The sequence below is a fragment of the Sphaerisporangium rufum genome (assembly GCF_016863395.1).
Classification (GTDB): domain Bacteria; phylum Actinomycetota; class Actinomycetes; order Streptosporangiales; family Streptosporangiaceae; genus Sphaerisporangium; species Sphaerisporangium rufum.
Map to the genome: position 1 here is coordinate 1 of NZ_BOOU01000029.1, position 57,671 is coordinate 57,671.

The 57,671-nt window shown below is 74.0% G+C and carries 51 protein-coding genes and 1 riboswitch (1 of these 52 running past the window's edge); of the genes, 37 read left to right on the forward strand and 14 right to left on the reverse strand.

Annotation, left to right across the window (positions count from 1 at the left end; genetic code table 11):
• Nucleotides 1–171: 171 nt before the first annotated feature.
• The 6 genes from Sru01_RS08865 to Sru01_RS08890 all read left to right on the forward strand — a co-directional run bounded on the left by Sru01_RS08865 (nt 172) and on the right by Sru01_RS08890 (nt 9,359).
• A complete protein-coding gene (locus Sru01_RS08865) occupies nt 172–2,874 on the forward strand; it encodes a primosomal protein N' (RefSeq protein WP_239137155.1) in 2,703 nt (900 codons plus the stop codon).
• 50 nt (nt 2,875–2,924) lie between these two features.
• The gene (locus tag Sru01_RS08870; RefSeq protein WP_239137157.1) at nt 2,925–4,634 is read left to right on the forward strand and encodes a hypothetical protein; all 1,710 of its coding nucleotides are present in this window, start codon (nt 2,925–2,927) and stop codon (nt 4,632–4,634) included.
• Between the two features lie 74 nt (nt 4,635–4,708).
• The gene (locus Sru01_RS08875; protein ID WP_203983416.1) at nt 4,709–6,070 is read left to right on the forward strand and encodes a hypothetical protein; all 1,362 of its coding nucleotides are present in this window, start codon (nt 4,709–4,711) and stop codon (nt 6,068–6,070) included.
• Nucleotides 6,071–6,395: 325 nt separating this feature from the next.
• The gene (gene def / locus Sru01_RS08880) at nt 6,396–6,944 is read left to right on the forward strand and encodes a peptide deformylase (RefSeq protein WP_203983417.1); all 549 of its coding nucleotides are present in this window, start codon (nt 6,396–6,398) and stop codon (nt 6,942–6,944) included.
• A gap of 4 nt (nt 6,945–6,948) precedes the next feature.
• Complete coding sequence (fmt, locus tag Sru01_RS08885; RefSeq protein WP_203983418.1) at nt 6,949–7,905, forward strand: methionyl-tRNA formyltransferase; 957 nt, start codon at nt 6,949–6,951, stop codon at nt 7,903–7,905.
• A complete protein-coding gene (locus Sru01_RS08890; protein WP_203983419.1) occupies nt 7,902–9,359 on the forward strand; it encodes an RsmB/NOP family class I SAM-dependent RNA methyltransferase in 1,458 nt (485 codons plus the stop codon). Before fmt ends, Sru01_RS08890 begins: the two co-directional genes overlap by 4 nt.
• Before the next feature lie 29 nt (nt 9,360–9,388).
• On the opposite strand, the gene Sru01_RS08895 is transcribed toward Sru01_RS08890, so the two are convergent.
• From Sru01_RS08895 to arfA, 5 genes are read right to left on the reverse strand one after another with little or no spacing between them, the layout of a single operon-like run.
• A complete protein-coding gene (locus Sru01_RS08895; protein ID WP_203983420.1) occupies nt 9,389–10,591 on the reverse strand; it encodes a family 1 glycosylhydrolase in 1,203 nt (400 codons plus the stop codon).
• A gap of 3 nt (nt 10,592–10,594) precedes the next feature.
• Nucleotides 10,595–11,440, reverse strand: coding sequence for a carbohydrate ABC transporter permease (locus tag Sru01_RS08900; RefSeq protein WP_203983421.1), 846 nt, complete (start codon nt 11,438–11,440; stop codon nt 10,595–10,597).
• A complete protein-coding gene (locus tag Sru01_RS08905; protein ID WP_203983422.1) occupies nt 11,440–12,384 on the reverse strand; it encodes a carbohydrate ABC transporter permease in 945 nt (314 codons plus the stop codon). The genes Sru01_RS08900 and Sru01_RS08905 overlap by 1 nt, the downstream gene beginning before the upstream one ends.
• 16 nt (nt 12,385–12,400) lie before the next feature.
• Entirely contained in the window at nt 12,401–13,711 is a 1,311-nt protein-coding gene (locus Sru01_RS08910) for an ABC transporter substrate-binding protein (protein WP_203983423.1), read from the reverse strand.
• Nucleotides 13,712–13,768: 57 nt separating this feature from the next.
• Nucleotides 13,769–15,271 carry an arabinosylfuranosidase ArfA gene (gene arfA / locus Sru01_RS08915; RefSeq protein WP_203983424.1) on the reverse strand — a complete coding sequence of 501 codons (1,503 nt, stop codon included), beginning with the start codon at nt 15,269–15,271 and terminating at the stop codon, nt 13,769–13,771.
• Nucleotides 15,272–15,394: 123 nt separating this feature from the next.
• Between arfA and Sru01_RS08920 the strand changes: the two genes are divergently transcribed.
• The 3 genes from Sru01_RS08920 to Sru01_RS08930 all read left to right on the forward strand — a co-directional run bounded on the left by Sru01_RS08920 (nt 15,395) and on the right by Sru01_RS08930 (nt 17,885).
• Nucleotides 15,395–16,486, forward strand: coding sequence for a LacI family DNA-binding transcriptional regulator (locus tag Sru01_RS08920; protein WP_239137160.1), 1,092 nt, complete (start codon nt 15,395–15,397; stop codon nt 16,484–16,486).
• Between the two features lie 11 nt (nt 16,487–16,497).
• Entirely contained in the window at nt 16,498–17,166 is a 669-nt protein-coding gene (gene rpe, locus Sru01_RS08925; RefSeq protein WP_203983425.1) for a ribulose-phosphate 3-epimerase, read from the forward strand.
• Nucleotides 17,167–17,276: 110 nt separating this feature from the next.
• Nucleotides 17,277–17,885 (forward strand): Uma2 family endonuclease, encoded by a 609-nt coding sequence (locus Sru01_RS08930; RefSeq protein WP_203983426.1) that lies wholly within the window; start codon nt 17,277–17,279, stop codon nt 17,883–17,885.
• Between the two features lie 36 nt (nt 17,886–17,921).
• Here the strand turns inward: Sru01_RS08930 and Sru01_RS08935 are convergent, their stop codons facing one another.
• From Sru01_RS08935 to Sru01_RS08955, 5 genes are all read right to left on the reverse strand, one after another.
• Nucleotides 17,922–18,959 (reverse strand): ABC transporter ATP-binding protein, encoded by a 1,038-nt coding sequence (locus Sru01_RS08935; protein WP_203983427.1) that lies wholly within the window; start codon nt 18,957–18,959, stop codon nt 17,922–17,924.
• Nucleotides 18,956–20,020, reverse strand: coding sequence for an ABC transporter ATP-binding protein (locus Sru01_RS08940; protein ID WP_203983428.1), 1,065 nt, complete (start codon nt 20,018–20,020; stop codon nt 18,956–18,958). The genes Sru01_RS08935 and Sru01_RS08940 overlap by 4 nt, the downstream gene beginning before the upstream one ends.
• A gap of 46 nt (nt 20,021–20,066) precedes the next feature.
• The gene (locus Sru01_RS08945) at nt 20,067–21,047 is read right to left on the reverse strand and encodes an ABC transporter permease (protein ID WP_203983429.1); all 981 of its coding nucleotides are present in this window, start codon (nt 21,045–21,047) and stop codon (nt 20,067–20,069) included.
• Between the two features lie 72 nt (nt 21,048–21,119).
• A complete protein-coding gene (locus Sru01_RS08950) occupies nt 21,120–22,910 on the reverse strand; it encodes an ABC transporter substrate-binding protein (protein WP_203983430.1) in 1,791 nt (596 codons plus the stop codon).
• Between the two features lie 60 nt (nt 22,911–22,970).
• On the reverse strand, nt 22,971–23,996 hold the full coding sequence (locus Sru01_RS08955) for an ABC transporter permease (protein WP_203983431.1): 1,026 nt from the start codon (nt 23,994–23,996) through the stop codon (nt 22,971–22,973).
• A gap of 344 nt (nt 23,997–24,340) precedes the next feature.
• Here Sru01_RS08955 and Sru01_RS08960 point away from each other — a divergent pair, with 344 nt between their 5' ends.
• From Sru01_RS08960 to Sru01_RS08985, 6 genes are all read left to right on the forward strand, one after another.
• Nucleotides 24,341–25,150: an oxygenase MpaB family protein gene (locus Sru01_RS08960; protein ID WP_203983432.1), complete on the forward strand. Its 810-nt coding sequence runs from the start codon at nt 24,341–24,343 to the stop codon at nt 25,148–25,150.
• A gap of 98 nt (nt 25,151–25,248) precedes the next feature.
• Nucleotides 25,249–25,377, forward strand: a riboswitch (FMN riboswitch).
• A 298-nt stretch (nt 25,378–25,675) separates the two neighbouring features.
• A complete protein-coding gene (locus Sru01_RS08965; RefSeq protein ID WP_203983433.1) occupies nt 25,676–26,284 on the forward strand; it encodes a riboflavin synthase in 609 nt (202 codons plus the stop codon).
• A complete protein-coding gene (locus Sru01_RS08970) occupies nt 26,281–26,904 on the forward strand; it encodes a nicotinamide mononucleotide transporter family protein (protein ID WP_203983434.1) in 624 nt (207 codons plus the stop codon). The genes Sru01_RS08965 and Sru01_RS08970 overlap by 4 nt, the downstream gene beginning before the upstream one ends.
• Nucleotides 26,901–28,118, forward strand: a complete 1,218-nt coding sequence (locus Sru01_RS08975; RefSeq protein WP_203983435.1) for a bifunctional 3,4-dihydroxy-2-butanone-4-phosphate synthase/GTP cyclohydrolase II — start codon at nt 26,901–26,903, stop codon at nt 28,116–28,118. The genes Sru01_RS08970 and Sru01_RS08975 overlap by 4 nt, the downstream gene beginning before the upstream one ends.
• Before the next feature lie 88 nt (nt 28,119–28,206).
• Nucleotides 28,207–28,677, forward strand: coding sequence for a 6,7-dimethyl-8-ribityllumazine synthase (gene ribH, locus Sru01_RS08980; RefSeq protein WP_239137176.1), 471 nt, complete (start codon nt 28,207–28,209; stop codon nt 28,675–28,677).
• A gap of 61 nt (nt 28,678–28,738) precedes the next feature.
• Nucleotides 28,739–29,188, forward strand: coding sequence for a PH domain-containing protein (locus tag Sru01_RS08985; protein WP_239137162.1), 450 nt, complete (start codon nt 28,739–28,741; stop codon nt 29,186–29,188).
• Here Sru01_RS08985 and Sru01_RS08990 read toward each other — a convergent pair.
• Complete coding sequence (locus tag Sru01_RS08990) at nt 29,185–29,607, reverse strand: winged helix-turn-helix transcriptional regulator (RefSeq protein ID WP_203983437.1); 423 nt, start codon at nt 29,605–29,607, stop codon at nt 29,185–29,187. The two genes, Sru01_RS08985 and Sru01_RS08990, sit on opposite strands and share 4 nt — an antisense overlap.
• Nucleotides 29,608–29,701: 94 nt before the next feature.
• Here Sru01_RS08990 and Sru01_RS08995 point away from each other — a divergent pair, with 94 nt between their 5' ends.
• The 13 genes from Sru01_RS08995 (at nt 29,702) to Sru01_RS09055 (ending at nt 41,603) form a co-directional block, all read left to right on the forward strand.
• Nucleotides 29,702–30,364, forward strand: coding sequence for an NADPH-dependent F420 reductase (locus tag Sru01_RS08995; RefSeq protein WP_203983438.1), 663 nt, complete (start codon nt 29,702–29,704; stop codon nt 30,362–30,364).
• Between the two features lie 130 nt (nt 30,365–30,494).
• Entirely contained in the window at nt 30,495–31,391 is an 897-nt protein-coding gene (locus tag Sru01_RS09000; RefSeq protein ID WP_239137164.1) for an AAA family ATPase, read from the forward strand.
• Nucleotides 31,384–32,670, forward strand: coding sequence for a vWA domain-containing protein (locus Sru01_RS09005; protein ID WP_239137166.1), 1,287 nt, complete (start codon nt 31,384–31,386; stop codon nt 32,668–32,670). Before Sru01_RS09000 ends, Sru01_RS09005 begins: the two co-directional genes overlap by 8 nt.
• Entirely contained in the window at nt 32,663–33,901 is a 1,239-nt protein-coding gene (locus tag Sru01_RS09010) for an XdhC family protein (protein ID WP_203983439.1), read from the forward strand. The genes Sru01_RS09005 and Sru01_RS09010 overlap by 8 nt, the downstream gene beginning before the upstream one ends.
• A gap of 89 nt (nt 33,902–33,990) precedes the next feature.
• Nucleotides 33,991–34,602, forward strand: coding sequence for a nucleotidyltransferase family protein (locus Sru01_RS09015; protein ID WP_239137178.1), 612 nt, complete (start codon nt 33,991–33,993; stop codon nt 34,600–34,602).
• 55 nt (nt 34,603–34,657) lie between these two features.
• Complete coding sequence (locus Sru01_RS09020) at nt 34,658–35,698, forward strand: LLM class F420-dependent oxidoreductase (RefSeq protein WP_203983441.1); 1,041 nt, start codon at nt 34,658–34,660, stop codon at nt 35,696–35,698.
• A 156-nt stretch (nt 35,699–35,854) separates the two neighbouring features.
• A complete protein-coding gene (locus Sru01_RS09025; protein ID WP_239137168.1) occupies nt 35,855–36,736 on the forward strand; it encodes a hypothetical protein in 882 nt (293 codons plus the stop codon).
• Nucleotides 36,737–36,840: 104 nt separating this feature from the next.
• Nucleotides 36,841–37,890, forward strand: a complete 1,050-nt coding sequence (locus Sru01_RS09030) for a M24 family metallopeptidase (protein WP_203983442.1) — start codon at nt 36,841–36,843, stop codon at nt 37,888–37,890.
• Nucleotides 37,891–37,943: 53 nt separating this feature from the next.
• A complete protein-coding gene (gene efp, locus Sru01_RS09035; RefSeq protein ID WP_203983443.1) occupies nt 37,944–38,504 on the forward strand; it encodes an elongation factor P in 561 nt (186 codons plus the stop codon).
• A complete protein-coding gene (nusB, locus tag Sru01_RS09040; RefSeq protein WP_203983444.1) occupies nt 38,505–38,915 on the forward strand; it encodes a transcription antitermination factor NusB in 411 nt (136 codons plus the stop codon). It abuts the gene before it with no gap.
• 90 nt (nt 38,916–39,005) lie between these two features.
• The gene (locus Sru01_RS09045) at nt 39,006–39,767 is read left to right on the forward strand and encodes a class I SAM-dependent methyltransferase (RefSeq protein ID WP_203983445.1); all 762 of its coding nucleotides are present in this window, start codon (nt 39,006–39,008) and stop codon (nt 39,765–39,767) included.
• A 63-nt stretch (nt 39,768–39,830) separates the two neighbouring features.
• The gene (locus Sru01_RS09050; protein WP_203983473.1) at nt 39,831–41,063 is read left to right on the forward strand and encodes a DNA polymerase IV; all 1,233 of its coding nucleotides are present in this window, start codon (nt 39,831–39,833) and stop codon (nt 41,061–41,063) included.
• A gap of 147 nt (nt 41,064–41,210) precedes the next feature.
• The gene (locus Sru01_RS09055) at nt 41,211–41,603 is read left to right on the forward strand and encodes an SCO2097 family morphological protein (protein ID WP_203983446.1); all 393 of its coding nucleotides are present in this window, start codon (nt 41,211–41,213) and stop codon (nt 41,601–41,603) included.
• 137 nt (nt 41,604–41,740) lie between these two features.
• On the opposite strand, the gene Sru01_RS09060 is transcribed toward Sru01_RS09055, so the two are convergent.
• Genes Sru01_RS09060 through Sru01_RS09070 form a run of 3 tightly spaced genes read right to left on the reverse strand, consistent with a single transcriptional unit; the run spans nt 41,741 to nt 46,550 of the window.
• A complete protein-coding gene (locus Sru01_RS09060) occupies nt 41,741–44,206 on the reverse strand; it encodes a transglutaminase TgpA family protein (RefSeq protein WP_203983447.1) in 2,466 nt (821 codons plus the stop codon).
• Entirely contained in the window at nt 44,203–45,483 is a 1,281-nt protein-coding gene (locus Sru01_RS09065) for a DUF58 domain-containing protein (protein ID WP_203983448.1), read from the reverse strand. Before Sru01_RS09065 ends, Sru01_RS09060 begins: the two co-directional genes overlap by 4 nt.
• A complete protein-coding gene (locus Sru01_RS09070) occupies nt 45,480–46,550 on the reverse strand; it encodes an AAA family ATPase (RefSeq protein WP_203983449.1) in 1,071 nt (356 codons plus the stop codon). The genes Sru01_RS09065 and Sru01_RS09070 overlap by 4 nt, the downstream gene beginning before the upstream one ends.
• A 433-nt stretch (nt 46,551–46,983) precedes the next feature.
• Here Sru01_RS09070 and mraZ point away from each other — a divergent pair, with 433 nt between their 5' ends.
• From mraZ to ftsW, 9 genes are all read left to right on the forward strand, one after another.
• Entirely contained in the window at nt 46,984–47,415 is a 432-nt protein-coding gene (gene mraZ, locus Sru01_RS09075) for a division/cell wall cluster transcriptional repressor MraZ (protein WP_203983474.1), read from the forward strand.
• 270 nt (nt 47,416–47,685) lie between these two features.
• Complete coding sequence (rsmH, locus tag Sru01_RS09080; protein ID WP_373869507.1) at nt 47,686–48,681, forward strand: 16S rRNA (cytosine(1402)-N(4))-methyltransferase RsmH; 996 nt, start codon at nt 47,686–47,688, stop codon at nt 48,679–48,681.
• The gene (gene ftsL / locus Sru01_RS09085; RefSeq protein ID WP_203983451.1) at nt 48,678–49,211 is read left to right on the forward strand and encodes a cell division protein FtsL; all 534 of its coding nucleotides are present in this window, start codon (nt 48,678–48,680) and stop codon (nt 49,209–49,211) included. The genes rsmH and ftsL overlap by 4 nt, the downstream gene beginning before the upstream one ends.
• Before the next feature lie 419 nt (nt 49,212–49,630).
• Complete coding sequence (locus tag Sru01_RS09090; protein WP_203983452.1) at nt 49,631–51,370, forward strand: peptidoglycan D,D-transpeptidase FtsI family protein; 1,740 nt, start codon at nt 49,631–49,633, stop codon at nt 51,368–51,370.
• 41 nt (nt 51,371–51,411) lie between these two features.
• Nucleotides 51,412–52,929 carry a UDP-N-acetylmuramoyl-L-alanyl-D-glutamate--2,6-diaminopimelate ligase gene (locus Sru01_RS09095; RefSeq protein ID WP_203983475.1) on the forward strand — a complete coding sequence of 506 codons (1,518 nt, stop codon included), beginning with the start codon at nt 51,412–51,414 and terminating at the stop codon, nt 52,927–52,929.
• Between the two features lie 109 nt (nt 52,930–53,038).
• Nucleotides 53,039–54,415 carry a UDP-N-acetylmuramoyl-tripeptide--D-alanyl-D-alanine ligase gene (locus Sru01_RS09100; RefSeq protein WP_203983453.1) on the forward strand — a complete coding sequence of 459 codons (1,377 nt, stop codon included), beginning with the start codon at nt 53,039–53,041 and terminating at the stop codon, nt 54,413–54,415.
• Nucleotides 54,412–55,470 (forward strand): phospho-N-acetylmuramoyl-pentapeptide-transferase, encoded by a 1,059-nt coding sequence (gene mraY / locus Sru01_RS09105; RefSeq protein ID WP_203983454.1) that lies wholly within the window; start codon nt 54,412–54,414, stop codon nt 55,468–55,470. Before Sru01_RS09100 ends, mraY begins: the two co-directional genes overlap by 4 nt.
• On the forward strand, nt 55,452–56,867 hold the full coding sequence (gene murD / locus Sru01_RS09110) for a UDP-N-acetylmuramoyl-L-alanine--D-glutamate ligase (RefSeq protein WP_203983455.1): 1,416 nt from the start codon (nt 55,452–55,454) through the stop codon (nt 56,865–56,867). The genes mraY and murD overlap by 19 nt, the downstream gene beginning before the upstream one ends.
• A protein-coding gene (gene ftsW / locus Sru01_RS09115) for a putative lipid II flippase FtsW (RefSeq protein ID WP_203983456.1) crosses the window boundary here: on the forward strand, nt 56,864–57,671 show its 5' portion. The gene runs 509 nt beyond the window's last position; only the first 808 of its 1,317 coding nucleotides appear in the window; it begins with the start codon at nt 56,864–56,866; the stop codon falls past the right edge of the window. The genes murD and ftsW overlap by 4 nt, the downstream gene beginning before the upstream one ends.

Below are 57,671 nucleotides of genomic sequence, written 5' to 3' on the forward strand. Positions count from 1 at the left end.
TGAGGAGCCGAACTTCTCCTGGGAGCGCACCGACCGCGTCGAGCAGCTCAAGCAGGCCGCCGGCAGCTGATTCCGGCGCCTGACCAGGCAGGTGGGCGCGGCCCGCGGGGCGACCCGCGGGCCGCGACTCGTTCGCAGGGGCCGGCCGCCGCCGTCTGGTAGGACGTGAAGGTGACCCGAACCGGCCCCGGCGCCGACCCCGAGGACCCCGGGGCGCTGCTGCCGCTGTCCGCGGTGTCCCCGCCGGCCGGGGCCGCCGGCCGGGACGCGCCCGGGCGGCGCCGCGCGGTCGCCGCAGGCGCCGGACCCGGCGCCCCGACGGCCGTCACCTCCGCGATCGCGGGCCCGCCCGCCAAGGGCGCCGTCGTCCCCGCCGCCGACCTGCCGGTCGCCCGGGTGCTGGTGGACAATCCGCTGCCCCACCTGGACCGGCCCTTCGACTACCTGGTGCCCGCGGCGATGGCCGATGACGCCGTCCCCGGCTGCCGGGTACGGGTGCGCTTCGCCGGCAAGCTCACCGACGGGTTCGTGCTGGAGCGCACCGGCACCACCGAGCACGAGGGCGCGCTGGCCCCGCTGGAGCGGGTGGTCTCCGCCGAACCGGTGCTGACCGCGGCCGTCGCGGCGCTGTGCCGCGCCGTCGCCGACCGCTACGCCGGCACCATGCCGGACGTGGTGCGCCTGGCCGTCCCGCCCCGCCACGCCCGGGTGGAGGCCGAAGCCGCCGCCTCCGTCCCGCCGCCTGTGGCCGATTCCGCCGCAGAGTCCGGCGTCGCCCCCGACGCCGTCGCCTCGGAGGCCGTCGCCTCGGAGGCCGGTGCCCCGGAGGCCGTCGCCCTCCCGCCGCCCGCACCCGCCGCTCCACCGGGGCCGGAGCCGGCCTCGCCGGCGCCCGGACCGCCCCCGGCGGCCACGCCCGCGACGGCGTCCGCGGTCCCACCGGCCGGTGCCGGCCCCGCCGCCGCGCCGGTCCCCGCGCCCACGGTGCCCGCCACGGACCTGCCGGGCGTGTGGGCCGGGTACCCGGCCGGGCCGGCGTTCCTGGCCGCGCTGGCGGAGGGGCGGCCCGCGCGCGCGGTGTGGACCGTGCTCCCCGGCCTGCGCCCGCCCGCCGCCGCCCCGGCGGGCGGGGCGCACGACGGCACGTCCGCGGGTGCCGTCCCGGCCGGTGACGGCACCGCGGCCGGCCGGCCGGCCATGGTGGCGGCCCCCGTGCCGGCCCCCGTGCCGGCCCCCGTGCCGGCCCCCGTGCCGGCCCCCGTGCCGGCCCCCATGCCGGCCCCCGTGCCGGCCAGGGAGGCCCGAGGGCGCCGCCGGACGGCCGGCGCGCCCGTCCCGGTCCTCGCCTGGGCCGAGGGCGTCGCGCTGGCCGTGCTGGCCGCCTGGCGCGCCGGCCGGGGATCGGTGGTCGTGGTGCCGGACGGCCGGGACGTCGCCATGCTCGACACTGCGCTGCGCCGCGTCCTCGGCGAGGACCGGCACGTGGCGCTGACCGCCGACCTCGGCCCGGCCGAGCGCTACCGCCGGTGGCTGAGGGCGCTGCGCGGGGAGGTGCGCGTGGTCGCCGGCACCCGGGCCGCCGCCTTCGCCCCGGTCCGCGATCTCGGGCTGGTGGCCGTCTGGGACGACGGGGACGACCTGCACGCCGAGCGGCTCGCCCCCTACCCGCACGCGCGCGAGGTGCTGGCGCTGCGCGCCCACCAGGCCGGCGCGGCGATGCTGATCGCCGCGCACGCCCGCACCGCCGAGGCGACCCGGCTGGTCGCGACCGGCTGGGCCCGGCCGATCACCGCGACCCGGACGGCGCTGCGCGCGCACGCCCCCCGGGTCCGGCCGTCGGGTGACGACGCCGAGATGGCACGCGACCAGGCGGCCCGGGCGGCCCGGCTGCCCGCCCAGGCCTTCGCCGCGCTGCGGCACGGGCTGGCGGACGGGCCGGTCCTGGTGCAGGTGCCGCGGCGCGGCTACCTGCCGGCGCTGGCCTGCCAGCACTGCCGGGCCCGCGCCCGCTGCACCCAGCCCGCCCGGCCGGCCGGCGGGACCGCCGACCTCCCCGAGCCGCCCGGGGGCGACCGCGCCGGCGGCCCGGCGTGCGGCGGGCCGCTCGCGCTGCGCGGCGGCCACTCCGCCCCGTACTGCCGGTGGTGCGGCCGCATCGCCGGCACCTGGCGCTGCCCGGCCTGCGGCGGCGCCCGGATGCGCGCCGTGGTGATCGGCGCCCGGCGCACCGCCGAGGAACTCGGCCGGGCCTTCCCATCGGTCCCGGTCCGCACCTCCGGCCGCGACGGGGTGCTCGCCACCGTCGGCGCGGCGTCCGCCCTGGTCGTCGCCACGCCCGGCGCCGAACCGGTGGCCGAGGACGGCTACGCGGCGGCCGTCCTGCTGGACGGCTGGGCGCTGCTCGGCCGGGCCGGCCTGCGCGCCGCCGAGGAGACGCTGCGCCGCTGGATGAACGCCGCGGCGCTGCTGCGCTCGCGCGGCGAGCTGGTGGTCCTGGCCGACGCCGCCGTCCCGGCGGTACAGGCACTGCTGCGCTGGGACCCGGTCACCCACGCCGAACGCGAGCTGGCCGAGCGGGCGGCGCTCGGCTTCCCGCCCGCCGTCCACCTGGCCACCCTCACCGGCCCGGCCGCCGCGGTACGGGAGACCGCGGCCGGGCTGCGGCTGCCGCCGGACGCGCGGCTGCTGGGCCCGGTCCCGGTCGAGACCCCGCGCCACGCCGAGGGACCGGCCGAGGAACGGTTGATGATCCGGGTCCCGCGGGCGGGCGGCGCGGCGCTCGCCCGGGAGCTGAAGGGCGCCGCCGGCGTGAGATCGGCACGCAAGGCTCCCGACCTGGTCCGAGTGTGTATGGATCCGATCGACGTCATCTGACCCGACCTCGCCGATTCGCGGTGCTGAAAGTAAGCCGTTAGTTTCTCCCTGTGTCGATCGAATGGGTGAACGGGGCCATCGAGGAGATCCGGGCGTGGGGGCGCTCGAACGGCATCTCCGTGGACATCGACGAAGTGCGTCTCCTGTGCGACTACGCCAGCGACTACCTCAACGTCGGCGAGCTCGCCGACTTCACGCCCGAAACGTTCGAGCAGCTGCTGCTCGACATCTATCCCCGCAAGGTCATCACACCGCCGGAGAGCGCCCCCGAGACGGTGGCCGCGGCCCGCACGCTGGTCGACTACCTGCTGGACAGCGGGGAGATCGGCACCAAGATGGCCGGCCGCATGCGTGCCCGGATCGACCGGATCGCACCGGAGATGCCGGCGGCACTGGCCGACACCACCAGGTACGGCATGGCCAAGAGCATCTTCGGGGCGATGGGCGCCGACGCCCTGGAACAGGGCATGCCGGCCGGCCTGGTCGGGGACGCGGCCGGCCCGCGGCCCCGCCGCGCGCACGGCGGCACCCCGGGTGAGGAATGCGAGTGCCCGGCCTGCACGCCGCTGCCGGCGGTCCGGCTGGCACCACCGGCCGAGGTGGCCGCGGCCGTCAGAGACTCCGGGCTGCTGCGCGACGCCCACCTGGTGGCGGGCTGGGTGCTCGGCGGCGGCCACACCCCGACCGCCGCCGGGGCGCTGCGGGTCCGGGACGCCCGGCGCGTCGCCGCCGAGCACGATGTGGGCGCGCCCGCGCTGGCCTGGGAACTGGCCGTCGCCCTCGGCCTGGTCGAGGTCGAGGGCCGGGCGGTGCGCGCGGCCGCCGGGCTGCGGCCCCCCGCCGAGCGCGACGACCCCGAGGTGCTCGACCTGTGGGCGCGCACCGTCGCCTTCCTCACCGGCGGCCCCGAGGCCGACGTCAGCGGCTCCCCCGGGGTGGACCGCGAGATCTACGCCATCCACGACATGCTCTACCGCCTGCGCGGGCCGGTGGACGTCCAGGAGATCGCCGAGCACCTCGAGCAGGTGGGTGAGGACACCGGCCAGGCCACGGCCGGCGGCGGCCTCGCCGAGGCCCTGGACGCGCTGGCCCGCTGCGGCACCGTCGAGCGGGCCGGCGGCGTGGTCCGGCTCACCCCGCACGGCCTGTGGGGGCTGCGCGAGACCTACGCCCGGATGGGCGTCCAGGCCCCGGTCGCGGCCGACCCGGCCGAATGCGACGCGGCCGGCCTGATCGAGGCCCTCACCGGCGAGACGCTGGCCGAGCGGGCCGACCGTGACATCGCGGCCTGGCTCGCCCGGCGGTCACCGGAGGAGGCCGCCCGCGAACTGCTCGGCGCCGTCGCGGGCGGGGCCGCCGTTCCGCGCGGTGTCGCGGTCACCGTGGTGGACCGCCTGGGCCCGGCGGCCGAGCCCGCCGTCCGGGAGTTCCTGGACGACCCGGAGTTGCGGCCGCACGCCGTCCAGTGGCTGTCCGCGCACGGCCTGCCGGCGCCCAGGCTCACCCCCGAAGAAGTGCTCTGGGTGGGCGTCGACATGCTCGCGCCGGCCCTGCCGAGCGCCGACCACGACCCCGAGGCGTTCGCCGGGCACCTGGCCGCGTCCGGCCCGCCGGCGCACGTGATCGAGGAGATGTGGCGGGTGGACCACCCGGACGTGGCGGAGGTGCTCGACCTGCTCGGCCGCCACCTGCCCGACCCCGACGCCGCCAAGGCGGCCCGCAAGGCGGCCTTCAAGGCCCGCTCCCGCGGCATAGGATGACGGCCCTCGGGACGAGTCATGGTCAACTCGGCGGAGCGTCGTCGTGTGTGGCTGCTGTGGAGTAAGTTGCGGGAATGGCCAACAGTGGGAACGGCGGGGTGTTCGACCTCGGCGAGCTGCGCAATCTCATCGATGAGCTGGGAAGCGTCTCCGGCGAGGAGCGGGAGGCGATGCTCGCCGAGATGGCGGGCGGAGACGAGCCCTGCGACTGTGACGACTGCGACGGCGAGGTGCTGAGCTTCCCGCCGGTGGAGCTGGCCCCGTCCGCCGAGCTGGCCGGTGCGGTGCCGGCGGTGCCGCTGGTCCGCGACGCCCGCCGCCTGGCCGCCTGGACCGGCGTCCGCCCGGTCACCCCCGAGGGCCTGCTGCCACCGGACGACGCCCTGCGGGCCGCCGCCGAACTCGGCCTCACCGCGGGGCGCCTGCGGCTGGTCTGGATCGTCGCGGTCAACGGCGGCCTCATCCGCGTCACCGGGGCGGGCGCGGCGCCCGGGCCGGGGCTGCCCGCCGACCTGATGGAGTTCTGGGACGGCGTCGTGATGGACGTGCTGGACCGTATCGACGAGGGGCTGACCGGCTCGGCGGTGGCCGACGAGCACCTGACCGAGATGCTGGCCACCATCTACGCCACCACCGACGGCATCACCTACGCGGCGCTGGTCGAGGGCATGCTCCAGGCCCACGAGATCGGCTGCGAGGCCCGGGCCGCCGAGATGCGCCGGCTGCGCGAGGTGCTGCCCGCCGAGCTGCGGGCGGCCCTCGACCTGCTGTGCTACTGCGGCCTGTTCGAACGCGCCGGCGACGGCGTGCGCCTGACCCCGCTCGGGGTCTGGGCCGTCCGGCAGGATCTTTTGCGTGAGGGCCACGACGCGCCGCTGATGTCGGAGGTGGCCGGGTTCGCCGACCTCAGCGCCGCCGAGCTGGTCGAGGCCATGCTGTCCGGCGAGGCGCCCTCCAGCGCGCCCGCGCTGTGGGTGGAGCGCCGGGTACCCGAGGACGCCGCCCGCGAGCTGATCAAGGTGGCCGCCTCCGGCACCGCCGGGCAGCGCGGCGTGATCGGCACCATCCTGGAGGAGATGGGGCCGGAGGCCGAGCCGGCCATGCGCGAGGCGCTCGCCGAGCCCGCCATGTGGCGGCACGCCGCCGTCTGGCTCGGCGTGCGCGACCTGCCCGCGCCGGCCCTCAGCGAGGACGACGGCACCTGGCTGGCCGTCGACACCCTCGCCACGCTGCTGCACGTCCCGGACGCCGAGGAGGCGATGGGCGAGTTCGAGGCGCTGGAAGGCGGCGAGGAGCTGCTCCGGCTGGTCGAGGAGATCGGCCGCAGCGGCCACCCCGACGCCATCGCCGTCCTGCAACTCCTCGGTGCCCACCACCCCGACGCGGTGATCGCCAAGGCCGCCCGCAAGGCCGCCATGAAAGCAAGATCTGTGTAGCTTGGCACTCGCTCCGCTCGTGCTGCGTTCGGGCGCCTTCAGCCGGCGTTCTTCGAGCGTCGCTCGCAAGCCTTCGTTCCTCAGGCTTACTCCCTCCTCCTCACAACACCGGCGCGCCCGAACGCCGGGGTGGGGGAGCGGCGGGGTGCCGGTGCGCTCTGTGGGGTGGGCGGTCGACGGGGTGATCTCTGGCAGATCGTGGGAGGGCGGGCCGGGGTGATCTTCGTGCGGGATGGCCGGGGGCGGTCGATTTCGTGAACGGGGTGGGGGTTGTACGCCCATAAACTAGGGGGGCCGTCAGTTCGTCAGGTGAACGGAGCCGTTCGTGACAATTCAGTCGATCCGCCTGTTCGGCGATCCGGTGCTGCGCACCCCCGCGGAACCGGTCAAGGACTTCGACAAGGAGCTGCGCCGGCTCGTCAAGGACCTCACCGACACGATGATGGACGCGCCCGGTGCCGGGCTGGCGGCGCCGCAGATCGGCGTCGGCCTGCGGGTCTTCACCTACTACGTCGACGACACCCTGGGCCACCTGGTGAACCCCACGCTCGACCTGTCGGAGGAGCAGGACGAGGAGGGGGAGGAGGGCTGCCTGTCCTTCCCCGGGCTGTCGTTCCCCACCCCGCGGGCGATCCGCGCCGTCGCCAAGGGCTTCGACATGCACGGCGAGCCGGTCACCATCGAGGGCACCGACCTGCTCGCCCGCTGCGTCCAGCACGAGACCGACCACCTGGACGGCGTGCTGTTCATCGACCGGATGGACCCGGCGCAGCGCAAGCTCGCGATGCGGGCGATCCGCGAGGCCGAGTGGAGCGGCCTGGCCGCCCCGGCGGTGCGGTTCTCCCCGCACGCGACGCACGGCAAGGCCCTCTGAGCCCGTGCGCCTCGTCTTCGCCGGCACCCCGGAGACCGCCCTGCCGTCGCTGCGCCTACTGCTGGCGTCCCCGCGCCACGAGGTGGCCGCGGTGGTCACCCGGCCGGACGCCCAGGCCGGCCGGGGGCGCCGGGTGCATCCCAGCCCGGTGGCCGAACTGGCCGAGTCGGCCGGTGTCGAGGTGCTGCGCCCGGCCAAGGCCGGCGACCCGGAGTTCCTGGACCGGCTGGCCGCGATCGCGCCCGACTGCTGCCCGGTGGTGGCCTACGGCGCGCTGCTGCCGCAGCGCACCCTGGAGGTGCCACGGCTCGGCTGGGTCAACCTGCACTTCTCGCTGCTGCCCGCCTGGCGGGGCGCCGCCCCGGTCCAGCACGCCGTGCTGCACGGTGACGAGATCACCGGCGCCGCGACGTTCCAGATCGTCAAGGAACTGGACGCCGGGCCGGTCTACGGCGTGGTGACCGAGGTCATCCGCCCGGACGACACCAGCGGCGCGCTGCTGGCCCGGCTCGCCGAGTCCGGTGCCGGGCTGCTCGCCGCCACCCTCGACGGCATCGAGGACGGCACCCTGCAGGCCCGCCCGCAGCCCACCGAGGGCGTCAGCCACGCGGGCAAGCTCGGCGTCGCCGACTCCCGGGTCGACTGGACGGCGCCGGCGATGCGCGTCGACCGGCTGGTCCGCGCCTGCACCCCGGCGCCCGGCGCCTGGACCGGGTTCCGCGGCCGGCGCCTCGGGCTCGGCCCGGTCCGCCCGGCGCCGCAGGCGGCACCGCTCGCGCCCGGCGAGATAGCCGTGACCAGGGCGGCGGTGCTGGCCGGCACCGCGACCCATCCGGTGGAGCTGGGCGAGGTGCAGCCGGAGGGCAAGCGCCGGATGCCCGCCGCCGACTGGGCCCGGGGCGTCCGTCCCGGCGCCGAGGAGCGCCTGGGTGCGGTCCCCGCCACCGGAGGCGACTCGTGACCCGGGGCGAGCGGCCGGCCGGCGACCGGCGGCCGGGCCGCGACGCGGTACGCGGCCGGGGCGGCGCCGGGCGGCCGGCGACCGGGCGGGCCACCGGCCGGGGCCGGCCCCGGCCGCCGCGGGACGAGCCGCGCAACGCCGCCTACGACCTGCTGCGCGCGGTGGACGAGCGGGACGCCTACGCCAACCTGCTGATGCCCACCCTGCTGCGCGAGCGCGGCCTGAGCGGCCGGGACGCCGCGCTGGCCACCGAGCTGGCCTACGGCACGCTGCGCGGGCTCGGCACCTACGACGAGATCATCGCCGCGTGCAGCGACCGGCCGCCGGACGAGATCGACCCGCCGGTGCTGGACGCCGTCCGGCTGGGCGCCCACCAGTTGCTGAAGACCCGGGTACCGCCGCACGCGGCGGTGAGCGCGACCGTCGACCTGGTGCGGCTGCGCGTCGGCGCCGGGGCGAGCCGCTTCGCCAACGCCATCCTGCGCAAGGTGGCGACCCGCGACCTGCCCGCCTGGCTGGCCATCGTCGCGCCGGAGGCCGCCGCCGACCCGGTCGGGCACCTGGCGGTCACCCACAGCCATCCGCGCTGGATCACCTCGGCGCTGCGCGACGCGGTCGGCGGCGACCCGGCCGAGACCGCCGCGCTGCTCGCCGCGGACAACGAGCGCCCGGTGGTGACGCTGGTCGCCTGGCCGGGCCGGTCCACGGTGGACGAGCTGGTCGCCGCGGGCGCGACGCCGGCCCGGTACTCGCCGCATGCCGCCTACCTGCCCGAGGGCGACCCGGCGGCGATCCCGGCGGTCGCCGAGGGCCGGGCCGGGGTGCAGGACGAGGCCAGCCAGCTGGTGGCCCTGGCGCTGACCCGGGTGCCGGTGGCGGGGCGCGACGACCGCTGGCTCGACATGTGCGCGGGTCCCGGCGGCAAGGCCGCCCTGCTGGACGCCCTCACCGGCGCCGGCGGGCACCTGCTGGCCGCCGACCAGCGCCACCACCGCGCCCGGCTGGTCTACCGGGCCACCCGCAGGGCCGGGGTGGTGACCGCGGACGGCACCCGGCCGGCCTGGCGGCCAGGGGTATTCGACCGGGTGCTGGTGGACGCCCCGTGCACCGGCCTCGGCGCGCTGCGCCGCCGCCCGGAGGCGCGCTGGCGGCGCCCGGCCGGCAGCGTGCCCGAGCTGGCCGCGCTGCAGCGCGAGCTGCTCGGCTCGGCCTTGGACGCCGCGCGTCCCGGCGGGGTGGTCGGCTACGTCACCTGCTCGCCGCACCTGGCGGAGACCCGGGTCGTGGTCGAGGACGTGCTGCGGCGCCACGGCGGTGCCGAGCTCCTCGACGCCCGGGCCTACCTGCCCGAGGTGGCCGGCCTCGGCGACGGCCCGTACGCCCAGTTCTGGCCGCACCGCCACCGTACCGACGCCATGTTCCTCGCGCTGCTCCGCACCCCTCCCGGCGCCTGACACCCCGGGTGAGACCGCGCGCCTCGGCCTCAGCGGGCCAGCCGGCGGAACTCCTCGACCGCGGCGGTGGGGACGCGGCGCAGCACCCCGGCGCCGTCCGGCTCCAGGTCGTAAAGGCCCATCTGTACCAGCCAGCGCTCCACCGGCTCGGCCGACTCGCGGTAGAGCCAGTCGACCAGGGCGAACAGCGGCCACCAGGTGTAGCCGACGATCGGCGTCCCCTCCTCGCGCATCCGGCGGATGAGGGCGACGCTGTCGCGCAGCCAGGCCACCCGCTCGGCCGGGGTGCCCGCCCGGCTGGTCTCGGTGACGAACAGCGGCCGCCCGTACCGCGCGGCGAACTCGCCCAGCAGCTCCGCAAGGCCCGCGGTGCCCGCCTCGACCGGGACGGGGACGGCCGAGCCGGGCTCGTAGCGGGAGGTGGTGAAGGCCGGGTAGTAGTTGACGCCGACCACGTCCGGGACGACCGCGCCGGCCCGCAGCTCGGCCAGCTCCGCCTCGCCGGCCCCGTTGCCGAGCAGGTACCCGTGCAGGGGGTGGCCGGCGTCCACCTTCCCGGTCACCAGATCCATGATCAGGTAGCGGCGCTCGCGGATCAGGTCGACGTCGAAGGGGAAGGAGTCTCCGGCGTAGCGGAAGCTCGCCTCCACGTGCACGAAGGTGGCCTCCGGCTGCACGGCGGCCACGGCCCGCTGGGTGGCGGTGATGCCGCGGGCGATGGCCAGCGCCAGCTTGACGAAGCCGTCCTGGCCGGTCAGGTGCGGCGGCCAGGTGCCGTTCTCGCCGCAGTAGACGGCGTTGATGGTGGGCTCGTTGAGCGGGGTCCACACGTGCAGCCGGTCGCGGTACCGCTCGGCGACCCGGGCGGCGTACTCGGCCACCCGGGCCGGGTAGCCGGCGTTGAGGAACTGGTTGTCCAGCCACATCGGCGTGCCGTAGTGCATCAGGTCGACCACGCAGGTGAGCTCCAGCTCGACCAGCCGGTCGACCACCCGGTCCAGCCAGTCCCAGCGGAACCGGCCCGGCTCGGGCTCCACCCGGTACCAGGGGATCCCCCAGCGGATCATCTCCGCACCCGTCGCCGCGGCCAGGCCGAGATCCTGGTGCCACAGGTGGTAGTGCTGGGTCAGTTCGTACTCGTCCAGCCGCCGCCGCCCCGGGTACTCCTGAGGGACGAACGTGTCCTCGATGCCGACGGCGAACCTGAGCCGCCCGTCCTCATGCCACCGCATGGCCTACCTGATCCCGGTCGTCGCGACACCGGCCACGAACCGGCGCTGGATGATGACGAAGAACACGACCACCGGCAGCAGGGTCAGCACCGAGGCGGCCATCAGCGGGCCGTACTCGACCACGTGCTGGCCCATGAACAGCGCCAGCCCGGCGGGCAGCGTCTGCCGCGACTCGTCCTGGCTGATGATCAGCGGCCACAGCAGGTCGTTCCAGTTGTACATGAAATGGAAGAGGCCCAGGGTGAGCAGCGCGGGCACCGCCAGCGGCATGATGATGTTCCAGTAGATGCGGAACTCCGAGGCGCCGTCCACCCGGGCCGCGTCCTCCAGGTCGCGCGGGATGGCCAGCAGGAACTGCCGCAGGAAGAAGATCCCGAAGGCGTTGGTCAGCCGGGGCACGATGAGCCCTTGGTAGGTGTTGATCCACCCCAGGCCGGCCAGCATGTCGTACAGCGGGATCAGCGTCACCTGCCAGGGCACCATCAGCACCACCAGCACGACGGCGAACACCACGCCCCGGCCGCGGAAGTTCAGCCGGGCCAGCGCGTAGGCGGTCATCGAGTCCAGCAGCAGCGAGAACACCGTGACGGTGCCGGCGAACAGCAGCGTGTTGAGGAACAGCCGGGTGAACGGCAGCCGTTCCCACACGCCGGTGTAGTTCTCCAGGGTGAAGTGCTCGGGCCACAGCGCCGGCGGAAAGGAGACGATCTCCTGCTCGGGCTTGAAGGAGGTGGTCACCATCCACACCAGCGGGAACAGCATGGCCAGCGCGATGGCCAGCCCGGTGAGGGTGCCGAGCACCCGCCAGGTGGTCAGCAGGCCACGCCCGTCGCGGCTTCGCGTGGCCATCAGTAGGTCACCGTCCTCTTGCGGAAGTAGAGCAACTGGCCGATGCTCAGCAGGGCGATCAGCACGACCAGGGCGAAGGAGATCGCCGCCCCGTACCCGAACTGGAACTCCTTGAAGCCGATCCGGTAGGTCATCGCGACCAGCGTCTCGGTGCGGAAGAACGGCCCGCCGCGGGTCATCACGAAGATCTGGTCGAACGCCTGCAGGGTGGCGATCGCGGCCAGGATCACGATGAGCATCGTCTGGTTGGCCAGCAGCGGCCAGGTGATGTTGCGGAACCGGGCCCAGGCGCCCGCGCCGTCGACGCGGGCCGCCTCGTACAGCATGGTCGGGATGGACTGCAGCCCGGCCAGGTACATCACCATGTAGAAGCCCACGTTCTTCCACACCCCGACCATCATCACCGCCGGCATGGCGAGCGACGGGTCGCGCAGCCAGCCCTGCTCGGTGACGACGCCCACCTTGGACAGCCAGTAACTGAGCAGCCCGATGTTGGGGTCCAGCAGGAACGTCCAGGCGATCGCGACGACGGCCAGCGAGATGACCACCGGGACGAACACCGCGGTGCGCACGAAGCCGCGCAGCGGCAGCCGCTGGTTGAGCAGCAGCGCCAGCGCCAGGGCGAGCACGACCGACAGCGGCGTGGTCACCGCCGCGTAGTACAGCGTGTTCGCCAGCGCGTTCCCGAACGCCGGATCGGACAGCAGCCGGGTGTAGTTGTCCAGCCCCACCCAGGTGGCCGGGGTGAAGACCTCGTACTCGGTGAAGGACAGGTACAGCGCCTGCGCCATCGGCCACAGCACGAAGACGGCCAGCACGACCAGCGTGGGGAGCATGAACAGCCAGGCCGCCCTGGTCTGCCGCCCGCGGGCGGACCCGCTCCGGGCCCGCGGGCCCGGGGCGGGTCGAGACGGCGCGCGGGACGCGGTGCGCGCGGTTGCCATGGTCAGCTCTCCGCGGTCACTGGGCGCTGTCCAGCAGGGCCTGCACGTCCTTGTCCGCCTTGGCGAACACCTCCTCGACGGTGCCCTTGCCGTTCAGCACCCGCTGCATGGCCGGGACGAAGATGTCGTCGTTGACCTTCTGGTAGTCGCGGACGCCGTTCAGCCAGAAGCGGGTCTTGTCGGCGTTCTCGCCGAACGCCGCCGAGTAGGGGTTCTCCTTGATCTCCTCGGCGGTGATGTCGGTCCGGTTGGGCGGGAAGCCGGAGTTGACCGACCAGTAGACCTGCTGCTCCTTGGCGTTCCAGAAGGACATGAAGTCCACCGCGGCGTCCTTCTTGGCGCCGGTGGCCCGCGAGCTGAGGGTGAACGCCACGCTGGTGCCCAGGGTGACCTCGGCCTTCGGGCCGGCCGGGGGCATCGCGATGCCGAAGTCGATGCCGGCGTCCTTGAAGCCGGTGGTCATCCAGGGGCCGACGATCTCCATGGCGGCCTTCTTGCTCTGGAACAGCTTGTCGGCGTCCCCGCCGCTCTGCCCGATCGGGGAGATCTTGTCCTTGGTGACCAGGCCGGTCCACCGCTTGGCGGCCTCGATCGTCGCCGGGTCGTCCAGGGTGGCGGTCTTGCCGTCGTCGGAGACCACGCCGCCACCGTTCTGCCACAGGAAGATCGGCCACATCGCGATGGTGTCGTGGTCGGCCAGCGAGATGCCGTACTGCTCGGGCTTGCCGTCGCCGTTGGTGTCCTTGGTCAGCTTCTTGGCGTACTGGGCGAGCTGGTCCCAGTCCGCCGGCGGCTTTTCGGGGTCCAGGCCGGCCTTCTTGAACATGTCCTTGTTCCAGTACAGCTTCAGCGTGGTGAAGTTCATCGGGACGCCGTACTTCTTGCCCTGGAAGGTGGTGGCGTCCGCCGCCGACTTCACCAGCACGTTGGGGTCCAGGTTCCCGGTGCCGTAGACGTCGTCCAGCGGCTGGAAGACGTTGCGGGCCGCGTACTGCGGGATCTGCACGGTGTCCATCGCGGCGATGTCCGGCCCGGTGCCCGAGCCGAGGCTCGGCAGCAGTTTGTTGAAGAACACGTCCCACGGCATGATCGACATCTCGATTTTCGCCTTGTTCTGGGACGAGTTGTACTTCTCGACGATGCCTTCGACGGCCTTGCGGTCCGGCCCGGTGAAGCCGTTCCAGAACTTCAGCGTGACCGGGCCGCCGCCGGAACCGGTGTCGCCGCCGCCGTTGCCGCCGCCGCTCGCGCCCTGTCCGGCGCAGGCGGTGGCCAGGGCGAGGGCGGCGATCGCCGAGGCGAGCCGGAGGGGTTTGCGGGTTGCCATGTGATCTTTCCTTTTCCTCGCTGCCTGTTTCCCCGAACGATGTGATGCATCCCGGGGTCAGGCCGGGGAAAGTCGCAGGACGTTGAACGACAGCGGCGGCAGGACCGCCGACAGCCGCCCGCCGGACAGCGCCGCGCCCGGCGCCGGGCGCGGCACGACCCGGTCCGGCGCGTCCCGCGTGTTGCGCGCGGCCGGGTCGCCGCCGCCCACCGTGAGGTGCTCGGCGCGGGCCAGGCCGGTCAGGGCGCGCAGGTCCGCCTGTACGGGCAGCGGCGTCTCGCTGCGGTTCACCGCGAAGACCGCCAGGCTACCCGCGTCGTCGTCGTGCGTCGCGGTGGCGACCAGCGCCGGGACCTCGCCGTACCGCTCGGTGGGGAACACCGGCGACGACAGCGCCAGGCGCAGCACTCGCCCGCGCGCGTGCGCGGCGGTGAGCGCGAACGGGTGGAAGATCGTCTGCCGCCAGGCCGGGCCGCCGGGCTCGGTGCGGATCGGCGCGATGACGTTGGCGAGCTGGGCCTGGCAGGCGATGCCCACCCGGTCGGTGTTGGCGAGCAGCGTGATCAGCAGGCTGCCGGCGACCGCGGCGGCGGCCGCGTCGTATTCCTCCTCGATGATCCGCGGCGCCTCGGCCCAGTCGAGGCTGTGCTCGCCGCCGAACAGGCTCTGCGACCAGACGTTCCACTCGTCGAAGGAGATCTTCAGCCGGCGCGGGCTGCGCAGCCGGGCGGCGACATGGTCGGCGGTCGCCACCAGCGCGTGGATCTGCGCCTCCATGTCGGCGGCCGAGGCCAGGTAGCTGGCCCGGTCCGGCTGGGCCGGGTCGTAGTAGTTGTGCGCGGAGATGTAGTCCACGTGCTCGTAGCACTGCTCCAGCACCGTGGCCTCCCAGGAGGCGAAGGTCGGCAGGGTGCTGTTGGAGCTGCCGCAGGCCACCAGCTCGACGCGCGGGTCCACCCGGCGCATCGCCTTGGCGGTCTCGGCGGCCAGCCGCCCGTACTCGTAGGCGGTCTTGCCGCCGATCTGCCAGGGCCCGTCCATCTCGTTGCCCAGGCACCACAGCCGCACCCCGTACGGCTCGCGGGCGCCGTGCTTGACGCGCAGGTCCGACCAGCGGGTCCCGGACGGGTGGTTGGCGTACTCCAGCAGGTCGCAGGCCTCGCGGACGCCGCGGGTGCCGAGGTTGACCGCGAGCATCGGCTCGGCGGCCACCTGCCGGGTCCAGGTCATGAACTCGTCCAGGCCGAAGGCGTTGGTCTCGATCTGCCGCCAGGCCAGGTCGAGCCGGGTCGGGCGCTCGCCGGCCGGGCCGACGCCGTCCTCCCAGTCGTAGTTGGACACGAAGTTGCCGCCGGGGTAGCGGACGACGGAGACGCCCATCTCGCGGGTCAGCTCGATGACGTCGCGGCGCAGCCCGCCGGGGCCGGCCGCCGGGTGGCCGGGCTCGAAGACGCCCGTGTACACCGACCGTCCCATGTGCTCGACGAACGATCCGAACAGGCGCCGCTCGACCGGCCCGACCTCGAACGCCGGGTCGATGGTGAGCTTGGCGGCTTCCACGGGCGGGCCCCCTTCGGTGTTTCTGGTGGTTTACGAGATATACATCGTTGTATACAACGTTGTAAAGACCTGGTGACCGTACACTTCTCCCGGGTCCAAGGTGACTAACGGGGGTGGGCGGGCGTGGCGGATACCGGGCCGGATCTGGAGCCGGAGGACCGGCGCCGGGTGGTGCTCAAGGACGTGGCCGCGCTGGCCGGCGTATCGGTGAAGACCGTGTCGAACGTCGTGAACGGCTACGTGCACGTGACCCCGGCCACCCGGGCCCGGGTCGAGGCGGCGATCAGGGAGCTGAACTACCGGCCCAACCTGTCGGCCCGCAACCTGCGCCAGGGGCGCTCCGGCGTCATCGCGCTGGCGGTGCCCGAGCTGGACATCCCCTACTTCGCCGAGCTGGCCCGGCTGGTGGTGGCCGCCGCCGAGGAACGGTCGCTGACCGTGCTGGTCGACCAGACCGGCGGCGACCGCGCCCGCGAGCAGCTGGTCGCCGAGGGCATCCGCGCCCACCTCATCGACGGCCTGATCTTCAGCCCGCTCGCCCTCACCGGCGAGGACCTCGCGGCGCGCACCGACGACACCCCCATGGTGCTGCTCGGCGAGCGCATCCACCACGGCCCGGCCGACCACGTCGTGGTGCGCAACGTCGAGGCCGCCCGCGAGGCCACCCTGCACCTGGCCCGGCTCGGCCGGCGCCGCGTCGCCGCGATCGGCGCGCAGGACCACCCGGCCGCCGGGACGGCCCGGCTGCGGCTGGCCGGCTACCGCGAGGCGCTCGCCGCGGCCGGCCTGCCCGCCGACGACGGCCTGGTCGCGCCGGTCGCCGCCTACCACCGGGCCGACGGCGCCCGCGCCATGGCCCGGCTGCTGGACCGGGCCGACCCGCCGGACGCCGTCTTCTGCTTCAACGACCTGCTCGCCCTCGGCGCGCTGCGCACCCTGCTGGAGCGCGGCGTCGACGTGCCCGGCGACATAGCGGTCGCCGGCTTCGACGACATCGAGGACGGCCGGTACGCCACCCCGACGCTGACCACCGTGGCGCCGGACAAGGAGCAGCTGGCCCGGCGGGCCGTCGAGCTGCTCGCCGAGCGGATGGCCGGCGCCGCCCCGGCGGCGCGCGAGATCCACGTCCCGCACCGCCTGGTGGTGCGGGAGAGCACGGCGGGCCGGCCCGCCCGGCCGGCACCGGACCCGGCGGCCGCCGGGCGGACGTCCTAGACTGCGGCGTCATGGCCGTACAGATCTCGCCCAGCATCCTCACCGCCGACTTCGCCCACCTGGCCGACGTCGCCGCCCAGGTGGACGGCGCCGCCGACTGGCTGCACGTCGACGTGATGGACAACCACTTCGTGCCGAACCTCACCATCGGGCTGCCGGTGGTGGCGTCGCTGGCCAAGGCGACCGGCCTGCCGCTGGACTGCCACCTGATGATCGAGGACCCGGACCGCTGGGCCCCGGACTACGCCGGGGCGGGCGCGGGCAGCGTCACCATCCACGCCGAGGCCGCCCGGGCGCCGGTGCGCACCCTGCGCGAGATCCGCGCCGCCGGGGCCCGCGCCGGGCTGGCGCTCAACCCGGCCACCCCGGTGCGGCCGTACGAGGACCTGCTCGGCGAGATCGACATGCTGCTGCTGATGACCGTCGAGCCCGGCTTCGGCGGGCAGAGGTTCCTGGACATCGTGCTCCCCAAGGTCCGCGCGGCCCGCGAGATGATCGCCCGGCACGGCGGCGAGGTGTGGCTCCAGGTGGACGGCGGGGTGTCCGCCGACACCATCGAGCGCTGCGCCGAGGCCGGCGCGGACGTGTTCGTGGCCGGCAACGCCGTCTACGGCTCGGCCGACCCCGCCCGCGCCGTCCAGGATCTGCGCGCCCTCGCCACCCGCGCCACCGGCACCTGACCCCGTCCGCCGGACATCGCGCGACGCCCGCCGCGCGGCGGTGACACCGGGGCCGGCCCCCTGGGCCACTAGGATCGACCTCGGTGAAGCGCGGCCTAAGGAGCTCCAATATGTCCCTGCCGGTCTGGGCAACCGACCCGTCCAGCCTGCTCATCACCGAGGAGGAGTACGAGGCGCTGCCCGAGGAGATCTGCAAGACGATCGAGGTGGTGGACGGGCGGGTGGTGTTCTGCGAGTCACCGACGCCCGGACATCAGCGGGTCTCCCGCAACCTGACCTTCGCGCTGCTGGCCGCCCGGCCGTCGCATCCGTGCGTCGACGTCCTGCAGGACACCGACATGCGCTACCGGCACCGCAACCCTCATGTCACGCAGGCGGGCAAGCGTTTCACCTTCCGGCGGCCGGACATCAGCGTGCTGCACTGCCTGGACCCGGGGGCGCGGCTGTGGTCCGGTGACGTCCTGGTCGCCGTCGAGATCACCTCCTCCGACGACGAGGTGGACTTCAACGACAAGCGCGCCGAGTACGCGGCCCAGGGCATCCCGGTCTATCTGATCGTCGCGATGGACGGCGACCGGATCGGGTCGGTCGAGGAGTACCGCCTGGACTGGAGCGGGCGCAACTACCAGCTGGCCGCCGTGCACCGGGGGATGCTGGTCACCGAGCTGCCCGAGGGCATGAAGCTCGAGACGTCGTTCGCCGATCTGGAGCGGGTCTGACCGCCGGCCGCGGGCGGCGGCCGGCGGGGGTGCCGGTCAGGCGAGGGCGGGGTCGATGACGACGTCCCGGCCGTGGACGGTCGGCTCCTCGGGGAAGTGGCAGGCGGTCAGATGGCCCTCGGTGTTGCCCTCGATCCGGGCCAGCGGCGGCACCTCGGTGGCGCACTTGTCCTGCGCCTTCCAGCAGCGGGTGCGGAACCGGCAGCCGGACGGCGGGTCGATGGGCGAGGGGACGTCGCCGGCCAGCCGGATGCGCTCGCGGCGCTCGCCGTCGGTGGGCAGCTCCACCTCGGGCACCGCCGACAGCAGCGCGTGGGTGTACGGGTGGCGGGGCCGCTCGTAGATGGCCTGCCGGTCGCCGATCTCCACGATCTTCCCCAGGTACATCACCGCGACCCGCTGGGAGAAGTGCCGCACCACGGCCAGGTCGTGCGCGATGAACAGGAACGCGATGCCGAGGTCGCGCTGCAGTTGCTGCAGCAGGTTGACCACCTGCGCCTGGATCGACACGTCCAAAGCCGACACCGGCTCGTCGGCCACGATCAGCTTGGGGGACAGCGCCAGCGCGCGGGCGACGCCGATCCGCTGCCGCTGGCCGCCGGAGAACTCGTGCGGGAACCGGTTGTAATGCTCGGGGTTCAGCCCCACCGTCTCCAGCAGCTCCTGGACCCGCCGCTGCAGGCCGCCGGACGGCTCGATGCCGTTCAGCTCCATCGGCCCACCGATGATCTTTCCGACGGTCTGCCGCGGGTTGAGCGACGAGTACGGGTCCTGGAAGATCATCTGGATGTCGGTGCGCACCGGGCGCAGCTGCCGCCGGCTCGCGTGCGTGATGTCCCGGCCCTGGTAGCGGATCGTGCCGGCCGTCGGCTCCAGCAGCCGGGCGACCAGCCGCCCGGTGGTCGACTTGCCGCAGCCCGACTCGCCCACCAGGCCGAGCGTCTCGCCCGCGCCGACGGTCAGGTCGATGCCGTCCACCGCGTGCACCCGCGCCACCTGGCGCTTGAACACCAGGCCGCCGAGGACGGGGAAGTGCTTGGTCAGGCCGGACAGCTCCAGCAGGGTCTCGGTCACAGTCGTTCCTTGATCTGGCCGTCGAAGATCTCCCGCTTCTGCGCCAGGGTCAGATAGCAGGCGTCGCGGTGGCCTTCGGCGGGGGACAGCTCCGGCCGCTCGGTGAAGCACACATCCGAGCCGACCAGCGCGGGGTGGTCGCACCGGGGGTGGAAGGGGCAGCCGGGCGGCGGCGCGAGCAGGCTCGGCGGGGTGCCGCGCACCGGCAGCAGCGGCAGGTCCACGTTGGAGCGCAGCTTCGGCATCGAGCCGAGCAGCCCCCAGGTGTAGGGGTGGCGCGGCTCGCGCAGCACCTCCTGGACGGTGCCCTGCTCGATGGACCGCCCGGCGTACATCACCAGCACCTGGTGGGCGGTCCGGGCGACCACGCCGAGGTCGTGGGTGATGAGGATGATCGAGGTGCCGAACTGCTGCTGCAGGTCGGCGAGCAGGTCGAGGATCTGCGCCTGCACCGTGACGTCCAGCGCGGTGGTCGGCTCGTCGGCGATGAGCAGGTCGGGGTCGCAGACCAGCGCCATGGCGATCATCACCCGCTGGCGCATGCCGCCGGAGAACTGGTGGGGGTAGTCGTCCACCCGGGTCCGGGCCTGGGGAATGCCCACCCGGTCCAGCATCTCGATCGCCCGGGCCCGCGCCTCGGCCTTGCCCGCCTTGCGGTGCTTACGGTATGTCTCGGCGATCTGCCGACCCACCGTGTGATAGGGCGACAGCGAGGTCAGGGGGTCCTGGAAGATCATCGCGACCCGGTCGCCGCGCAGCCGCTCCAGGGTGCCCGGGCCCGCGCCGAGCAGTTCGGTGTCCTCCAGCCAGATCTCGCCGTCCAGCGTCGTGTACGCCGGGTCGTGCAGGCCGAGGATCGCCATGTTGGACACCGACTTGCCCGAGCCGGACTCGCCGACGATGCCGAGCGTGGTGCCCTTCTCCAGGTCGAAGGACAGCCGGTCCACGGCGTGCACGACTCCGTCCTCGGTGGCGAACCGCACCGAGAGATCGCGGACCGAAAGGAACGGCCCGGGGCCGCGTGATGCGGGCTGCTCGCGGTCCCAGGTCACGGTGGTCACTTGCTGCTCCTTCGGATCACGGGTCGGGCGGGTGCGGGCACGGCGGTCACGCCAGCCGGACGCGCGGGTCGATGACGGCGTACAGCACGTCCACCACGATGTTCAGCATGACGATGGCGAACGCCCCGATCAGGGTGACGCCGAGCAGCATCGGCAGGTCGGTGTTCTGCACCGCCCGCACCGCCAGCTCGCCGATGCCGTGCAGCGTGAACGTCTGCTCGGTGATGATCGCACCGCCGAGCAGGGTGGCCAGGTCCACCCCGAAGATGGTGACGATGGGGATCATCGCGCCGCGCCAGGCGAACCGCAGGAAGACCGTGGGGCCGGACATGCCCTTGGCCCGCGCGGTGCGGACGTAGTCCTCCGCCAGCTGCTCCACCATCGTCGAGCGGGTCATCCGGGTGTAGTTCGCCGTGAAGATCATGGCGAGCACCACCCACGGGATGAGCAGGTGGACGAACCAGTCCAGCGGGTTTTCGGTGAAGGCCCGGTAGGCCGGCCGGGGGAGCAGGCCCATGCTGTCCACGATGAAGAACACCAGGATCGGCCCGACGAAGTAGATCTGCAGCGAGGCGCCGATGACCGAGGACGCGCTGGCGACCTTGTCCACCGGCCTGCCCTGCTGCCAGGCGGCCAGCATGCCGGTGCCGATGCCGAAGGTCAGGATGACCACCGCGGCGCCCAGGGTCACCGAGACGGTGACCGGCAGCCGGTCCAGGATGGCGGAGAAGACGGTCTCCTGGGTGGCGAACGAGTAGCCGAGGCACGGGGCCGGGCACGCGCCGAACTGGACCAGGTCACGCCCGGCGAAGATGCCGACCAGCCAGTGCCAGTACTGGACGAACAGCGGATCGTCCATGCCCAGGTTGTGCCGGATCAGCGCGAGGTTGGCCGGCGGGCAGATCTTCCCGCAGAACGCCCGCGCCGGGTCGCGGGGCACCGCGTAGAAGAGGAAGAAGGTCACGGCACTGATGATCAGCAGGATCAGGGCGGCGCCGGCGATCCGGCGGAGGAGAAAGCGGAACATGGCCTCGGGCTGCTTCTGCTGGTGGGACCGACGGCCCGCCGCCCGGGCCGGAGCCCGGGCGACGGGAGGGCGTCACTTGACGTAGACGTTCAGCGGCGACTGCTCGCCCCAGATCGGGTCGAACTCGACACCGCCCAGACCGGAGCCGTACAGGCCGAAGTAGGTCTGGTAGAACTCCGGCACGATCGGCGCCTGCTCCATGATCTTCTTGTCGATCGCGGCCCAGGCCTGGCCGGCCTGCTGCGCGTCGGTGATCTTGTTCGCCTCGTCGATCATCGTGTTCACTTCGGGGTTGTTGAAGTGGCTGTAGTTGGACGCCCCCTCGGCGATCAGCCGGCCGTCGAACAGCGGGCCGATGGCGGTGGAGCCGGTCGGCCAGTCCGCGGCCCAGCCGCCCCAGTAGATGTCGTACTTGTTGTCCACCACGCCGATGGCGTCGTAGTAGGTGGCCGGGTTCAGCGGCTTGGCCACCACCTTGAAGCCCGCCTTGGTAAGCGCGTCCTTGACGACGACCGTGATCTTCTCCTGGGTCGGCGTCTGGTTGTAGGCGTAGACGACCGTCGGGTTGGGCTCGCCGGCCTCCTTCAGCAGTGCCTTGGCGCCCTCGGGGTCACCGGTCGGCTTGTCCAGCATGCCGTACAGGTCGAAGGGCTGGTAGCCGACGACCGTCGGGCTCAGCACCGTGGTGGCGATCTTGCCGGTGTTGATCTCGCCGCCCTGGATCTGCTGCATCTGCTTGGACGGCCACGCCTTGATGATCGCCTGGCGGACCTTGACGTTGGTGATCCGCTTGGTGTTGATGTTGTAGAAGGTGGTGAACGGGGTGAGGCCCTGGATCGAGCGCTTCATCACCTCGGCGTTGTTCAACACCTCCTGCACCCGCTCGGGGGCGACCGCGTTGTGGAAGGTCATCGCGGTCTTGTCCTGGCCGGAGTCGGCCAGGAACCGCTCGGTGGAGTTCTGCGACTGCACGCCGAACTCCATGTGCCACTTGTCGGGGTAGGCGTGCCGGATCGGGTCGGTGTTGGGATCCCAGTTCGGGTTGCGCACCAGGTCCAGCGACTTGTCGGTGACGTGGCTCTCGATCTGGTACGGGCCGGAGGAGAACGGCTTCTTGTCGTACTTCTCCTTGGTGTCCTGCGCCTTCGGCACCACGCCGTAACCGGTCATCGCCAGGGCGAAGTTGAGGTCGGGGTGCGCCTCTTTGAGGTTGAACACCACCGTCTTGTCGTCCGGCGTCTGCACCGCGTCCAGGTGCTTGTCCTTGTACGGGCCGTCGTAGACCTTGCGGTAGTCCTGCTGGCCGACCAGCCACTGCTGCAGGTAGACCGGTCCTTCGATGATGAACGGCGCGTACAGCCGCTCCACGCTGTACTTGATGTCAGCCGAGGTGATCGGCGTGCCGTCCTGCCACTTCAGGCCGTCCTTGAGGGTGAACTTCCAGGTCTTGCCGCCGTCGGTGGTGCTGCCGGTGTCGGTGGCGAGGTCGCCGACCAGCTTCAGGTTCCCGTCGGGCTGCTTCTTGTAGTCGGTCAGCGTCCGGGTGAACAGCTTGGACACCGTCGCGTTGTAGTTCAGGTAGACGCGGCCCGGGTCCAGGTGCGAGAAGTCGTCGCGGTCGATCATGTTGACCGTGCCGCCCTTCTTGGCGCCCTCCACCTCGGGCGCCGGGCCCGTGGAGTCCGCGGCGGTGCCCACGGTGATGGTGCTGACCGCCTTGTTCTCCAGGGGCTTGGCCGGGGCGGTGCCGCCCCCGGAGGCCGCGGGACCGCCGCCCCCGCCCTTGGCGCAGCCGGCCAGGGTGAGGGCACCGGCGGTGAGCAGCACCGCTGCGGTCGTGGCCCTCCTGCGAGAGGTGTTCATATCGCCCTTCCAGATGGTGTTTCGTGCTGTTCCCGTCGGGAGGTCAGCGGGGTGACGGCTCTAGCGCCGGGTCTTGGGGTCGAAGGCGTCCCGCAGGGAGTCTCCGAGCAGGTTGAAGGCGACGACGAAGATCACCATGGACACGCCCGGAAAGACCAGATAGGTGATGTCCTGGTGATAGACGTTGGAGCCGACGAGGAACATGCGCCCCCAGTCGGGGGTGGGCTCGGTCATGCCGACCCCGAGGAAGCCGAGGCCCGCCTCGGCGCCGACGTACAGCGGCAGCGCCAGGGTGGACTGGATGATGATCGGCGTCCACAGGTTGGGCAGCAGCTCCTTGAAGATGATGCGCGCCGGTGAGGCGCCGGTGACCCGGGCCGCCTCGATGAACTCGCGCTCGCGCAGCGACAGCACCTGCGCGCGCAGGATCCGCGACATGGTGGCCCAGCCGAGCACGGTGAGCACCACGCAGATGGAGACGTACCGCAGCCAGAAGGGGGTCTCCTCCTCCGGCGAGACGAACGCCGCCTCCACCACCGGGAGCATCACGATCAGGAAGAGCTGGGAGGGGAAGGCCAGCAGCACGTCGATGACGCGCCCGATGACGTAGTCGGTCTTGCCGCCCGCGTACCCCGACCAGATGCCCATCACCACGCCGATGATCGTCGTGATGACCGCGACGACGACGGCGATGGACAGCGAGGTGCGGATGCCGTACACGAGTTGCATGAACACGTCGCGGCCGAGACCGGGCTCCAGGCCGAACCAGAACTCCCCGCTCATGCCGCCGTTCGGGGCGATGGGGTAGCCGTACTCGTTGAGCAGGCCGGGGACGCTCTGGCCGTAGGTGGTGTACGGATCCTTGCCGTAGAGCGCCGAGATCACCGGCGCGAGGATCGCCACCAGGAAGAAGAACGCCACGACGATCGCGGACGCCACCCCGGTGCGGTCGCGACGGAAGCGCCGCCACATCAGCTGGGCGGGTGAGCGCCCGGCCATCGCCGGGCCGCTCACGCCGCCGCCCGTGCCGCCGGCGGCGGCCGGGGCGGTGCCGGCCTCGGGCATGGCCTGTGAGGGGAGAGTCATTGTGCGGGTGCCACCAGAGATCGATCGCCGTAAACCGTGACTAGGGGGAACCTTCGCAATTAATTACCCGTTGGTCAACGTGTGCGGCACCTGGAGTCCACGATTTCGCTGTTCGTTGTGCAATGTAAATCACTTCGTGTCCGTCCGCCCATTGACCTGCGGTTACGCGGTACGAAAAGGTGTCGATTACACTTCAGTCCATTTGTCACGGTTTCGTGACACAAGCATGACGTGCCCATGACGTAAACCCACACAATCCCACGAGATCGCCGTGGTGATGGACCGGTGTAAGGCGCCCGGGCCTGGGGTAATGCTTTACTTACGCAGCTGCTCCGGGGGAATGCATGGATCATGGACTTTTCGGCCCCACGTCGGTGACCTGGCGCGTCATGGGCGAGCCCGTGCAACTCGTCGGCGGCTTCCGCGCGCTGCTCATGCAGGGCCTGCATCCGCGGGCGATGCGCGGTGTCGTGCAGAACTCCACCCTGATGGATCCCGAGCAGATCTGGCCGCGCTTCCTGCGCACCACCGAGTTCGTCCGGGTGCGCACCTACGGCACCCGGGCCGAGGCGGAACTGGCCGGCGCCCGGGTGCGCCGGATGCACGCCTCGCTGACCGCCTACGACCCCGACCGCGGCGAGCGCTATCGGCTGGACGACCCCGACGCGCTGCGCTGGGTGCACGTCGGCGAGGTCGACTCCTATCTCACGGTGGCCCGCCGCGCCGGGGTGCCGCTGAGCCGCGCCGACGCCGACCGCTTCGTCGCCGAGTGGCGGCGCGCCGCCGAACTCGTGGGCCTGAACCCGCGGGACGTGCCCGGATCGGTCGGCGAGATGGCCGACTACATCGAGGGCGAGCGCCCGGGGCTGTACCTCGTCCCCGAGGCCGCACACCCCCTGCGGATCTCCGCCGGTGCCCGGCTGCCCGCCCGGCTGGCCCCCCTGCGCCCGGTGTTCCCGCTCGGCACCACGCTGGCGCTGGCCACCCTCCCCGGCTGGGCGCGCCGGCTTTACCGGCTGCCGGCCACGCCGGTGGAGAGCCTGTGGGCCACCTTGACGCTGAAGGCGCTGCACCAGGGCGTCCGGGTCGTCCCGCCCGGGCTGCGCTACGGCCCGGACGCCCGGCGGGCGCGCCGCCTCATGTCGGCCGCCTGATCGCCGGCGGCGCCGGCCCCCTGCGATAGGGGGAGCCCCCTCAGGGGTGTCCTGGGGTTACTCGCTCTTTGCGTGGTATGGCAGACTGATGGGCAGAGCAGCGTGCTCCGGGGTCGGTGAAATTCCGAACCGGCGGTGATAGTCCGCGACCCGGCCGAGTCCATCGGCCGGTTGACCCGGTGGAACTCCGGGACCGACGGTCAAAGTCCGGATGGGAGGAAGCGCGCGCGCGTCCGGCATCCGTGCCGGGCGCCTCGTGGTGCGTTGCCGCACCCGACCGCCCCGGAGCCGCCGTAGCAGAGCTACTGGCGAGCAGGAGGGGCCGGGTGGACCGAGCCGAGCGCACCGTGCCGAGCACGCGGTGCCGTCCCGCGCCCTGCCGCGCGACCCCTCCCGCCCGCTCCACCACGCCCCGGCCCGCGCCGGGGCCCCGGCGCGCCCCCGGACGGGCCGTCGCCGCGCCCGCCGCCCCCGGCCGGCCCGGCCTCCCCGCGCCCGCGGCACGCCGCAGCACAAGGAGCGTTGATGTTCACCGGAATCGTTGAGGAACTCGGCGAGATCGCCGCGGTGGAGCCGCTGCCCGGCGCGGCGCGGCTCACCGTGCGCGGCCCGGCCGTCACTCCCGGCGCCCGCCACGGCGACTCGATCGCCGTCAACGGCGTCTGCCTGACCGTCGTCACCACCGGCCACGACTCCTTCACCACCGACGTGATGAAGGAGACCCTCGACCGCAGCGCCCTCGGCTCCCTGGTCCCCGGCTCCCGGGTCAACCTCGAGCGCGCCGTCCGCGCCGACCAGCGGCTCGGCGGCCACATCGTCCAGGGCCACGTCGACGGCACCGGCACCGTGCTCGCCCGCGAGCCCGCCGAGCACTGGGAGCTCGTCCGGATCTCGCTACCCGCCGCCCTGGACCGCTACGTGGTCGAGAAGGGCTCCATCGCCGTCGACGGCGTCAGCCTCACCGTGGTGAGCGCCGGCGCCGGCGAGTTCGCGGTCAGCCTCATCCCCACCACCCTCGCCCTCACCACCCTCGGCCTGCGGCGTCCCGGCGACCCGGTGAACCTCGAGGTCGACGTGATCGCCAAGTACGTGGAGAAGCTGGTCACCGGGCACGTCCGCGAGGTGGCCTCGTGAACTGGACCCAGGCCGGTTTCACCCTGCTCGGCCAGCACGTGCTGTGGATCGACCTGGTCGGCAACATCTGCGCCCTGGCCACCGTCTGGCTGGCGGTGCGGCGCACCATCTGGACCTGGCCGGTGCAGCTGGCCGGCTCGGTGCTGCTGTTCGTCGCCTCGGTGCAGGCCCACATCACCGGCAACGCCCTCAAGCAGGCGATGTTCGGGGTGCTCGCGGTCTACGGCTGGGTCCGTTGGGCGCGCGGCGCCCGCGCCGGGCAGGCCATCGAGGTGCGCCCGGGCACCGCCCGCGAGCGCCTGGCGCTGGTCGCGGTCATGGCGGCCGCCACCGCGCTGGTCGCCCTTTTCTTCAATGCGACCGGCTGGTCCTGGGCCCCGCTGCCGGACGCCTACATCTTCGTCGGCAGCGCCATCGCCACCTACGCCCAGGGGCGGGCGCTCATCGACTTCTGGTGGATCTGGATCGCCGTCGACCTGGTGGGCGTCCCGCTGGCGTTCGCCTCCGGGCTGGTGGTGTCCGGCGTGGTGTACGGCATCTTCTTCGTCATGGTCCTACTCGGCATCAGGGAATGGCGGCGGCAGTACGCCCGCCGCCGGCTGGAGGTGGCCACCGCATGAGCGGTATCGCGTTCGACCCGGTGGAACGGGCGATCGCCGACATCAAGGCAGGCCGGCCCGTCGTGGTCGTCGACGACGAGAACCGGGAGAACGAGGGCGACATCATCTTCGCCGCGAGCCGGGCCACCCCCGAACTGCTCGCGTTCACGATCCGCCACACCAGCGGCGTGATCTGCGTGCCGATGCTCGGCGCGGACCTGGACCGCCTCGGCCTGCCGCTGATGGTGCACCAGAACCGCGAGCGGCTGCGCACCGCCTACACCATCAGCGTCGACGCGCGCGACGGCGTCACCACGGGCATCTCCGCCGCCGACCGGGCCAGGACCATCCGCACGCTCGCCGACTCGGCCACCGAGCCCTACGAGCTGGTCCGGCCCGGCCACGTCTTCCCGCTGCGCTACGAGGAGGGCGGCGTGCTGGCCCGGCGCGGTCACACCGAGGCCGCCATCGACCTGGCCCGGCTGGCCGGGCTCACCCCGGCCGGGGTGCTGGCCGAGGTCGTCAACGACGACGGCACCATGGCCCGGCTGCCCGAACTGCGCGCGTTCTGCGACGAGCACGACCTGGCGCTCATCACCATCGAGCAGCTGGTCGACCACCGGCGGCGCACCGAGCGCACGGTCATGCGGGTCGCGGTCACCGAGATCCCCAACCGCTACGGCGTGTGGCGCGCCTACGGGTTCGCCGGCGGCATCGACGGCGGCGAACACCTGGCCCTGGTGTACGGCGACCTCGGCGACGGCGAGGACGTGCTGACCCGGGTGCACTCGGAGTGCCTGACCGGCGACGTGCTCGGCTCGCTGCGCTGCGACTGCGGCACGCAGCTCGACCACGCGATGCGCGCGGTGGCCGCCGCCGGGCGCGGTGTGATCGTCTACCTGCGCGGCCACGAGGGGCGCGGCATCGGGCTGCTGGCCAAGCTGCGCGCCTACCACCTGCAGGACCACGGCAGCGACACCGTGGACGCCAACCTGGAGCTCGGCCTGCCGGTGGACGCGCGCGAGTTCTCCAACGCCGGCCAGATGCTGGCCGACCTCGGCGTCCGGTCGGTGCGGCTGCTGACCAACAACCCCGCCAAGCTGCGCGGGCTGGACGGCTACGGCATCAAGGTGCTCGGCCGCGAGCCGATGCCGGTGGCCGCCAACGAGCACAACATGAGATATCTGGCGGCCAAGCGCGACCGGCTCGGCCACCAGATCGAGGTCGTCCACTGAAGCCCCGGCCGGGGCACCGTCACACGCGAGGAGACGCCATGACATGTCCGAGGCCGTCCGGCGCCGCCGGCCCGCGGCGGGCGGGCCGGTGAGCGGCGGCGGGCGCCCCGGCGCCGGCCGGGTGGACGCCGCCGGGCTGACCGTCGGCATCGTCGCCGCCACCTGGCACCGCGACCTGACCGACCGGCTGGCCCGCCGGGCCGAGCAGGCCGCCGGCGACTGCGGCGCGTCCTTCGTCACCGTCCGGGTGGCGGGCTCGCTGGAGATCCCGGTCGTCGCCCAGGCGCTGGCCCGGCGGCACGACGCGGTGGTCGCGCTCGGCGTGGTCGTCCGCGGGGAGACCGCCCACTTCCAGTACGTCTGCGACTCGGTCACATCCGGGCTGACCCGCGTGTCCCTGGACGAGTCGACGCCGGTGGGCAACGGGGTGCTCACATGTGAAACCCTGGAGCAGGCCGTCGACCGGTCCGGACTGCCCGGCGGCCACGAGGACAAGGGGTACGAGGCGACGGTGGCGGCGCTGTCGACCGCCCTCGCCCTGCGCGACCTCAAGGAGTGACGACAAGGAGTGACGACCGTGCCGTGCCCGCCCGATCACCGGTCCGCCGCGGGCGGGCGCCGTGGCTGACCGCCCGCCCGCGCTGCCGGTGACCTGGCGCCCGCGCCGCGCCCGCATGCTGGCCTACGGCTTCGCCACGGTCATGGTGGCCGGCGCGATCGTGCTCGCCGTGGTGCTGCCGCCCCCGTTCCGGCTGCCCGACAAGATCGGCGTGGTGCTGTTCGGCTGCCTGGTGGCGTTCGTCCTGCACCTGCTGGGCCGGCTGCGGGTGGAGGCCGACGAGCGCGGCGTCACGGTGGTCAACGCGCTGCGCGTGCACCGCTACACCTGGCCGGAGGTCCTCGGCGTCAGCCTTCCCGAAGGGGAGCCGTGGCCGCGGCTCGACCTCGCCGACGGCTCCAGCGTCGGCGCCATGGGCATCCAGGGCACCGAGAAGAGCCGCTCCCGCCAGGCCGTCACCGAGCTGCGCTCCCTCATCCGCGCCCACGGCGAGGCCGCCGACCGCCCCTAGCGCCGCGTCCCGGAGCCGGGCGGCGCGGCCCGCGCCGCCCGGTCCTCGGCCGCCCCCGCCTCGGCGCGCTCCTGCGCCGCCATGACGGCGTCGGCGTGCTGGAAGGCCCATTCGCCGAACGCCTCGATCGGCCCGAGCATGGACCGGCCGAGCGGGCTGAGGCCGTACTCCACCCGCGGTGGCGCCTCCGCGTAGGTCCGCCGGGTCACCAGGCCGTTGTACTCCAGCCGGCGCAGCGTCTCGGTGAGCACCTTCGGGCTGATGCCGCCGATCCGCCCGCGCAGCTCGACCGGGCGGCACGGCCCTTCCCGCAACGCCCACAGCAGGACGGCGTTCCAGGTGTTGCCGATCAGGTCGAACGCCAGCCTCGCCTGGCAGTCGGCGAGGAACACCTGATCCGCGGGACGGTGATCGGCCACGGCACCTCCAGGGTGGCACGCGCGATGGGCACCGGATGGTGCCCATCGCGATCCCTACCTTCTAGGTGAACCTAACCGACCAGAAGGAGGACGGATGCGCATCGGCATCCTTGGCGCGGGTGGCATGGCCGGCGGTCTCGGCGCCGGGTGGGCCCGGGCCGGGCATGAGGTGATGGTCGGCGGGCGCGACCCGGGGAAGGCGGCGGCGCTGGCCGCGCGGCTCGGTCCCGGCGCCCGGTCGGGCACCCTCGCGCAGGCGGCCGGGCACGGCGAGGTCGTGTTGCTGGCGGTGCCGGCCGCCGCCGCCGAGGAGGTGCTCGCCGCGGCGGGGGCCGGAGGCGGCGCGCTGGCCGGGCGCCCGCTCATCGACTGCACGAACGCCGTCGACCACGAGCGCATGGTGCCCGCCACGGCCGGCGGCCCGTCGATGGCCGAGCGGGTCGCGGCGGCGGCACCCGGCGCGCACGTGGTCAAGGCGTTCAACCTCTGCCACGAGGCCGTGTGGCGCATGACGCCGCCGGCCTTCGACGGCGAGCCGCTCCTGGTCCCGCTGTGCGGCGACGACCCGGGAGCGCTGGAGACCGTCGGCGGGCTGGTCGGCGACCTCGGCTGCGTCCCCGTCGACGGCGGTGGACTGGTCCGGGCCGGCGCCCTGGAGGCGACCATGGTCTTCATGGTCGGACTCTGGTTCCGCGGCGTGGACGCCCGTTCGGTGCTGCCGCCGCTCAAGTACGCCTTCGGCTCCGCGGGGACCTGACCCCGCCGGCTCCTGGCACCGGCCGCCCGGCGGCCCGCGGACGCGGCCACCGGATCCGCGGACCGCCCGCCGGCCCCGTTGCGCGGGTTCCCGCGGGGAGTGCCGGGCGGCGGCGCGTACGCTGTGAAAGGTGCGCGAGGCGATCCGGGCGTCCGATATCGAATCACCGGCCAGGCTGGCCGAGCTGCTGGGCGAGCACGCCTACCTCGCCGACGAGGGGCTGGCGACCGCGTGCTTCCTGGCGCTGCGGATGGGCCGGCCGCTGTTCCTGGAGGGCGAGGCCGGCGTCGGCAAGACCGAGCTGGCCAAGACCCTCGCCGCCGTGCTCGGCGCCCCGCTGATCCGCCTGCAGTGCTACGAGGGCCTGGACGCCGCCCAGGCGCTCTACGACTGGGACTTCGCCCGGCAGCTGCTGCACCTGAAGGCCGCCGAGGCGACCGGCGCCACCGGCGCCACCGAGGCGGCCCGGCTGGAGGGCGAGCTGTACGACCGGCGGTTCCTGATCGCCCGCCCGCTGCTGCGCGCCCTGGAGACCTGGCCGAGCGTGCTGCTCGTCGACGAGGTCGACCGGGCCGACGACGAGTTCGAGGCCTTCCTGCTGGAGGTGCTCTCCGACTTCACCATCACCGTGCCCGAACTCGGCACCATCAGCGCCCGGACGCCGCCGGTGGTGGTCGTCACCTCCAACCGCACCCGCGACGTGCACGACGCGCTCAAGCGCCGGTGCCTCTACCACTGGCTGGAACATCCGGCGTTCGACCGCGAGGTCGCCATCCTGCGGGCCCGGCTGCCCGCCTGCACCGAAACGCTCGCCGCCCAGGTCGCCGCGGCCGCGGGGCGGTTGCGCGCGGCCGGCCTGGTCAAACCGCCGGGCGTCGCCGAGACCCTCGACTGGGCGGAGGCCCTGCTCACCCTCGGCGCCCACGACCTGGACCCCGGGCTGGCCGCCGCCACCCTCGGCGCGGTGCTGAAGTACCGGGAGGACCAGGAGGCCGCGCTGCGGGACGGGGTACTCGGCCATGCCTGACCTCACCGGGTCGCCCGGCCCGCGCCGCTTCGCCGGCCCGGAGCGGCCGGAGGCCACCGGCCGGCCAGGTGGCGCCGGAGCCCCGGGCCGGGAGACGGTTCCGGCGGGCGCGCAGGTGCCGGGTCGTCCGGCGGGGACGTCCGGGCCGGCCGGCCCGGCCGGCCCGGAGCCGGGTGTCCCGGCGGCGGAGCGGGTGATCGCGACGCTGGCCGGCTTCGCCGGCACGTTGCGCGCCGCCGGGGTCGCCGCCGACCAGGAACGGGCCGCCGCCTTCCTGCGCGCCTGCGCGCAGCTGGGCGCCGGCGAGCGCATGGCCGTCTACTGGGCCGGCCGGCTCACCCTGTGCGCCCGGCCGGAGGACCTGCCGCGCTACGACCGCTGCTTCACCGCCTACTTCGGCGGCGAGCGCCCCCGCCCGGGCCGCCCCGCGCAGCCGGCGGTCACCGTCATCCGGCACACCCTGGCCCCGCCGAGCGGTCACGGCGCGCCGCCGGACGAGGCCGAGGACCGCACCGCCGCCGCGACGGCGAGCCGCGCCGAGACGCTGCGCCACCGGGACGTGGCCCGGCTCACCCCCGCCGAACTGGCCGAGGTGCACCGCATGCTCGCGCTCCTGCACGCGCGCCGGGAGCGGCGCCGCTCCCGGCGGCTCACCCCGGCCCGGGCGGGCAGGCCGGACGCCCGCCGCACGGTCCGGGAGGCGCTGCGCCGGGGCGGCGAGCCGGACCGGCTGCGCCGCCGCGCCCCCCGCACCCGGCCGCGCCGCGTCGTGATGCTGGTCGACGTGAGCGGCTCGATGGCCCCTTACGCCGACACGCTGCTGCGCTTCGCCCACGCCCTGGTCCGCGCCGAGCCGCGCGCCACCGAGGTGTTCAGCGTCGGCACCCGGCTCACCCGGATCACCCCCGGGCTGCGCCACCGCGACCCGGGCCGTGCCATGCGCGAGGTGTCGGCGGCCATCCCCGACTGGAGCGGCGGCACCCGCCTCGGCGAGGAGCTGAAGGCGTTCCTGGACCGGGGGCCGGGCGCCCGGGGCGCCGTCGTGGTCATCGCCTCCGACGGCTGGGAGCGCGGCGACCCGGCGCTGCTCGGCCGGCAGATGGCCCGGCTGTCCCGGCTCGCCCGCCGGGTGATCTGGGTCAACCCGCACAAGGGCCAGGAAGGCTACCGGCCGCTGACCGGCGGCATGCGGGCGGCGCTGCCGTACTGCCAGGCGCTGGTCGCCGGGCACAGCCTGGCCGCCTTCGAGGAGCTCGCCGGGAGGCTTTCCCATGCGTGACGTGCTGTCGCAGATCGAACGCTGGTGGGCCGCGGGGGAGGACTTCGCCCTGGCCACCGTGGTGGAGACCTTCCGCAGCGCGCCGCGCCCGCCCGGCGCCGCCATGGCGGTGCGCGGCGAGGAGGCGACCGGCAGCGTGTCGGGCGGCTGCGTGGAGGGCGCGGTCTACGAGCTGGCCCGCCAGGTGGTCACCGACGGCCGCCCGGTGCTGCAGAGGTACGGGGTCAGCGACGACGACGCGTTCAGCGTCGGACTAACCTGCGGGGGCATCATCGACGTGTTCGTCGAGCCGGTGTCGCGCGAGACGTTCCCATGGCTGGGCGACGTCGCCGCCTCGATCCGCGGGCGCGAGCCGGTCGCCGTGGCCACCGTACTGTCCGGCCCGGGACGGACCGGGGCCCGGCGGGTGATCTGGCCCGGCCGCGCGGCGGGCACCCTGGGCCCCGCGCGGCTGGACGCCGCGGTCGACGACGACGCGCGCGGCATGCTGGCCCAGGGCACGACCGGCGTGCGCAGGTACGGCCCGCGAGGCGAGCGGCGCCGGGACGACCTGGCGGTGTTCGTCCAGTCCTTCGCCCCGCCGCCGCGCATGCTGGTGTTCGGCGCGATCGACTTCGCCGCCGCGGTGGCCAGGATCGGGCGGTTCCTCGGCTACCACGTGGTGGTGTGCGACGCGCGGCCGGTCTTCGCCACGCCCAAGCGCTTCCCCGACGCCGACGAGGTCGTGGTGAAGTGGCCGCACGACTACCTGGCCACCGCCGAGGTCGACGAGCGGACGGTCGTCTGCGTGCTCACCCACGACCCGAAGTTCGACGTGCCGCTGCTGGAGGTGGCGCTGCGCACGCCCGCCGGTTACGTCGGTGCCATGGGCTCGCGCCGCACGCACGCCGACCGGCTGGCCCGGTTGCGGGAGGCCGGGCTGACCGAGGAGGAGCTCGGCCGGTTGCGCTCGCCCATCGGCCTGGACCTGGGCGCCCGCACCCCGGAGGAGACGGCGGTGTCGATCGCGGCCGAGCTGGTCCAGCTGCGCTGGGGCGGCTCGGGCCGCGCGCTGCGCGACACCACCGGCCGCATCCACGGCCCGGCCGGCGCCGCACCGGCCCGGGTCCCCGGCGCGGACCGGCAGGCGGACGACGACGCCGCCGGCCCGGTCCGGCCGGAGGGCGATGCCACCGGCGTGGACCGGTCGCGCGGTGACGTCGCCGGGAACGGGCCGGCGGGCCGGGCGTGAGCCCGGCCGCGTCCGGCCCGGCCAGGCGGCACCGGCCCGCCGGCGACCCGGCACCGGGAGACCCGGGCGGTGCGACCGGGTGCGCGGGGCTGCTGCTGGCCGCCGGGGCCGGCACCCGGCTCGGCACCCCCAAGGCGGCCGTCCGGTTCGCCGGCGAGCGATTGGCCGACCGGGGTGCCCGGCTGCTGCGGGAAGGGGGCTGCGCGCCCGTCCTGGTCGTGGTCGGCGCCGCCGTCCTGGAAGTGCCCGGCGCACTCACCGTGCGCAACCCGGACTGGGCGACCGGCATGGGCTCGTCGCTGCGCGCGGGCCTGGCCGCGCTGCCGCCGGCGGCCGGAGCCGTGGTGATCGCGCTGGCCGACCAGCCGCTGGTCGGCGCCGAGGCGGTCCGCCGGCTGGTCGCCGCCTGGCACGGCGGCGCCGCGATCGCGGTGGCGGCCTACGGCGGCGCGCCGCGCAACCCGGTGCTGGTCGCCCGCGAGCATGTCGCGGCCGTCGCCCGGGCGGCGACCGGGGACGCGGGCGCCCGGCCGTTCCTGCGCGCCCATCCCGAACTGGTCACCCTGGTGAACTGCGACGACGCCGGCGACCCGGCCGACATCGACACCCCTGAGGATCTCGGCCGGCTGTCGGCCCGGGTAGGGGAGCCCGGCGCCCACCAGGGGCGGGGCGAGGTCGACCGGCGGGCGGGCGATCGGTAGCCTTGCCGGGCACGCTACTGGAACAACATTCGGTTCCTGACGGAAGGACGCGGCAATGCGCATCGGGATGGCACTCAACTACGCCGGGGGCTTCAAGGAGACCGTGGCCGAGCTCGCCGACTACGAGCGCGCCGGGCTGGACATCGTCTTCGTCGCCGAGGCCTACAGCTTCGACGCGGTCAGCCAGATGGGCTACATCGCCGCCCGGACCGAGCGGCTGCAGATCGCCTCCGGCATCCTGCCGATCTACTCGCGCACGCCCGCGCTGCTCGCCATGACCGCCGCCGGGCTGGACTACGTCTCCGACGGCCGTTTCACGCTCGGCATCGGCGCCTCCGGCCCGCAGGTGATCGAGGGCTTCCACGGCGTGCCGTACACCGCGCCGCTCGGCCGCACCCGCGAGGTGATCGAGATCTGCCGCAAGGTGTGGCGGCGGGAGAAGCTGGAACACCAGGGGCGCCATTACACGATGCCGCTGCCGGAGGGGCAGGGCACCGGGCTCGGCAAACCGCTCAAGCTGATCAACCACCCGGTGCGCCCCCGCATCCCGATCGTGGTCGCGGCGATCGGGCCGAAGAACGTCGAGCTCGCCGCCGAGCTGGCGGAGGGATGGGAGCCCATCTTCTACGTGCCGGAGAAGGCCGCCGACGTGTGGGGCGGCGCGCTGGCCGCCGGCCGCGCCCGGCGCGACACGGAGCTCGGCGAGCTGGACGTGATCGCCCAGGCTCCGCTGGCGATCGGCGACGACGTCTCCGGCCTGCTGGAGTTCGGCCGGCCGATGGCCGCGCTGTACATCGGCGGCATGGGCGCCAAGGGCCGCAACTTCTACAACGACCTGGCCCGGCGCTACGGCTACGAGAAGGAGGCCGAGCTGATCCAGGACCTCTACCTGGCCGGCCGCAAGGACGAGGCCGCCGCCCAAGTGCCGCTGGAGCTGATCGAGAAGACGGCGCTGATCGGCAGCGAGGGCTTCGTCCGCGAGCGGCTGGCCGCGCTGCGCGAGTCCGGGGTCACCACCCTGAACGTCACCCCGATGGCCGGCACCCACCGCGACCGCCTCGCCCTCATCGAGAAGATCAAGAACCTGGCATCCTGACGGATCCCGCCCGCCGCCCGGCCGGGGCTGGACCGGTCCCCGGCCGGCCGCCTTCCGGGCCCGCCGGTGCCGCGCCCCGTCCACCGGCACCCGGCTGGACACCGGCCCATCCGAAAATTCATCACGTTACGCGTTCATGCGGTAGCGTGCAGTGACATGCCCTCCCCCCTGCATGACACGTTGAATCTGCTGTTCCGGGACCGGCCCGAGTTCGCCGTGGAGATCCTGCGCGACCGGCTGGGTGTCGAGCTTCCGGCCGGTCTGCCGGTACAGCTCGCCGGAAACGATCTCAAGGACCGGCCTTCGTCCGACCTGTATCCCGACACGGTGATCACGGTGGGGCCCCGGCATCACCCTGTCCACGCCGTCGTCGTCGAGATCCAGCAGCGTGAGGCGGATTCCAAACGCCGGGCGCTGCCCCGCTACGCCGCCGCGCTGTGGCTGCAGCTCGACTGCCCGGTCACCGTGCTGGTGATCTGCCCGCAGCCCAAGGTCGCCGACTGGGCGGCCGTGCCGATCGTGACCAGCCTGGCCGGCTACGTGCTCGGCTGCCACGTGCTGGGCCCCGGCCAGATCCCGGTGATCACCGACCCGGGCGAGGCGTCCCGGCATCCGGAGTTGGCCGCGCTGTCGGTGATGACCCACGGCGAGCAGCAGCCGGTCGTGGAGGCGTTCATGGCCGCGCTGAGCCACCTGCCCGTCGATCACGCTCCGCATTACTATGAATACGCATACCGATTGGCCGCCCAGGCCGCCCGACAGATGATGGAGAAGATCATGGAATCCGCCACCTGGCCGGTCTACAGCCCGTTCGCCCGCCGCCACTACGGCAAAGGTCTCGCCGAAGGAGAGGCGCGGGGAGAGGCGCGGGGAGAGGCGCGGGCCGTGTTGATGCTCCTACAGGCCAGGGGAGTGGCGGTGTCCGACGCCGTCCGGGAGCGGATCTCCTCCTGCGCCGACCTGGCCCAGTTGGACGAGTGGGTGCTGCGGGCGGCCGCCGTCACCTCGGCCGACGACCTGTTCACCACGCCGTCCTGACCTCGGCTCCGGAAGGCGGCCGGTGGCAGGGCGGCCCCAGGTGCCCGATGGTCCGGCGGGTCCGGCGGGTCCGGCGGATGCCGGTGAAGTCGTACAGTCGGCACATGACCGTCAATCACCCCGAGCGCCGCGCCCGGCTGGCCGCGCTGCTGGCCGAGCACGATGCCGGCGCCCTGCTGGTGACCCGGGGCGTCAACGTGCGCTACCTGACCGGGCTCGCAAGCACCAACGCCGCCCTGCTCGTCCGGGCCGACGCGTCGGCCGTGCTCGCCACCGACTCGCGCTACCTTGCGGCGGCCCGCCGCGACTGCGCCGAGGTGGAGATCGTCGAGGCGCGGGACGTGGCCGGCGCGCTGGTGGGCCTGGCCGACCGGCCGGCCATCGAGGCCCACGACATGTCGGTGGCGGCCTACCGGCGGCTGCCGGGCGAGCCGGTCCCGCTGGAAGGCCTGGTGGAGCGGCTGCGGGTGGTCAAGGACGAGCCGGAGATCGACGCGCTGCGCGAGGCCTGCCGGCTGACCGACCTCGCCTTCGCCGAGGTGGTGCCGCGGATCGCCCCCGGCATGACCGAGCGGGAGCTGGCGCGGGCGCTGGAGACGCGGATGGTCGAGGCCGGCGCCGACCGGCCGGCCTTCCCCTCGATCGTCGCCGGCGGCCCGAACGGCGCGATCCCGCACCATACGCCGGGCGACCGCCCGATCGAGCGCGGCGACCTGGTCACCATGGACTTCGGCGCGCTGTACGGCGGCTATCACGCCGACATGACGCGGACGGTCGCCGTGGGCGCCCCGGCCGGGTGGCAGCGCGAGCTGTACGAGCTGGTGCGCGCGGCCCAGCGGGCCGGCCGGCGTGCCGTGGCGGTGGGCGCCGCCACGGCCGAGGTGGACGCCGCCGCGCGCGACGTCATCGCCGCGGCCGGGCACGCCGATCATTTCGAGCACGGCCTCGGCCACGGCGTCGGCCTGGAGATCCACGAGGACCCGTTCCTGCGTCGCGCCGGTGCCGGTAGACTTGACGATCGGGTTCCGATCACCGTCGAGCCCGGCGTCTACCTGCCAGGCAGGGGCGGTGTCCGGATCGAGGACACTCTGGTGACGCGCGCCGGCGGGCCGGAACTCCTCACCTGCACGACCAAGGAACTGCTGATCCTGTGACAGCGCAGGCGGCGGCCCAGCGAGCGCGACCATGAAGACGCGGGAGAACACGAGTGGCGACGACCAACGACCTCAAGACCGGCCTGGTGCTCAAGCTCGACGGCGGTGAGCTCTGGAGCGTGGTGGAGTTCCAGCACGTCAAGCCTGGTAAGGGCGGAGCCTTCGTCCGCACCAAGCTGAAGAACGTGCTGTCCGGCAAGGTCGTCGACAAGACCTTCAACGCGGGCGTCAAGGTCGACGTGGCCAACGTCGACAAGCGCGAGATGCAGTACTCGTACCTGGACGGCGACGACTACGTGTTCATGGACACCGAGACCTACGACATGCTGCACGTGTCGCGGGCGACGGTCGGCGACGCCGCCAACTACCTGCTGGAGAACACCCTGGCCACGGTGGCGGTGAACGAGGGCAACGTGCTGTACGTCGAGCTGCCGGCCGCCGTCGAGCTGACGGTCGAGCAGACCGAGCCCGGTCTGCAGGGCGACCGCTCCACCGGCGGCACCAAGCCCGCCACCCTGGAGACCGGCGCCGAGATCAAGGTGCCGCTGTTCATCACCACCGGCGAGAAGGTCAAGGTCGACACTCGCAGTGGCGAGTACCTCGGCCGGGCCTGAGTGTCCGCGCGGGGAAAGGCGCGCCGCCGCGCACTGGACATCCTGTTCGAGGCCGAGCTGCGCGACCGGGTGGCCACCGACGTGCTGGCCGAGCGGGTCGAGCGGGCGGAGCCGCCGGTCAACGAGTACACCGCCACCCTGGTCGAAGGGGTGAACCGGCACCGGCCGCGGATCGACGAGCTGATCTCGACCTACGCCGAGGGCTGGACGCTGGACCGGATGCCCGCCGTCGACCGCAACCTGCTGCGGGCCGGCACCTACGAGCTGCTGTGGATGCCGGACGTGCCGGAGGCGGTGGTGATCAGCGAGTGGGTGCACCTGGCGTCGGAGCTGTCCACCGACGAGTCACCCCAGTTCGTCAACGGGCTGCTGGCCCGTTTCCGGCAGCTCAAGCCGTCGCTGGCGCTGTAGGGCGGGTCCGGTGGCGGCTCGGGCGCGGCCGGGCGCCCGGCGCGGCGTAGGCTGGGGCCGACCGGACTTCTCCAAGGAGGCGAGCTGAAGTTGCGCACCGAAGGCGCCGCCCGGCAGGCGGCCACCTCCCCGGCGGTGCGTACCGCCGTCGTGTGGGACGCCCTGCGGGACGCGCTGGCCGGGCAGGCGTCCGCCACCGGCCGCGAGCGGCTCGACATCGTGGACGCCGGCGGCGGCACCGGCGGGTTCGCCGTGCCGCTGGCCGAGCTCGGCCACCAGGTCACCGTGGTCGACCCGAGCCCGGACTCGCTGGCCGCGCTGGAGCGGCGGGCCGCCGAGTCCGGCGTGGCCGTCAAGGGCATCCAGGGCGACGCCGCCGACCTGCGCGACCTGCTGGAGCCGGGCTGCGCCGACCTGGTGCTGTGCCACAGCGTCCTCGAGTACGTGGAGGACCCGGCGCGCGCCCTGGCGGCGGTGGCCGGGCTGCTGCGCCCCGGCGGCGCGGTCAGCGTGCTGACCGCCAACCCGGTCGCCACGGCCATCCACCGCTCGCTGGCCGGCCATTTCGACGAGGCGCGGGCGGTGCTGGCCGACCCGGCCGGGCGGTGGGGCGAGCAGGACCCGGCGCCGCGCCGGTTCGGTGCCACGGCGCTGGCCGGGCTGCTGTCGGCCGCCGGGCTCACCCCGGGAGAGGTCAAGGGGGTCCGGGTCTTCGCCGACCTGGTGCCCGGCCGGGTACTGGACGGCGAGCCCGGCGCGGCGCGGGCGCTGGTCGCGCTGGAGCAGGCCGCCGCCGACCACCCGGTGCTACGGGAGATCGCGACCCAGCTGCACCTGCTCGGCCATCGCTGACCGTGCCCCCTCCTGGTAGAACGGATGTTCGGCTAGGATCGAACCGTGTCCCGCAAGCAGGTCATGCGGCCGCGGCCGGAGCGTCCGGCCGGCGGCGCCGTGCCGGCCGACGACACCGGCTGTCCCATCCTGCATGTCGACATGGACGCGTTCTTCGCCAGTGTCGAGCTGCTGGAGCGCCCGGAGCTGCGCGGCACCCCGGTGATCGTCGGCGCGGCCGGCGCGCGTGGGGTGGTGCTCAGCGCCACCTACGAGGCGCGCCGCCACGGCGTCCACTCGGCGATGCCGATGACCCGTGCCCGCCGGCTCTGCCCGCAGGCGGTGATCATCCCGCCCGGCCACGGCAAGTACTCCGCGGTCTCCCGGAGCGTGATGGAGATCTTCCGCTCGATCACCCCCGAGGTGGAGCCCATCTCCACCGACGAGGCGTTCCTGGACGTCGGCGGGGCCCGGCGCCGGCTCGGCCGGCCGGCCGAGATCGCCGCCATGATCCGCGCGGAGGTCGCCGACCGGCACGGCATCACCTGCTCGGTGGGGGTGGCGAGCAGCAAGTTCGTCGCCAAGCTGGCCTCGGCGCAGTGCAAGCCCGACGGGCTGCTGGTGGTCCCGGCCGGCGGGGTGGTGGAGTTCCTGCACCCGCTGCCGGTCGCCGCGCTGTGGGGGGTCGGCGAGCGCACCGAGGAGGCCCTGGTGCGGCTCGGCATCAAGACCGTCGGCGACCTCGCCCAGGTGCCGGAGGCGACGCTGCGCCGCGAGTTCGGTGCGGCGGGCGCGCACCTGGCCGCGCTGGCCTGGGGCCGCGACGAGCGCCGCGTCACGCCGCACATCCCCGACAAGAGCATCGGCGCCGAGGAGACCTTCGCCCGCGACGTGGACGATCCGGAGGTCATCGGCCGCGAGCTGCTGCGGTTGTCGGAGCGGGTCGCCGCCCGGCTGCGGGCCGGCGGGCACGTCGGCCGGACCGTCAGCGTGAAGCTCCGCCGCGCCGACTTCACGACGATCACCCGGTCGCGCACGCTGCGCGAGGCGACCGATGTGGCCAAGGAGATCCACGCCACCGCACGCGAGCTGTACCGCGCCGCCGGGCTGGAGCGGGTGCGGCTTCGGCTGGTGGGCGTCCGGGTGGAGAACCTCCGCCCGGCCGGCACCGCGACCCGCCAGCTCGGCCTCGGCGACCGGGAGACCGGCTGGCGGGAGGCCGAGCTCGCCATGGACCGGGCCGCCCGCAGATTCGGTCCCGAGACCGTCCGCCCCGCCTCGCTAGTCCGGCCTCCGTTTGATGGAATGGATGTATGACGTCACCTCCGGTTTGGTCCACGTTGGACGTTTTCTTTCGCCTACGTCTACAGCCTCGTATTCTGGGGATAACCGACCGCGAGGTCCGGACACCCTGGGGTGCCCGTTGCCGTTTTCCCCGTAAAGGGGCCGTCCTTGGGAGGCGCCGTGCCGCTCTCTGAACACGAGCAGCGCTTGCTCGACCAGATCGAGCAGGCCCTCTACGCCGAGGACCCGAAGTGGGCCAACACCGTGCGCACCAGTGATCCGCGCGCTCACTACCGCCGCCGTCTGGTGAAAGCGTCCATCGGTTTCGTTCTCGGCGTGGTCCTGCTGATGGTGGGCGTCGTCGCCCAGCGGACCTGGCTCGGCGCCGGAGGCTTCGTGGTCATGCTGGCCGCGTGCCTGTGGGGCCTGTCGAGCTGGAAACGCATGAACGGCTTCGGGAGCGAGGCCAAGCCAGGGGCGGCCGGGCCGCCGGAGCGGCGCCGGCCGGCCAACCGCCAGTCGTTCATGGAACGCATGGAGGAGCGCTGGCGCCGCCGGAGCGACGAGCGCTGATCCGCCGGGAGGCGGGGGCCGCCCGCGGGCCGGCTCCGCCTCCCGGCGGGCCGCGTGCCGGCGGGTCGGTGCCCGCCGGCAGGCGGCAGGAGCCGGATGAGCGGCCCGGGCCCTGACGGGCCCGGGCCGTCCGGCGTTCACCGTCCGGCGGGCACCCGCTCCCGGGTCTCGGCCGGAGCCTGGGCCCGGCCATCGTCCCCCCGGCGCGACGGCCACAGGCGGATCATCTCCAGCCGGTCGAAGCCGTCGAGCACCCGGCCGCCCGCCTGACGCAACCGGCGCAGCGTCGAGGCCGGCAGCAGCACCGAACGCAGCCGCCGGCCCCGGGAGACGGTGGCCCGCAGGGCCCGGCGCACCCGGCGCAGGTCGCCGGTGAGCGGGGAGATCGCCCCCGGGGTGCGCGCGTACCGCAGCCGTTCCTCGGCCATGGCGATCCGGGTGAGCGCCGCCGAGGTCTCGGCGTCCAGCTCGTGCCGCTCCACCAGCCGCCGGGCCAGCGCGCGGGGGCTGTCGCCGGGGTCGTGGCCGAGCCCGAGATCCTCCAGCGTGTCGGCCAGTTCCCGCCAGGTGCCGTGCACCGCCCGGCCCAGGGACGGCGCCGGGCCGGCGGCGGTGGCGGCGCCGGCCGCCGAGGCGCCGGCGGGACCGCCGCGCGTCCACGCCGCCCGGCGCCGGCGGCGGGTCAGCGCCCGCCAGGCCGCGGGTGCGAGGGCGATCAGCAGCGCGCCCAGCGCGCCCAGGCCGATCTTGGCGCCGGCGGGCACGCCCTCCTCGGCCAGGGCCGGCTGCCCGCCGGTGACCGCGTCCGGGTCGCGGGGGGCCCGCTGCGCGGCGACCGCGTCCTCGGCGTCCTGATCGTTGGGGCCGGCCGACGGGGTCGTGCGGCCGTCCTCCTCCTCGCCGGTGGCGGAGGCCGGTGGCTGGCTGTAGTCGGGCACCTGGGCCGTGGCCTGCCCGATGCCGCCGGCCGGCGTCGGCTCGAAGCGCAGCCATCCGACCTGGTCGAAGTACAGCTCGGGCCAGGCGTGCAGGTCGTGCGTGCGAACCTGCCACAGGCCGTTGACGCCGGTGCCGCCGGTGTAGCCGATGGCCACCCGGGCCGGGATGCCGAGGGTGCGCGCCATGACCGCCATGGCCGCGGCGAACTGCTCGCAGTAGCCTGCCCGGTTGCGCAGGAACTCCACCAGCGCGTCGTTGCCGTTGCCCTGCGTTCGCAGGCTGTAGGTGAAGCCCCCCTCGGTGGTGAACCACCGCTGCAGCCGGACCGCCTTCTCGTAGGGGGTGGCGGCGTCGCCGGCCGCCTGGTCGGCGAGGGCGCGGATCCGCCTCGGCAGGTCGCCGGGGAGGCGCAGGTAGCGCTCGGCGAGGCCCTCGTCGGGGGCGCCGGCCGCCTGGCGCAGTTCTTCGTAGGAGGGCCGGGGCTCCTGGCCGGAGACCGTGTACCGCCTGCCGCCCGCCGTGTCGTGCGTGGAGAACACCATCAGCGTGCTCTCGTCGGCCCGCCAGTCACCCTCGATCTGTACCGAGGTCACCGGGTACGGCAGGGGGAGGAAGCTCAGGCCCTCCACTTCCTCGCTCACCAGCAGCTCCGAGGAGTACGCCTTCACCGGGGTGCCCTGGCCCAGGCCGGGCGGCGCCGGCAGCGGGCCGGCCGACACGCGGTTCTCCGGCCGCCCCTTGGGCTGCGACATGGTCCATTGATCGCCGTCGAAGGTGTCCAGCGAGTACATCCGCAGGTAGCGGGAGGCGTTGTCGTCGCTGCGGTAGCTCAGCACGACCGCGTTCACCGGCTGGGTGAGCTGACCGCGCAGGCTCGCGATCGGGTTCGGAATGGTGATCGTGTTGCCGCCCGGCCCGTTGCCCGAGCCCACCCCGAAGCCGAACAGCGGGTTGGGGGCGAGCGTGGGCAGCAGGGCGGGCAGCCCGACGGCCAGCACGATCGCGGTGACGCCGATGCGCTTGCCGGTCAGCGCCAGCGGGGCGGCGTCCGCCCGGGCCGTGCCGCCGGCCCGGGGACGCCGGACGAGCACCGCCCGCCCCCACTGGCCGACGCGCTCGCGCCCGTCGGCGATCAGCAGGCCGATATAGCCGAGGGCGCCGGCGATGAACGCCGGCCAGCCGATCGGGTCCGACAGCACGGCGGCCGGCACGGTGAACAGCGCCAGCAGCGGCAGCCCGGCCAGCGCGGCGCGGCGCAGCCGCACGGCCAGCACGTCGGCGAGCAGTGCGATCAGTCCGATGCCGGCGGTGGTGAGCAGCAGCACCCCCGGGCGGGGCGGCACCGGCGCCGCGTACCGCTGGATGGCGTCGAATCCCTCGCCGAGCAGCGCCGCCAGCGCGTCGGCCGCACGCAGGTTGGGGATGAACCGCAGCCAGGCCTGGTCGCCGGCGAACACCGCGACCAGGTACACCAGCAGGGCGAGCAGCGCGAGCGGCGGGCCGGCCCACCGGGGCACGGTGCGGCGGAAGGTCAGCGCGGACACGGTGGTGACGACCAGGATCGCGCCGAGCCCGGCCCAGAACCAGTCCAGGGCGGAGAAGAGCGGGTAAAGGGTGATGGACACCGCGGCCGTGGCCAGGCCCGCCGCGATCGGGAGTCTCATGCGGTCCCTCCTGCCGTGACCGTGCCGAGCGATCCGGCGTAGGAATCCTTGGCGGCCTCCGGCCAGACCGCCGCCAGCGACGTGCCGGCCGGCAGCCGCACGACCCGCCAGCCCGCGGCGGCCAGCACCGTGCGGGCGGTCTGGAACGTCTCATCGGTGCCGGTGTGGTGCTCGGGGACCTGCTGCCAGGTGCGCACGTCCAGCAGGACGGCGACGCCGGTGACGCCGCCGTGCCGCAGCCGGGCCAGCGCGCGCGCCTCCTCGGCGTCCAGCTCGCCGAGGACCGCCACGATCAGGCCGTCCCCGCCGCCCTGGCGCAGCGTCGTCACGCCGGACTCCAGCGATCGGGCGGTGCTGGTGCGGACCACCGCCAGCGCGTCCAGCAGCGCGTGCCCGGCGGCCCCGTCGCCGAGGTGATGGACCCCCTGGTCGGTGACCAGCCGCAGGCCGAGCCCGTCGCGGGCCAGCTGCACCCCGATCGAGGCGGCCGCCGACACCGCGACCTCGAACGACGAGCGGGGACCCTCGCCGCGGTGGGCGTGCCGGCGGGTGTCCAGCAGCAGTGCCCCGCGGCTCTGCCACTGCTGCTCCTCGCGGCGCACCATCAGCTCGCCGTAGCGCGCGGTGGAGCGCCAGTGCACCCGGCGCAGGTCGTCACCCTGGCGGTACTCGCGCGGCCCGATGTCGTCCTCGCCGGCCACCGCGACGCTGGTGGAGCGGCTGTCCCCGCCGCCGGTCCACTCGCCGGACAGCCGGACCCGCGGCAGCGGCACCACCTCGGGGATGACGGTCAGCGTGTCGGTGGCGGTGAACGCCCGGGTGAGCTCCACCAGGCCGAACGGGTCGGCGATGCGCACCGAGAGCGGTCCGATGGGGAACCGGCCGCGCAGGTCCGAGCGTACCTTGTAGTCGATCTCCCGGACACCCTGGGCCTCCACCCGGTCCAGCACGAACCGCGGGCGGGTGCCGACCGCGTAGGGCACGGTGTCCTCGACCAGCAGCAGTCCGGTGGGCAGCCGGGTGACGTTCTCCAGTCGCACGGTGACCGTGCTGTCGTTGCCGGTCTCGACCCGGACGGGGTCCAGCCGGCGGGCGCAGCCCAGGCGGTATCGGGTCCGGGCGACGACCAGGGCGGCGAGCAGCGGCAGCGTCAGCACCAGCACGCCCACCCGCAGCAGGTCGTGCTCGCCGAGGGCCAGCGCGCACAGCAGGGCGGCGACGCCGGAGGCGAGGAAGGAGCGGCCGCGTGAGGTCAGCGCCCGCAGGCCGCCGATCACCGGGCCGGTCCCGCCCCGCCGCTCGCCTTCTCCCGGCCCTCCGGCACCCGGACGCGGCGGACGATCTCCTCCAGCACCTGGTCGGGCCGGCGGCGCTGCCCCTGAGCCTCCAGGCTCGGTAGCAGGCGGTGGGCCAGCACCGGGACCGCCAGGGCCTGCAGGTCGTCGGGGATGACGTAGTCACGACCGTCCAGGGCCGCGTGCGCCCGCGCCGCCCGGACCAGGTGCAGGGTGGCGCGCGGAGAGGCGCCGAGCCGCACGTCGGGGGAGCGGCGGGTCGCGGTGACCAGGTCGATCGCGTACTTCTTGATCGGCTGGGAGACGTAGACGGCGCGCACCGCCTCGATCAGCGCCCGTACCTCGGCGGTGGTGGCGACCGGCTGGAGCTTGTCCAGCGGCGAGGCGGCGCCGTGCACGTCCAGCATCTCCAGCTCGGCGGCCGGCTCGGGGTAGCCCATGGCGATGCGGGCGGTGAAGCGGTCGCGCTGGGCCTCGGGCAGCGGGTAGGTGCCCTCCATCTCGATCGGGTTCTGCGTCGCGATGACCATGAACGGCGCCTCCAGCGGGTGGGTGGCGCCGTCCACGGTGACCTGGTGCTCCTCCATGCACTCCAGCAGCGCCGACTGGGTCTTGGGCGACGCGCGGTTGATCTCGTCGCCGACGACGATGTTGGCGAAGACCGGGCCGGGTTTGAACTCGAACTCGCGGGTCTGCTGGTTGAAGGCGCTGACCCCGGTGATGTCGCTCGGCAGCAGGTCGGGGGTGAACTGCACGCGGCGCACCGGGCAGTCGATGGAGCGCGCCAGGGCCTTGGCGAGCATGGTCTTGCCGACGCCCGGGACGTCCTCGATGAGGAGGTGGCCCTCCGCCAGCAGGACCGTCAGCGTGAGGCGGACGACGTCGCCCTTGCCTTCGATCACCGATTCGATGGCCTCGCGGATCCGGTGCGCGGTGGTGACCAGCTCCGTGAGCTCCGGTCCGACGTCGGGGGTTACTGCCACCGGCCCTCCATGGGGGTGCCGCCGCCGGGGCTCGCTCCGCCGGAGGCTGTGTTTTTCGTTGTTCATTCTGTGTCCGACCCTACGACGCGCCGGGAACTCGGGGGACGTTCCATCACATTTCACCGGCAAGAGCTCAGTGTTCATCCCGGTCATCCGGGTTGTGTCCGGTAACCGTCCGGAAAACGTGACACCCGGCGGGCCCGGCCGCGCACCACTTTCCTCCACGCGCGTGCGCGCGTATTACCACGGCCTCGATGGCGCCGTGCACATCGGACCCGCGGCCGCGGCCCCGGGCCGTCCGACACGCCCGGACCCGGGTGCGCCGCGTCCGGCCGCTCCACTTCGCTCCACCGCGTTGACCTGGGTAAACGTCGGCGAAATCGCGATCGTTGACCGTTTGAATCAGTTGACGGTGGAGAGAAGTGGAGTATGGTGGTGCGCAGTGGAGGAGCTGGGGCGATAGCGCCGGTTGTTCCACTCGGCACGGGAGGTGGCGCCGGTGTTCCTCGGCACCCATCACCCGCGTCTTGACGAGAAAGGACGACTGTTCCTGCCGGCGAAGTACCGTGAGGAGCTGGCGGAGGGTCTTGTGATCACCAAGGGCCAGGAGCGCTGCCTCTACGTCTTTCCCGTGGAGGAGTTCAGGCGCATCACCGAGGCGCTGCGCACCGCGCCGGTGACAGCCAAGGCCGTCCGCGATTACAGTCGCGTCTTCTTCGCCAGTGCCTCAGACGAGACGCCCGACAAGCAGGGGCGGGTCACCATCCCGCAGGGTCTGCGCGAGTACGCCGGTCTCCGCCGCGACTGTGTGGTCATCGGGGCCAACACCCGGCTGGAGATCTGGGACGCGCCGGCCTGGGACACCTACCTGGCCGAGCAGGAGCAGTCCTTCTCCGATCTGTCGGAGGAGGTGCTGCCCGGAGTTCTTTGAGAAAACGATCGACTCGTCGGTGAGAACGTCGTTCGGCGAGGTCTCCACCCGCTCCCGGGGGCCGGGAAGGTTCCGGTCACCATGGGCGCGGCCCGGCAGCTGATGCACCTTCCCCGGTGTCAGGTGGCGGGACGCGCGGCGGGGACGCGGATGGGGACCTGGCCGGACGAGCCGTTCCCGGGTGGGGGAGTGCCCGGCCGGCGGGGACGAAAGCCGCGCATCCGCGAGCGGGCCGATGCCACGGACCACGGGGTTCTCCAGGGCACGGCCATGGCGGCGAAAGGGGGTTGGATCATGCATGCCGAAGAACGAGACGGACCGGGCGGGCACGTGCCGGTGATGCTGGACCGCGTGCTGGAGATCCTCGGGCCGGCGCTCGCCGCGCCGGGCGCGGTGTGCGTGGACGCCAACCTGGGCCTGGGCGGCCACGCCGAGGCGCTGCTGGCCGCGCACCCGGGGCTGCGCCTGATCGGCATCGACCGCGACCCGGCCGCCATCGAGCGCTCCACCGGCCGGCTGGCGCCGTACGCGCGGCGGGCGACGCTGGTGCGCGCGGTCTCCGACGAGCTTCCCGAGGTGCTGGCGCGCCTGGGCGTCGATGAGGTGCACGGCGCGCTGTTCGACCTCGGCGTCTCCTCTCCCCAGCTGGACGAGGCGGCCCGGGGGTTCGCCTACTCCTACGACGCGCCGCTGGACATGCGGATGGACCCCGGCCAGGAGCTGACCGCCGAGTCGGTGGTCAACTCCTACTCCGAGGGCGAGCTCACCCGCATCCTGCGGGACTACGGCGAGGAGCGGTTCGCCGCCCGGGTCGCCAGGTCCCTGGTCCGGGAGCGGGCGGCCGTCCCGATCACCACGACCAAGCGGCTCGCGGAGATCGTCCGGGCGGCGATCCCCGCGGCTACCCGACGTACCGGTGGAAATCCGGCGAAAAGAACGTTCCAAGCGTTACGCATCGAGGTTAATGGGGAGTTGATCGCCCTCGAACGGGCGCTCCCCGCGGCTCTCGACGCTCTGGCCGTCGGGGGGCGCGTGGTCGTGCTCTCTTATCACTCACTGGAGGACCGGCTCGCCAAGCAGGTCCTGGTGGCGCGAACCAGGGACACCAGCCCGCCCGGGCTGCCCGTCCCGCTGCCGGCCCACCGGCCGTGGTTCCGCCTGCTGACTAGAGGAGCGGAGCTCCCGGACGAGGACGAGCTCGCGCGCAACCCGCGCGCGGCCTCGGCCAGATTGCGGGCGGCAGAGAGGATCCGGGAACGGGAATGAGGAACGACAAGGAGACGACGCGGGACACCGGCCGGACGGCCACCCTGCTTCAGGAGCGGCCGGTCCGGGAGGCCGCCGCGCCGCGCGCCCCGGTCCGGCCCGCCCGGCGCCCCGCGCCGGCCCGCCGGCCGCGGCGGGTCGCGGTGCCCGGCGCCCGGCCGGAGCGCGCCTCGCGCACCCGGCCCGCCGGCCGGCGCCCCGCTGCGACGCGTACCCCGTTCGTGCTGCTGGTCGTCGGCCTCATGTGCGGCGGGCTGGTCACGCTGCTGCTGCTCAACCTGATGCTCGCCCAGGACTCCTTCCGGGTGAAGGATCTGCGCGACAGCACCAACGAGCTGCACCAGCAGGCCCAGGACATGCGCAAGAAGCTACTGTTCGAGTCGCAGCCCGGCCGGCTCGACGAGCGGGCCCGGCAGCAGGGACTGCGGCCGGACGACGGCGAGCCCCGGGTGCTGGACCTCGACGGCGCCGGCCGCGCCGGCGCCGCCACCGGTGCTCCCGAGGCCGCGGCGGAGGGCGCGCGCCAGTGAGAGACGGCGGCGGCCGGCCGCCCCGGCCCGGTCGCGGCGGTCCCGGTGGCGGTCGCGGCGGGCCCGGCGGCCCGCGGCGGACGCCCGGCGGCCGTCCCGACCCGGCCGGCCGCGGCTCCGGCCGCCCGGCCGGGCCGGGCGAGCCGGCCGACGGCCCGGCCCGCCCGGCCCGGCCCGATCCGGCCGCGCGATCCGATCCGGCGGCGCGGTCCGGCGCGTCCGGCCGCGCCGAGGGTGGCACGCCGCCACCCCGCACGGCCGGAGCCTCCCGGCCCGGCTTCGCGCCGCGGCCCGGCCCCGCGGGCGGCCCGCGCCGCGTCGTGGCCGGTGCCGGCGGCCCGCGCCGGCGTCCCGGCGCTCCTGGTGGCGGCGAGGGGCCGCCCCGCGGCCCCCGGTCCCGTTCCTGGGCCCCGCGCCCCATGCCGCCGCTACGCCTGGGCAACCCGGGGCGGCGCATCAACATCGGGCTGATGGGGATGGCCGTCGTGCTGTCGCTGTTCGCCGGACGGCTGGTGCAGCTGCAGGGCCTGGACTCCAAGGTGTTCCAGGCCAAGGCCGAGCTCCTGCGCGTGCGCGAGGAGACCCTGCCGGCCCGGCGCGGTTCCATCACCGACCTGGCCGGCCACGAGCTCGCCGTCACGGTGGAGGCCCGGGAGATCTCCGCCGACCCGACCAAGATCAAGCCGGCCGACCGTGACCGGGCCGCGGCGGCCCTGGCGGCCAAGCTCGGGCTGCCCAAGGACCAGATCCTCGCCAAGCTCGGCCAGACCGGCACCCGCTACACGCGGCTGGCCAGGAACGTCGATCTCGGCACCGCCAAGAGCATCCTCCGGCTGCGGATCGCCGGCCTGGCCGCCACGCCGCACTACCAGCGGCTCTATCCCGGCGGCGACCTCGCCGGCAGCCTGATCGGCTTCGTGCGCGACGACGGCGCCGGCGCCAGCGGGGTGGAGCAGAGCTACGACCGGCTGCTGTCCGGCAAGGACGGCAAGCAGACCGTCGAGATCGGCGGCACCGGCGAGCGGATCCCGATGACCCGCAGCACCCGCCGCGAACCGGTGGCCGGTCAGGGCGTGCGGCTGACCATCGACCGTGACGTCCAGTGGGCCGCCCAGCGGGCGATCGCCCGCCAGGTCGAGAAGTCCGGCGCCCGCAGCGGTGCCGTCATCGTGATGGACGTGCAGTCGGCCCAGGTGGTCGCCATGGCCAACGCCCCGGAGGTGGACCTCGGCCACTGGGAGCGCGCCCCCGCCTCCGCCCTGGGCAACCGCGCGGTGTCGGAGATCTTCGAGCCGGGCAGCACCAACAAGGTCATCACGGCCGCCGCCGCGCTGGAGAAGGGCGTGGTGCGGCCGGAGACGGTGTTCGAGGTCAAGGACACCTACCAGTGCGCCGACCGGGTGCTCAACGACGCCCACCCGCACCCGCCCGAGCGGCTGACGTTCACCGGGATCATCGCCGAGTCGAGCAACGTGGGCACGCTGATGGCGGCCGACAAGGTGGACGACCGGTCGCTGTACGAGATGCTGCGCGGGTTCGGCTTCGGCGCGCGCACCGGCGGTGGTTTCTACGGCGAGGAGGCCGGGCTGCTGCCCCGGCCGGAGACCTGGTCGGGCAGCCAGCGGTGCACGATCGCCTTCGGGCAGGGCGTGTCGGTGACCGCGCTGCAGATGGCGAGCGTCTACCAGACGATCGCCAACGCGGGCGTGCGGGTCACACCCCGGCTGGTGGCCGGTACCGTGGACGGCGAGCGCCGGTTCGTCCCGGCCGATCCGGGGCGGCGCACCCGGGTGGTCAGCGCCCGCACCGCCAAGGACATCACCCGGATGCTGGAGGCGGCGGTGGCCGCCGAGGGCAGCACCGGCGCCCTGGCCGCCATCAAGGGATACCGGGTGGCGGGTAAAACCGGCACCGCGCAGCGATACGACCAGAACTGCCGAGGGTATTGCGGTTATACCGCTACGTTTGTGGGGTTCGCTCCCGCCGACGCGCCCCGGCTGGTCGTTCTGGCCGTCGTGCAGGCGCCCGAGAAGGGGCACTTCGGCGGCGAGATCGCCGCGCCAGTTTTCAAGGAAGTCATGTCGTTCGCGCTGAAGACCCGTAAGATCCCGTCGACCGGGACGACCGCTCCTCCGGTGCGCTTGAGCACCGACGGGTGACCGAGGAAGGTACGCTCTCGCCCGTGCGTCCCCCGTCGTCAATCCGTCCCGAGGCCGGCCAGGTCCGCCCGCTTTCGGGCCTGTCGGCCATGCTCGGCGCGCCCGCGGCCGGCCCCCGGGCCCCGCTGGCCGCCATCACCGGCATCACGATCGACTCCCGGCGGGTGCGCCGGGGAGATCTCTACGTGGCCCTGCCCGGCTCCACCGTCCACGGTGCCGGGTTCGCCGCCGCCGCGGTCACCGCCGGCGCGGTCGCGATCCTCACCGACCCGGCCGGCCGGGCCGCCGCCGTCGCGACCGGCGTGCCCGTGCTGGTGGTCCCCGACCCGCGCGCCGTCCTCGGCGAGGTCGCCGCCTGGGTGTACGGCCGGCCCGCCGACGACATCCTGCTGCTCGGCGTGACCGGCACCAGCGGCAAGTCGACCACCTCGTTCCTGCTGGAGGGCGGCCTGCGGGCCGCCGGGCACCGCACCGGGCTGGTCGGCGGGGTGGAGATCCGGATCGGCGAGGAGGCGTTTCCCGCCGCGCTGACCACCCCGGAGGCCACCGACCTGCACGGGCTGTTCGCGCTCATGCGCGAGCGGGGCGTCACCGCCGCGGCCATGGAGGTCTCCAGCCACGCGCTGGCCCTCGGCCGGGTCGGCGCGCTGTTCTACGACGTGGCGCTGTTCACCAACCTGTCGCAGGACCACCTGGACTTCCACCGCGATCTCGACGACTACTTCGCGGCCAAGGCCCGGCTGTTCACCCCGGAGATGTGCCGCGTCGGCGTCGTCAACATCGACGACGACCACGGGCGCGAGCTGGCCGGCCTGGCCAAGGTGCCGATCACCACGTTCTCCGCCTCCGGCACGCCGGAGGCCGACTGGCGGGCCGGCGACGTGCGGCTCGGCGCCGACGGCAGCACCTTCCGGGTGATCGGCCCGGGCGGGGTGGAGGCCGACGTGTCGGTGGGCCTGCCGGGGCCGTTCAACGTCGCCAACAGCCTGGGCGCGATCGTCGCCCTGGTGGAGGCTGGCGTGCCGCTGCAGAGCGCCGTGCACGGCGTGGGCGGCGTGAGCGGGGTTCCCGGCCGGATGGAACGGGTCCCCGGCGCCCAGGGCTTCCAGGCCATCGTCGACTACTCGCACAAGCCGGGCGCGGTCGAGTCGGTGCTGAAGGCGCTGCGCGAGGTCACCTCGGGTGACCTGGTCGTCGTGCTCGGCTGCGGCGGCGACCGGGACCGCGGCAAGCGCCCGCTGATGGGCGAGGCCGCGGCCCGGCTGGCCGACGTGGCGATCCTCACCAGCGACAACCCGCGCACCGAGGACCCGCTGGGCATCCTGGCGGCCATGCTGGAGGGCGTGCTGCGCGTGCCCGCGCACCTGCGCGCCCATGTGATCATTGAGCCCGACCGGGCCGCGGCGATCGATCTGGCCGTCGGGCGCGCGGCGCCCGGCGACGTGGTCGTGGTGGCAGGTAAAGGACACGAGCAGGGCCAGTACGTCGACGGCGAGGTGCTGCCGTTCGACGACAGGAAGGTCGTCGCCGAGGCGATCGGCCGCCGTGGGCGGACGTGACCGGCCGGCGCGCCGCGGCCGTGGCCCGCGCCCGGGCGCGCGCCCCGCGCGCGGCGGTGCCGGGCCTCGCCCCCGCACGAACCGCATGTATGGAGAGTAGGGATAACGCATGATCCCGTTGCCGCTGGCAAGGATCGCCGAGATCACCTCGGGTGCCCTGGCGGGCGGGGCCGATCCGCGGGCCGTGGTCCGCGGGCCCGTCGTGATCGACTCACGGGCCGTCGAGCCCGGATCGCTGTTCGTGGCGATCAGGGGCGCGCGTGTCGACGGGCACGACTTCGCCGGGCGGGCGAGCGGGGACGGCGCGGTGGCCGTGCTCGCGAGCCGGCCGGTGGACGTGCCGTGCGTCGTCGTGGCGGACGTGGTGACCGCGCTCGCCGACCTGGCCGCCGCCTCGGTGGCCATGCTGCCCGGCACGACCGTGATCGGGGTGACCGGCTCGGCGGGCAAGACCACCACCAAGGACCTGCTGGCCGGCCTCACCTCCCGGGCCGGGGCCACCGTCGCCCCGGCGGGCAACTTCAACAACGAGATCGGCCACCCCCTCACCGTGCTGCGGGCCGACTCCGGCACCCGCTTTCTGGTGCTGGAGCTGAGCGCGCGCGAGGAGGGCCACATCGCCCACCTGGCCCGCATCGCCCCGCCGCGCGTGGGCGTCGTGCTCAACGTCGGTACCGCCCATCTCGGCGTCTTCGGCGGCCGGGAGCAGATCGCCAAGGCCAAGGGCGAGCTGGTCGAGGCCCTGCCCGCCGACGGCGCCGCGGTGCTCAACGCCGACGACCCGCTGGTGGCGGCGATGGCCGGGCGCACCGCGGCCCGGGTCTGCTGGTTCGGGCGGTCGGAGCGGGCCCGGGTGCGGGCCGTGGACGAGCGGCTCGACGAGCGCGGCCGGCCGGTCTTCACCCTGGTCACCCCGTCCGGGCGGGCCGGGGTGCGGCTGAGGCTGCACGGGGCGCATCTGGTGCCGAACGCGCTGGCCGCCGCGGCGGCCGCCTACGAGCTGGGCATCCCGGTGGCCACCATCGCCGAGGAGCTGTCGGCGGCCGAGCCGCGCAGCCGCTGGCGGATGGAGGTCACCGACCGCGCCGACGGCGTCACCGTGATCAACGACGCCTACAACGCCAGCCCCGACTCGATGTGGGCGGCTTTCGACGCGCTCGGCGCGATCGGCCGGGACCGGCGGCGGTTCGCCGTCATCGCCCCCATGCTGGAGCTCGGCGAGGAGGCCGACACGCTGAACGAGGAGGCGGGCCGGGCGGCCGCCCGCGCCGGGCTGACCGGCCTGTGGGTGGTCGGCGGCGAGGACGCCGTCCCGATGGCCCGGGGCGGCAAGGACGCCCCGCTCACCCACGTGCCCGACCCGGCCGGCGCCGCGGCCGGGCTGGCCGCCGTGCTGCGCCCCGGCGACGTGGTGCTGGTCAAGGGCCCGCGCGCCGCCGGCCTGGAACGGGTCGCCGAGGCCCTGCTCGGCGGTGACGCCCGATGAGGAACATCCTCGTCGCCGCGGCGGTGGGGCTGGTGCTGTCCATGCTCGGCACCCCGCTGGCGATCCGGCTGTTCAGCCGGCGCGGCTACGGCCAGAACATCCGCGAGGAGGGCCCGTCCGGCCACCACGAGAAGCGCGGCACGCCCACCATGGGCGGCACCGTCATCGTGATCGCCGCGCTGATCGGCTTCGCCTGCTCGCACCTGGCCACGCTCACCCCGCCCACCGCCTCGGCCCTGCTGGTGCTGTTCCTGATGACCGGCCTCGGCACCGTCGGCTTCCTGGACGACTTCATCAAGATCTACAAGCAGCGCAGCCTCGGCCTGCGCAGCGGCGCCAAGGCGCTCGGCCAGCTCGTCGTCGGCGCCATCTTCGCGGTGCTGGTGGTCCGATTCGAGAACGCCTACGCGCTCACCCCGGCCGAGGCGCGGCTGTCGTTCCTGCGCGACTTCGGCCCCCCGCTGGGCATCGTGCTGTTCGCCGTCTGGGTGCTGATCCTCATCGTCGGCTTCTCCAACGCGGTGAACCTCACCGACGGCCTGGACGGGCTGGCCAGCGGCGCCACCGGCGTGGTGCTGGCCGCCTACGTCCTGATCGGCAACTGGCAGCTGCGCAACAGCTGCATCAACCAGCTCGGCCCCGGCTGCTACTGGGTGCGCGACCCGCTGGACCTGGCGGTCGTCGCCGCGGCCGTCCTCGGCGCGCTGGTCGGCTTCCTGTGGTGGAACGCCCCGCCCGCCAAGATCTTCATGGGCGACACCGGGTCGCTGGCGCTCGGCGGCGTGCTGGCCGGCCTGGCCATCACCACACGCACCCAATTCCTGCTGTTCATCCTGGCCGGGCTGTGCGTCATCATCACCGCCTCGGTGATCATCCAGGTGGGCTTTTTCAAGATGACCCGAAGGCGGGTCTTCCGGATGGCGCCGCTGCAGCACCACTTCGAGCTGAAGGGCTGGGCCGAGACCACCATCGTGGTCCGCTTCTGGCTGATCGCCGCGCTGTGCGCCGCGGCCGGCCTCGGCCTGTTCTACGTCGAGTGGATGCCGAAGCCGTGAGCACCGGCATCCCCGACGGCGTCATCTGCGTGGCCGGCCTGGGCGTCTCCGGGGTGGCCGCCGCCCGGGCCCTGGCCGCCGCCGGCCGGTCCGTGGTCGTCGTGGAGGCCCGCGACGGCGAGTCGCAGCGGGCCGCCGCGGCCGAGCTCGCCGCGGCCGGCGTGCGGGTCGCCTTCGGCACCGGGCTGCCGGCCGGCGCCGCCCTGGTGGTCACCTCGCCCGGCTGGCGGCCGGACCACCCGCTGCCCGCCGAGGCCGCCGCCCGCGGCGTCGAGGTGATCGGCGAGGTCGAGCTGGCCTGGCGGATGCGCCCGCCGGGCGCCGCCCCCTGGCTCGCGCTGACCGGCACCAACGGCAAGACCACCGCGGTGCGCATGCTGACCTCGATGCTGCGCGCGGCCGGCCTGTCGGCCGTCGCGGTGGGCAACGTCGGCACCCCGATCGTCACGGCGGTCGCCGAGCCGCACGACGTGCTGGCGGTCGAGCTGTCCAGCTTCCAGCTGCACTGGTCGGCCACCTTGGCCCCGGCGGCCGCGGCGGTGCTCAACGTGGCCGCCGACCACCTGGACTGGCACGGGTCGATGGAGGAGTACGCCCGGGCCAAGGGCCGCGTCTTCGAACGCGCCGGGGTCGTGGTGCACAACGCCGACGACGCCTGGTCGGCCCGGCTGGCCGCCCCCTACGCGGCCGGCCCGGCCCGCACCGCCGCCTTCACCCTGGGCGTCCCGGCGGCCGGCATGCTCGGCCTGGTGGAGGACCTGCTGGTCGACCGGGCCTTCGTCGCCGACCCCCGCGGCGGGGCCGAGGAGCTCGCCACCCTGGACGACGTGCGCCCGCTCGCGCCGCACAACGTGGCCAACGCCCTGGCCGCCGCCGCGCTGGCCCGCGCGCACGGCGTCCCGGCCGCGGCGGTCAGGCAAGGGCTGCGCGACCACGTGCCCGACCCGCACCGCATCGCGCACGTCGCCCGGGTCGGCGGCGTCGACTACGTGGACGACTCAAAGGCCACCAATCCGCACGCCGCCGCCGCCTCGCTCGCCGCCTACCACTCCGTCGTGTGGGTGGCCGGCGGGCAGCTCAAGGGCGCCGACGTGGAGGAGGTGGTCCGGGCGGCGGCCGGGCGGCTGCGCGGCGCGGTGCTGCTGGGCGCGGACCGGGCCCGAATTCGCCAGGCTCTGGCGCGACACGCGGCGAATGTTCCGGTGGTGGAGGTCGAGGGGCAAGAGACTGGGGTCATGGACCGCGTCGTCACCGAAGCCGCCCGCCTGGCCTCGCCGGGCGACACCGTGCTCCTCGCCCCCGCCGGGGCGTCGCTCGACATGTTCGCCGGGTACGGCGCCCGCGGGGACGCCTTCGCCGGAGCCGTCCGCCGGCTGGCCGCCGCCGGCACCTCGTGAGCGCCCCGGCGGCCGAGGCGCCCGCCGGCGGGCCGGCGCGGCGCGACCGGCTGGCGGCCCTCGGCGAGCTGCTGAACCGCCCGCTCACGTCCTACCACCTGCTGCTGGGTTGCAGCCTGCTGCTGCTGGCACTCGGGCTGATGATGGTGCTGTCGGCCTCCAGCATCGAGGCGCTGCAGCTCAAGAAAAGCCCGTTCACCTGGTTCATCAAGCAGTCGCTGTCGGTGGCCATCGGTCTTCCGCTGATGTGGGCCTGCTCGCGGCTGCCGCAGCGGTTCTTCCGGCTGGCCGGCACCCCGCTCCTGATCTTGTCGATCTTCGGCCTGATCATGGTGATCTTCATCGGCAATGCCGAGCTGGGCGCCCAGCGGTGGATCTACATCGGCGGGCTCACCATCCAGCCCTCCGAGCCGGCCAAGCTCAGCCTGGTGCTGTGGGGGGCCGACCTGCTGGCCCGCAAGGCCCGCGGCGGGCTGATCGAGTGGCGGCAGCTGCTGATCCCGCTGCTGCCCGGCACGGTGCTGCTCGCCCTCATGGTGATGATCGGCAGCGACCTCGGCACCACCCTGGTGCTCATGCTGATCTTCCTGGCCCTGTTGTGGGTGGTCGGCGCGCCGGTACGGCTGTTCGCCGCCATTCTCTCGGTCGCGGCGCTGGCCACCACCATCATGATCAGCGTCGAGGGCTACCGGTCGGCCCGCATCACCGGCTGGCTGGACGTGTGGGGCAACGCCCAGGGCTCGGGCTACCAGGCCGCCATGGGGCAGATCGCCATGGGCTCGGGCGGCTGGTTCGGCCTAGGCC

Bases quoted from the DNA above. Each gene is read 5' to 3' on its own strand.
- Sru01_RS09010 (WP_203983439.1), top strand. From the start codon at position 32,663: ATGCGTGACGTGCTGTCGCAGATCGAACGCTGGTGGGCCGCGGGGGAG.
- rpe (WP_203983425.1), top strand. From the start codon at position 16,498: ATGGCCGTACAGATCTCGCCCAGCATCCTCACCGCCGACTTCGCCCAC.
- Sru01_RS09090 (WP_203983452.1), top strand. From the start codon at position 49,631: ATGCCGCCGCTACGCCTGGGCAACCCGGGGCGGCGCATCAACATCGGG.
- Sru01_RS08900 (WP_203983421.1), bottom strand. From the start codon at position 11,440: ATGGCCACGCGAAGCCGCGACGGGCGTGGCCTGCTGACCACCTGGCGG.
- Sru01_RS08950 (WP_203983430.1), bottom strand. From the start codon at position 22,910: ATGAACACCTCTCGCAGGAGGGCCACGACCGCAGCGGTGCTGCTCACC.
- Sru01_RS08930 (WP_203983426.1), top strand. From the start codon at position 17,277: ATGTCCCTGCCGGTCTGGGCAACCGACCCGTCCAGCCTGCTCATCACC.
- Sru01_RS08895 (WP_203983420.1), bottom strand. From the start codon at position 10,591: ATGCGGTGGCATGAGGACGGGCGGCTCAGGTTCGCCGTCGGCATCGAG.
- Sru01_RS09070 (WP_203983449.1), bottom strand. From the start codon at position 46,550: ATGAACAACGAAAAACACAGCCTCCGGCGGAGCGAGCCCCGGCGGCGG.
- Sru01_RS08875 (WP_203983416.1), top strand. From the start codon at position 4,709: ATGGCCAACAGTGGGAACGGCGGGGTGTTCGACCTCGGCGAGCTGCGC.
- Sru01_RS08945 (WP_203983429.1), bottom strand. From the start codon at position 21,047: ATGTTCCGCTTTCTCCTCCGCCGGATCGCCGGCGCCGCCCTGATCCTG.
- mraY (WP_203983454.1), top strand. From the start codon at position 54,412: ATGAGGAACATCCTCGTCGCCGCGGCGGTGGGGCTGGTGCTGTCCATG.
- ftsL (WP_203983451.1), top strand. From the start codon at position 48,678: ATGAGGAACGACAAGGAGACGACGCGGGACACCGGCCGGACGGCCACC.
- Sru01_RS09025 (WP_239137168.1), top strand. From the start codon at position 35,855: ATGCCCTCCCCCCTGCATGACACGTTGAATCTGCTGTTCCGGGACCGG.
- Sru01_RS08975 (WP_203983435.1), top strand. From the start codon at position 26,901: ATGAGCGGTATCGCGTTCGACCCGGTGGAACGGGCGATCGCCGACATC.
- Sru01_RS09005 (WP_239137166.1), top strand. From the start codon at position 31,384: ATGCCTGACCTCACCGGGTCGCCCGGCCCGCGCCGCTTCGCCGGCCCG.
- Sru01_RS08955 (WP_203983431.1), bottom strand. From the start codon at position 23,996: ATGACTCTCCCCTCACAGGCCATGCCCGAGGCCGGCACCGCCCCGGCC.
- Sru01_RS08905 (WP_203983422.1), bottom strand. From the start codon at position 12,384: ATGGCAACCGCGCGCACCGCGTCCCGCGCGCCGTCTCGACCCGCCCCG.
- Sru01_RS09030 (WP_203983442.1), top strand. From the start codon at position 36,841: ATGACCGTCAATCACCCCGAGCGCCGCGCCCGGCTGGCCGCGCTGCTG.
- Sru01_RS08910 (WP_203983423.1), bottom strand. From the start codon at position 13,711: ATGGCAACCCGCAAACCCCTCCGGCTCGCCTCGGCGATCGCCGCCCTC.
- Sru01_RS09060 (WP_203983447.1), bottom strand. From the start codon at position 44,206: ATGAGACTCCCGATCGCGGCGGGCCTGGCCACGGCCGCGGTGTCCATC.
- Sru01_RS09020 (WP_203983441.1), top strand. From the start codon at position 34,658: ATGCGCATCGGGATGGCACTCAACTACGCCGGGGGCTTCAAGGAGACC.
- rsmH (WP_373869507.1), top strand. From the start codon at position 47,686: ATGGCGGCGAAAGGGGGTTGGATCATGCATGCCGAAGAACGAGACGGA.
- Sru01_RS08995 (WP_203983438.1), top strand. From the start codon at position 29,702: ATGCGCATCGGCATCCTTGGCGCGGGTGGCATGGCCGGCGGTCTCGGC.
- Sru01_RS09100 (WP_203983453.1), top strand. From the start codon at position 53,039: ATGATCCCGTTGCCGCTGGCAAGGATCGCCGAGATCACCTCGGGTGCC.
- Sru01_RS09050 (WP_203983473.1), top strand. From the start codon at position 39,831: ATGCGGCCGCGGCCGGAGCGTCCGGCCGGCGGCGCCGTGCCGGCCGAC.
- Sru01_RS08965 (WP_203983433.1), top strand. From the start codon at position 25,676: ATGTTCACCGGAATCGTTGAGGAACTCGGCGAGATCGCCGCGGTGGAG.
- Sru01_RS08960 (WP_203983432.1), top strand. From the start codon at position 24,341: ATGGATCATGGACTTTTCGGCCCCACGTCGGTGACCTGGCGCGTCATG.